Source organism: Mycobacterium sp. IDUB_39, assembly GCF_055419205.1.
In genome coordinates this window covers 113,573-171,243 of the sequence record NZ_JBVAXF010000003.1, presented here as the reverse complement: position 1 = coordinate 171,243, position 57,671 = coordinate 113,573, and the positions used below count along the sequence as shown (strand labels likewise).

Here is a 57,671-nt window from a genome sequence, read left to right as displayed (position 1 = left end):
AGCTCCCCGCGTTCCTTGAGGCCAACCGGGGCGTGGCGCAGAACGGCAACGCCGTCGTCGGCCTCTCGATGGCAGGCGGCACCGCGCTGACCTACTCGATCTACTACCCGCAGAAGTTCATCTACGCCGCTTCGCTTTCGGGCTTCCTCAATCCCTCCGAGGGTTGGTGGCCGATGCTGATCGGTCTGGCGATGAACGATGCAGGCGGCTACAACGCCGAGAGCATGTGGGGCCCAGCAAGTGACCCGGCGTGGAAGCGCAATGACCCGATGATCAACGTTGGGCAGCTGGTCGCCAACAACACGCGCGTCTGGATCTACTGCGGCACCGGTACGCCGTCGGATCTGGACACCGGCACGGCTGGCGCCAACCTCATGGCTGCGCAGTTCCTCGAAGGGTTCACGCTGCGGACCAACCTCACCTTCCGCGACAACTACATCGCTGCGGGTGGCACCAACGGCGTGTTCAACTTCCCGCCCAATGGCACCCACAGCTGGGGCTACTGGGGTCAGCAGCTTCAGATGATGAAGCCCGATATCCAGCGGGTGCTGGGAGCACAGGGCGCCGCATAGCCCGAGCCTGACACCTGCAAGACCAGGGAGCCTGCCGCGAACCCCCCGAGCGGCAGGCTCCCTTTCTTGTGCCGAGCACCTTCGGGCCGGTCCGCTTACGAGCCACACCACAACCGTGCCGCCCCATAGCGATACGCGCTGCGCGGTGACGTCAAAGTGTCATAGCGCCGAGAGTGATACTCGCCGGGGTGCAAGCCGCCGTTCACGGTCATGCACGTCGCGGTAGTCCTCGGCGAGCGTGAGCCCGGCGGCGGCCTCCTCGTCAACGACGATGACCGCGTCGCGGTGATGCTGCAGGATCGAGGCCGGGCAGAATGCGGAGACAGGGCCCTCCACGGCGCGCGCCATCGCGTCCGCCTTCGCCGCACCTGTCGCAATCAACAACGTACGACGCGCATCCATGATGGTGCCCAATCCCTGTGTCACACAGTCGAGCGGTACGTCGTCGGGGGTGTCGAAGAAGCGTGCGTTGTCCTGCCTCGTCTTCCTCGCCAGTGACGTGACCCTGGTGCGCGATGCGAACGATGAGGTCGGCTCGTTGAAGCCAAGGTGGCCGTTGCGCCCAATCCCCAAGATCTGCAGGTCGATCCCCCCTGCCTTGGCAATGGCCTCCTCGTAGTCGCGGCACACCGCATCGAGGTCGTCGCCGACCCCCGCCGGTACCCGCACCCTGTCCGGATCGAGCCCTAGCGGTTCGGTGACCTGCGTGCGAATGACGTGCGCATAGCTACGCGGGTCACTCGGGAGTAGTCCGACGTACTCATCGAGTGCGAAGCCGGACACCTCGCTCGTGTTCAACCCCGCCGCGACCCTGACTACTCGCGAGCCTAACGACGCCGTCCCCTCAGGATGAGCCGAGGCGCGGTGCAGGGCCCTCGACAACGCTGCGGTCTTTGCCGCCGACGAAGAACATGCTCGGCGGTACCTGGCGGACGATGACGCGCACCGACTCGACGGGCGCTTCGAGGAGCTCATGGGCCGCTCGGGTGATGGTGTCCGCGAACTCGCGCAATACGTGCGGCGGGCGTCCTTCGATGAGTGTCACGTCGATGATGGGCACGGGTGGTCTCCTGACGTTGTCGGCGCTAGGTGCAGATCTGTGTGATGCGGCCGAGGTGACCTATGTCGACGGTGATGGTGTCGCCCGCGGCGACGGGAACAGCGGCGGTCAGTCCGCCGGAAAAGATGACCTGACCGCGGCGCAGCCCCTCTTCGCCGTCATCGTGCAGCCGGCGGACCAGCCAGGCGACCGCGGCGGCGGGATGGCCCATGACAGCGGCACCGGCCGCGGTGGCGACGATGTCGCCATTCTTCGTCAGGACGGCACCGAGTAGATCGAGTTTCAGTCCGCGTGGTGGGTGTTGTGGTCCGACCAGGTAGCGTCCGGCCGATACGTTGTCGGCGGCTAGGTCGGCCGCCCGGAAGCGGTAGTCCCGGTAGCGCGAATCGAGGATTTCAATACCGGCCGCCACCGCTGCGGTTGCGGTGAGGACGTCGGCAGAAGTGATGTGCGGTCCGGCGAGGTCGTCGCCCAGGATGAAGACGATCTCTGGTTCGGCTCGCGGTGCGATCAGCGTGTCGATGGGTAGCGGTTGGCCCATGCTCAGGCGATCTGCGGCGTCGAGAAATCCGTACAGCGGGGTCTCGACGCCGACTTGGCGCTGTTTGACTTGTGCGGTCAACCCCAGCTTCCAGCCTGCGAGCGGGCGGCCTAGACGACGGTGGTGTTGGACGCGATAGCCCAGCTCGAGTTCGAATCCGGGATCGGCATCGCTGAATGGCGCGATGGCCAGGCGTTCGTGGCGTGCCGTGTCCAGTCGAGCAGCGATGTCACTGACTGTCATTGTGTGTGCTCCGTGTCTGGTAGTTGCTTCATCGGGTCGCCGAGGCTGGCTGATCCCGTGGTCAGCTCAGCCGCGGAATGTAGGCCAGCCCATGCGCTCCGGGTTCCCCGCGTTTGGCGACGGTGAGGCTGTTGAGCACCTCCCAGGTCTGCAAGTCGACGATGTCGACCGTCGACGACGTGACGGCGGCGACGTAGCCGAGCCGACCGTCCGGGGACGCGGTGATCGTTAGGGGGAACCTGCCAGTCAGCTCCACGGCTGCGACCCGCTCGCGCGTCGCAGTGGAAAATGCGATGAGTCGGCCAGGAGCGTGACTGCCCAGAGCGGACGAATCGTCGGCCGACATGCGCAGCTCACCGGCCAACAACACGCCGGTGCTGGTCAGACACACCGGAAAGACCACGTTCTCGGTAGGCAACATATCGAGAATCACGGCGGCCTTAGTGTCGATAATTCGTATGCCGTTGAGCGGACGTTGTTCGGTCGGCCCCGGTGAGAATGACCCATACGGTGCCGCGACATAGAGTTCGCTGCCGTCGGTCGACACCGCCAGCCCCTCGCTGCCCGGCACCTCCACCGAGGTGAACGTTCCCGCCGCCAGATCGACGATAGAAACGAATGGGGCCTCCTTGTTGCTGGCATAGCCTTTCTCGCCTTTTGGATCGATGACGAACCAGTGCGGGCCGGGTGCACCGGTATCGATGCGCCCCAGTATCTTTCGTGTCGCTGTGTCGATGACGACGACGCCTCCCTGGCGATCGTCTGACCCTTCGACGCTGACGTACAAGCGGCCCCGCGTCGAGTCGAGAGCCAACCCGTGTGGCCCATGTTCAGGCGCGAGATCAACCGTGTCGACGACACGACGAGCATCGGGGTCGATGACCGTGAGCTGGGTACGACGCCCGGCGTTGGCGTGGTAGTAGCCGGAGACGTAGGTATTCGTGCACCACAGCAACCGCTGCTTGGGATCGAAGCACAGCTCATGGGGTTCGGCGAGAAGCTCCACGGCGTCGAGGATGGTGTCGGAGGCGGCGTCGAAGAACGAAACCGTCGGGCCACTCTGGCTGACGACGGCCAGCACGTCGCCGCTGCGGCCCTCGCGAACAGGCGAGAAAGTCATGATGCTCCTAGGTGAATGAGATCTATCGGATTCACCACTAGCCTGGACCGCTTTACATTAACCATCAATGCAAGACTTGCTATCGATTACTTATCATCTGGGGTAAGTATCTCTGGAGGTGATCCGACGGTGGATTTGAATTTGTTGCGGGTTCTCGATGCGTTGTTGCAGGAGAGCAGTGTCTCCGCCGCTGCGCAGAAGTTGGGCACCTCGTCGCCAGCGATCAGCCGATCGCTGTCCAGGATGCGACGCCTAAGCGGTGACCCACTCCTGGTTCGGGCCGGGCAGGGTTTGGTACTCACACCGCGCGCCGCCGAGATCCGGGACCCGCTGCACACACTGCTAGGTCAGGCAGATCAAATCCTGCGACAGGGAAGGGAATTCGATCCCGGTGCGATTGAGAGAACGTTCACCGTGCAGGTATCCGAACTGTTCCTTACGAGCGTGGCGGTGCCGCTTCTGGACAGCCTCCAGCGAGAGGCCCCTGGAGTCAATGTCGTTTTCCTACCGGAGGCGCTGGAAGGGTCTGCGGCGCTGCGTGACGGCACCATCGACGTCGAACTCGGCGTCCTGTCACATCTGGATTCCGAAACCCGTCGTCGTAGCCTCACTGCGATCTCCATGCTCGGCGTGGCCCGCGAGACCAACCCGATATTTGACGCCCCGATAGACGTCGAACGTTTCGCCGCCGCCTCTCACATCGGTATCTCGCGACTGGGGAAGCGACGCGGGCCCATCGACGACGCGCTGGGCCGGTTGAGTCTGAGCCGTCGCGTCGCGGTCGTGGTCCCCAGCCATACCAGCGCGATGCTGCTCGCACGATCCACCAACCTGGTCGCACTCACCGCCCCGGTCTGGGCAGCCTCCATCACGCCCGACTTCGGACTCAGGGCTTTCCCGATTCCACTTGTACTGCCGACTGTCGAACTCGGTATGGCCTGGCATCCCCGGAACGACGCCGACCCCGCGCACCGTTGGTTCCGCCAGCGCCTGTCTGAGACTTTCATCGACTCGCAACCGGTGACTCGCTCGGGCAACGCACAGCCACCCACTGCTGCTAACGCCGCGACCGCACGTTCTGCTCACAGCGGACGGCGGGAACAAAGTTGACCACGTCAAGGTTGAGCGCATCAGGCTGAACTTTGGAGGACAGATGCCAGAACCGATTTCTGTGCCGGTGTTGTTCGTCAGTGAGCCGATCGTGCTGCCAGGCATGGTCGTCCCGATCGAGCTCGACGACACCGCCCGCGCTGCCGTGGACGCCGCGCAAGCGAGCGAGAGCGGAAAGCTGCTCATCGCACCGCGGCTCGACGACCGCTACCCCACCTACGGCGTCATCGCCTCGATCGTGCAGGTCGGACGCGTCGCCGGTGGTGGAGCTGCCGCCGTCGTCCGCGGCGAGGGTCGTGCGCACATCGGATCCGGGACCACCGGACCGGGCGCGGCACTCTGGGTCGAGGTGGAGGAAGTGACCGAGGCCGAGGCCGGCGAGGAGACCAAGGCGCTGGCGGCCGAGTACAAGAAGCTGCTGCTGGCGATGCTGCAGCGCCGTGAGGCCTGGCAGATCGTCGACGTGGTCAACAAGATCACCGATCCGTCTGCGCTGGCCGATACGGCCGGATACGCGTCGTACCTGACCGACGTCCAGAAGCGCGACCTGCTGGAGACCGAGGATGCGGCCCAGCGGTTGCGGATGCTGATCGAGGTCACCACCGATCACCTGGCCGAGACCGAGGTCAACGACAAGATCGCCGAGGACGTCCGCTCCGGCATGGAGAAGACGCAGAAGGAGTTCCTGCTCCGTCAGCAGCTGGCCGCGATCCGCAAGGAACTCGGTGAGGGTGAGCCGGACGGGTCCGATGACTATCGCGCCCGGATCGAGGCGGCAGTGCTGCCCGAGAAGGTCCGCGAGGCCGCGCTGCGGGAGGTCGGCAAGCTGGAACGCTCCAGCGAGCAGAGCCCCGAGGGCGGCTGGATCCGCACCTGGCTCGACACCGTGCTGGACCTGCCGTGGGACGTGACGACGGAGGACTCGACGGACCTCAAGTCCGCGCGGGAGATCCTCGACGCCGACCACCACGGACTCGACGACGTCAAGGACCGCATCGTCGAGTACCTCGCCGTGCGTGCACGCCGCGCCCAGCGCGGGATGGCCGTCGTCGGCGGTCGTGGCTCCGGCGCCGTCATGGTGCTGGCTGGCCCTCCCGGTGTCGGCAAGACATCGTTGGGTGAGTCCGTCGCACGGGCGCTGGGCCGCAAGTTCGTCCGCGTGGCGCTGGGTGGCGTGCGCGACGAGGCCGAGATCCGCGGGCATCGACGCACCTACGTCGGCGCGCTGCCGGGCCGCATCGTGCGGGCCATCGGCGAGGCGGGATCCATGAACCCCGTCGTCCTGCTGGACGAGATCGACAAGGTGGGCTCGGACTACCGTGGCGATCCCAGCGCGGCGCTGCTCGAGGTGTTGGACCCGGCGCAGAACCACACGTTCCGCGACCACTACCTGGACCTCGACCTGGACCTGTCCGATGTCGTGTTCCTGGCCACCGCCAACGTCATCGAGAACATCCCGTCGGCGCTGCTGGACCGGATGGAGCTGGTGACGATCGACGGTTACACCGAGGACGACAAGGTCGCCATCGCCCGGGACTACCTGCTGCCGAGGCAGGCCGACAAGGCGGCGCTGACCCCCGAGGAGGTGACGGTGACCGACGCTGCGCTTCGTAAGATCGCGGCCGACTACACCCGGGAACCCGGTGTCCGCCAGTTCGAACGACTGCTGGCCAAGGCGCTGCGCAAGGCGACCACGAAGTTGGCGGCGCGGACGCGAGGAGCAGATGGAGTTGAAGCCCTCGACGCGCCGTTGACCATCGACGAGCCGGATCTGGTTGCCTACCTGGGCCGTCCGCGCTTCACACCGGAGTCCGAGGAGCGCACGGCGGTGCCGGGCGTGGCCACGGGCCTGGCCGTCACGGGCCTCGGTGGCGACGTGCTGTTCATCGAGGTGAACGCCAACGACGGTGAGCCGGGTCTGAAGCTGACCGGTCAGCTGGGCGATGTGATGAAGGAGTCCGCGCAGATCGCGCTGTCCTACGTCCGCGCCCACGCCGAGCAGTTGGGCGTCGATCCCAAGGCCCTCGATCGGCAGATCCACGTGCACGTGCCCGCGGGTGCGGTGCCCAAGGATGGGCCGTCGGCCGGTGTCACGATGGTCACCGCGCTGGTGTCCATGGCGACCGGGCGTCAGGTCCGCGCTGATGTCGGCATGACCGGTGAGGTCACGCTGAACGGTCGGGTGCTGCCCATCGGCGGGGTCAAGCAGAAGCTGCTTGCCGCGCAACGGGCCGGGCTGTCAACGGTTTTCATTCCGCAGCGCAACGAGCCAGACCTGGACGACGTGCCAGCCGAGGTGCTCGATGCGCTCGAGGTCAAGCCGATGACCGATGTCGCCGACATCGTGGCGCTGGCGCTGGAACCGGCCGCCGAGGCCACGACCGCCGCCGCCTGACAACTCAATAGCGCGAGCAGACACAAACTCGCATGTTCCGAGAGGATTCATGCGAGTTTGTGTCTGCTCGGCAGAGAGAGGTGACCAGTAGATGCCCCGACGCGGAGAACCGCTGAGCAAGCTCGGTTTCCTGACGATCGGCCGGTTCGACGCCGCCGATCCGGGACCCGGAATGACCGAGACACTGGACGTCATCGTCCGCGCCGAGGCGATCGGTTATGACAGCGTCTGGCTGCGCTGCAGGCATCTGCAACCGGGCATCTCGTCTCCGGTCGCCATCATGGCGGCCGCCAGTCAGCGCACGTCACGCATCGAATTGGGCACCGCGGTCATTCCGCTGGGATTGGAGAACCCGTTCCGGCTGGCCGAGGACCTGGCCACCGTGGACATCCTCTCCGGCGGCCGGATCAACCCCGGTGTCTCGGTGGGCACGCCGATGCACTACGAGAACTACCGGCACACCCTGTATCCCGACACCCACGATGTCGAGGACTTCTCCAAGGAACGCGTGGTTCGGCTGCTGCGGGGCCTGCGCGGCGAGCCGGTCAGCGACTTCGAGGGCACCGTCGGGATCGAGCAGTTCACGAACCGCATCCAGCCGCACTCCCCTGGCCTGGCCGATCGGGTCTGGTACGGCGGCGGGCGCGACTCGGCCATCTGGGCCGCCGAACAGGGCATCAACTATCTGACGAGTTCGGTGGTCAGCATCGAGGGCACCGAGTCACGCGACTTCGCCACCATTCAGGGCGAGCACATCGACGCGTTCCGAAGCGCTTTCGCAGCCAGGCACCCACATCCCGAAAGGGCCAGGGTGTCACAGGGTCTCGTCGTGATTCCCACCGACTCGGCGACCGACGATCAGGTCCGTCGCTATCGCGAGTACGCGGCCAGCCGCTTCGAGCGCACCAAGTCACCGCAAGGCGCCCGCGGCATGCTGTTCTCCCCCGACTACGTCGGCACCTCAGATGAACTCGCCGACCAGCTGTACGCCCATGCCGGCTTCCAGCGGGCCAACGAGGTGGCCTTCGCCCTGCCGTTCACCTTCGGCGAGGACGACTACCGCCAGATCATCACCGATCTGGCCGAGAAGCTCGGGCCCAGACTCGGATGGGAACCTAAGATCGACTGACATGGCCTACGACCAAGATCTGGCGCACCGCATCCGGGAACTACTCGGATCGGAGAAGCACGTCGAGAAGGCCATGTTCGGTGGGCTGGCGTTCATGGTCAACGGCAACATGGCGGTCGCCGCCAGCGGGCACGGCGGCCTGATGGTTCGGGTACCGCCCGATCAGACCAATGCCCTGCTGGACCGCGAACACGTCGAACCGATGGTGATGGCGGGCCGGGAGACCCGAGGCTGGCTGCGTGTCTCGGCCGACGGCATCAACACCAAACGGCAGCTGCAGTCCTGGGTGAAACGCGGTGTCGACTACGCCAAGAGCCTGCCGGGGAAGTGACGAGGGTTTGTCCTCCCCGACACCGGGTATGCGACCCGAGATGGGAGCCACGAAGGACATCGTGCGTCGGCTCGTCTCCATGGCAGGTGAGACATACGCCGAGCAGAGCGGCATTCGGCTGCGGGACAAGCCGAAGCCGCTGTTCCAGCTTCTGACTCTGGCGATGCTCGTCAGCAAGCCCATCGGCGCGGACACCGCAGCGGCGGCCGCCCACCACCTGTTCAAGTCCGGGCTGCGGACCCCGCAGGCGGTCATCGAGGCCGACCGCGCCACGATGCTCGCCGCATTCGGCCGCGCAGGATATGCACGATACGACGAGAGTTCGGCAACCCGCCTGTACGACATGGCCGTTCGTGTCCGTGACGAGTTCGACGGCGATCTGCGCAACCTGGCTGTTCGCTGTGGACAGGACCGCGACCGTGCGATGGCCGAACTCCAACGGTTCAACGGCATCGGGCCCACCGGAGCGGCCGTGTTCATGCGGGAGGTTCAGGCCGTCTGGACGTGGGCACGACCCTTCTTCGACAGCAGGGCGCTCGCCGCCGCCGCTGCCGTCGGCCTGCCCGCATCCCCCGATGAGCTCGGCGACCTTGCGCCACGCAGCAGTGCCGAACTCGCCGCGGCGCTCGTCCGGGTCTCCCTGGACTCGAGGCTGCGCGAACGGTTCGCACCCTCGCACGGCGAATAGGAGCACACCTCATGGCGACCCCATCGACTCACATCATCGTCGGCGGCGGCCTGGCAGGCGCCAAGGCCGCGGAAGCGCTGCGCGAGAAGGGCTTCGAAGGCCGCATCGTGCTGTTCGGTGCGGAGGACCGCCTGCCCTACGAACGGCCGCCACTGTCCAAGGACTACCTGGCGGGCAAGAAGACGCTCGACGAGTTCACCGTGCAGACCGCCGACTGGTACGCCGAGCACCAGGTGGAGCTGCGGCTCGGCACGCAGATCACCTCGATCGACCTCGCTGGGCACTCGGTCGGCCTCGCAGGCGGTGGCCAAGAGAACTACGACAAGCTGCTGCTGGCGACGGGATCCAGTTCGCGACGCCCGCCCATCCCCGGTGCCGACGCCGACGGCGTGCACTACCTGCGCACAATCGATGACGCCTCAGCACTGTTGGAGACCCTCAAGGCCGGCGCGACGCTCGCCATCGTCGGCGCCGGGTGGATCGGGCTGGAGGTGGCGGCCGGCGCCCGCGGACGGGGCGCCGAGGTCGTCGTCGTCGAGACCGCCGAGCTGCCCCTGCTCGGCGCGCTGGGACGCGAGGCGGCGGAGGTGTTCGCCCGACTTCACCGCGACCACGGCGTCGACCTGAGGCTCAAGACCCAGGTGGAGGAGATCACCACCGAGGACGGGCGCGCCACGGGTCTTCGGCTCGGCGACGGTTCGACGGTTCGTGCTGACGCCGTGCTGGTCGCCGTTGGCGCCAAACCCAATGTCGAACTCGCGCAGGACGCGGGGCTCACGACCGGCGATGGTGGCGTACTGGTCGACGCCTCCCTGAAGACCAGCGACGCCGATGTCTACGCGGTCGGTGACATCGCGGCCGCCGAACACCCCCTCTTGGGGACCCGGATCCGCACCGAGCACTGGGCCAATGCCCTCAAGCAGCCCGCGGTCGCGGCCGCGGGCATGCTCGGTAACCCCGGCTCGTATGACGAACTGCCCTACTTCTTCACCGACCAGTACGACCTGGGCATGGAGTACGTGGGACACGCACCCGACTACCAGCGCACGGTGTTTCGCGGTGAGGTCGACGGTGGCGAGTTCACCGTCTTCTGGCTCGACGCTGACGATCGGGTGCTGGCGGGCATGAACGTCAACGTCTGGGAGGGCCTCGACGACATCAAGTCGCTGGTGCGCTCCCGTACGCCCGTCGACGCGGGCCGTCTCGCCGACACCAAGGTGCCGTTGCCGGACCTGGTGTGACCCGTCAGTGCAGCGACGCTGTGCCGTCGGCGGCCACCGCGACCTTGGCGCCCGCGATGTCCTCACGCGTGCTCGCCTCGGCGTCCGACGGATCGGTCAGGACGGCGAGCGCCCGGGTGTCATCGGGTGTGCGAACCGCGACAAAGGCCTTCTCCGGGACCCCGTCACGCGTGAACGGAGTCGTCCACGTCTCGACGGTCCCGGTACCGGACCAGTCGCCCTCGGCCACGCGAGTGGGCTCGGCGTCGACGGCGGACTGCACGTCCTCCCAACGGAACTCGCCCGTCGGCGGCTGCGCACTGTAGACACCGAAGCTGTGCTTCGTGAGATAGCCGCCGTTGGCTGTGATCAGCCCGATCTGATCGGGTGCGGCGGCCAGCCGCTCGGCCATGGTCGCTATCGAATGTGACACGTAGTTGTTCCACGGCCCGCCCGCGAAGGTCAGCCCACCGGTCACGGTGAGCGGCCGGTCGGCGTCATCCAGCGACAGCCCCAGCTCACGAGCGGCCACCTGAACGGCGGACGGGAAGCACGAGTACACGTCGACCAGTGCGATGTCGTCGATGCCCGTTCCGGCCAGTTCCAGTGCGCGACGACCCGCGATCCGGATCGCCGGCGACCGGTGAAACTCGGCCCGCTCGCCGATCAGGTAGGTGTCGTGGGCATCGGTGCCCGCATACGGGAAGATCCAACGTTCCCTGGGGATCTGGAGGTGGGTGGCCTTCTCCACCGACGTCAGGATCAAGGCCGCGCCCTGGTCGACCATGTTGTTCGAGTTCATCAACTTGGTGTATGGCCAGCTGACCATGCGGTTGCCTGGGCCGGCCTGCCAGATCTCCTCGGCGGTCAGCGAATCCCTGCTCCAGGCATGGGGGTTGGCCTTGGCCACGGCGCTGAATCGGGCCCAGAGCTCGCCGATGCGACGGCGGTGCGCCTGCGGCGACTCCCCCGCGTCGATACGGACCGCCTGCTCGAACATCGGGTACACGTAGGCAGGGCGATCCAGTTTGATGCGGATCTCGACGTCCCCGGCCATCTGGAACTCGTCGTCCGCGCCGGGTGGCACGGGTACCGACTCGTCCTGCTTGGTCCAGTCCAGTTTGCCGCCCGCCGCGCGCACTCGGGTGCGGGTGCGCCACGTCTCTCCGCCGGCGATCAGCACGGTGTCGAGGCGGCCGGCCTGTATGTCCAGGCACGCCTGGTTGACCAGGGACTGCGGCACGTTGCCCCCGATGCTGGTGTACCGGCTGTCCGCGTTCGTGGCGCGGATGCGCTGCGCCAGAAGTAGTCCGGGGTTCCTGTATCTCCAGGACAGCAGGTTGACGATGCGCACCGAGTCCACCGCCTCGAGTACCCGGGGGTCGGCCGCGGCTCGGGCGGCCCGCTCCATCAGGTCGACGGGTTCTATCGCTGGATCGGAGTCATGTTGGTTGACCTGGCCGTAGCCGACGAGCACCGGTGTGCGTGGATCGATGGACAACTATTGGCCTTTCTCGGATTCGGTTACCGCTGAGCCGCTCGTCACGATGTGCTCCTCGAGTCGGCCATCTCAACCGAACTGAACAACACCTCGGTGGCGATGAGACCGTCGATCTCGTCATCGGCCATGCCGAGCACATCGCGACAGATCTGCCGGGTCTGTTCACCCGGCAATGGCGCCGGACGCAGATCCGCGTCGGGAATCCGCCGAAACGGAGCGGGATTCGTCTCGGTCGGCATCGGCACGTCGAAGAGCGGATGAACCATCTCGGTGTAGAGGGCACGACCGCGCAACTGCGGATCGGCGAGCACGTCGGGCGCCCTGTACATCGGTCCGGCAGGCACCCCCGCCGCCTGCAGCACGCGGGTGACCTCAGCCTTATCGCGTGCCGACGTCCAAACCGACAGCGCCTCACGCAGTCCGGCGTCATCGGGGGGCAACTCGTCGACACCGAGCACCGTCGCCAGGACGCCGCGCACCGCGGTGGACGTGACCGACACCGCGCACCATTCGTCGTCACCCGCACACGGCAGCACCGCATGGAGTGCATCGTCGGCCGACAGCGCCAGGCCCCGCCCACGGGCGTCGTCCGTGACGTAGGCGGCGGCGAGTTGGTTGACCGCGACCTCGGCCTGCGGGATGTGGACACGCGCGGCCGTCGGCTCCGACTCCCGCGACTCCCGCGCGATCAGTGCGGCCAGAGCGGCGATCGCGGTGATCTTGGCGGCGACGTGATCGGGAAAGATGGTGGTGGCATCGTAGAAACCGGTCGTGGAGAAGCCGGTCGTGGTGGTCTCGGTGTCGCCGGCGTGCGGATCGGTCCAGAGCCCACTGACGCCGGTCGTCGCCCGCACCAGCGGTCCGTACCCCATACGAGTGCTCCACGGCCCGCCCTCGCCAAACGCGCTGCTCTCGGCCACCACGAGTCGAGGATTCAGCGCGCGCAGCTCCTCATGCGAGAAACCAAGCGAGGCAAGTGTTCCCGGCTTGAAGTTGGCGAACAGTGCGTCGCTGGTCGCGAGCAGGCGACGGAAGATCGCCGCACCGTCGCGATGGCGGAGATCCAGGCCAATGCTGCGCTCGTTGCGGTGGGTCAACGCCCAGGAGCGGCTCATCGGCTGACCCGCCGGCGTCTGGCGCAACCCGTCGGGATAGGCGGCGCTCTCCACCTTGATCACATCGGCTCCGAGGTCGGCGAACAGGCGACCCAGTTCGCCACCGGCGACGATCACCCCGAGATCGAGGATCCGCAGTCCGTCGAACGGCCGAGCCGTACCGTCGGCCGGCCCGGCATCGGCGGGATCGGGTCGTGCCGAACTCCACTCGGCGGAATGTGTTGCCACCTGCGGTGCGGGCCAGCGTAGCCCGGCGTGTACGCCGTCGACGACGAACGGGCCCGTCGGCACGCTCAGCGCGGATCCCGAGGTGGTCAGGCTCATGGTGGTCAGCGCCCCGACTGCACGGAAGTGCTCGGACCGCAACGCATCTGCGGGAGTGAGCACAGCCGCGATCGGTACCCCGCGGGCCTGCCCCTCGGCGACGAGGTCATCCATCGTCTGGTCCGCGAAGGCGGCGGCGATCAGTGCGTTGAGATCCTTGGACGCGGAGTATCGGGCAGCGATCGTCTCGAACTTCGGATCCGAGAACTGTTCGGGCTCACCGAGCCACGCCCGCATACCGCGCCACTGACGCGCCGACAGCAGGCAGAGCCGGACATGGCCGTCACGGCATGGCAGCGTCGGATAGATCTGTTGATTCCGGGGCCGTCCACGCCACAGCTGGTGGGAGGCCTTGTGCCCTACCGCGGCTTGACCCTCGGACCCGAACGGCGGGTCCAGGGACTGCACCACCGCCTCGAATCTGGAGAAGTCGATGTAGTCGCCACGGCCGTATCGCACCCGGTTCCGATAGGCGACAAGAACCGCCCACGTGGCCTGCACCGCCGCCGTCGCCGACGCGATGCCCGGCGGTGGCAGCACTGGCCGACCCATGGTGGGTCCCGACCGCGATAACGCTGTCGACATCGCGTAGAGCACGGCGTCGGTCGCCACCCAGGACGAGTACGGGCCTGTCGCACCGAAATCGGTCACCAGCAGTGTGACGAGATGATCGAAACGGTCGGCGAGGTCGGCGCAGGTGGTCCCGAACGCCTCCGCCCCGCCGGGCCGGCCGCCGTCCACGACGACGTCGGCGCCCGCTGCCAGCTCGAAGAAGCGGGCGCGGTCCGCGGCGTCTGCACCGTCGAGCACCGCGCATCGCTTGTTGGCGTTGTCCAGGGCGAACGGCACGCTCACCCCGTCGACGGACGGCAACGCCTGGCGGGCGACTGAGCCGCCGCCCGGCTCGATCTTCAGCACGTCGGCGCCGAGGTCAGCGAGCAGCCGGCCCACCCCGTCCGATGCAGCCCCGCCAACGTCCAAAACCCGCAACGAGGCCAAAAGCTGACACGTGTCAAGCATGGGCAACAGTATCGTCCAGAGATCCGCGGTCAGCGGCCGCGGGTCGCCCCGGAGTGGATCTGCCCACATTGACCTGGGTTTTCGCCGATCGCGCATACAATTATTCGGACATGTCCGAGACCAGCGCCGTGGCCGCGCCACCCCACCCCAGCATCGGGCACCTCTCCGCGCTGCACCATTACCGCATCTACGTCGACATCGGCGTCGTCGTGGTCGTGCTGGCTCTGACCAATCTCATCGCCCACTTCACCACCCCGTGGGCCAATATCGTCACCGTGCCCGTGGCGGCCGTCCTCCTCGTCGCGCTGGTCCGTTCCCGCGGCCTGGGTTGGGCCGAGCTGGGGCTGGGTCGTGAGCACTGGAAGTCGGGTGCGGCCTACGCACTGGCCGCCGTCGCGCTAGTCGGGACCGTCATCGCGATCGGCGCGGCGCTGCCGTGGACCCGCCCGATGTTCATGAATGACCACTACGCCACGATCTCGGGCGCCCTGGTCGCGTCCATGATCATCATCCCGCTCCAGACGGTGATCCCCGAGGAACTCGCATTTCGCGGAGTGCTGCACGGCGCCATGAACCGCGCGTGGGGTTTCCGCGGCGTCGCCGCGGCGGGGTCGCTGTTGTTCGGCATGTGGCACATCGCCACCTCGATGGGATTGACCAGTAGCAACGTCGGTTTTACTCGCCTGTTCGGCGGCGGCATCGGCGGACTGATCGCGGGTGTTGTGCTCGCCGTCGTCGCCACGGGCGCTGCGGGCTTCGTCTTCACCTGGCTGCGCGGGCGCAGCGGAAGCCTGATCGCCCCGATCGCCCTGCACTGGTCACTGAACGGTCTCGGCGCACTGGCCGCCGCCACGGTCTGGCATCTGTCGACCTGACGTTCACGTGCCGCGTCGGCGGGCACGAAAGTCCCGATTCTTGAGCTTGTTTCCACAGGTCGCCATGTCACACCACGTGCCTCCGTGGTTACGCGAGCGGTCATAGAACGCCCACTGGCAGTCGTCGTTCGCGCAGGCCTTGAGGTGCGACCACGTGCCGTCGCGTTGCGCGTCGGACACGATCAGCAGCAGCGCACCAAGCCTGTCGCGGACCGTATGGCCCACCGGCGCCAGCGTGACCAGACCCGCGTCATCGAGATCAGCCCGGAACGCGACATCCGCGGCAATATCGCGCAACGGCGCGATGGCCGCGGGGTCGGGATCTTGGGCGCCCGTGTTGCGCACGACCATGGCGCGCAGCGCCTCCCGGACGGTGACGACGAGTTCGACATCGGCCGCGTCGAGCGCGGCACCGTCGGCCGCCAGCAGGCCGTTGTCGACTAACCACGGAGCGGCGTCAGCGACCGCCGCCAGTCGGTCGATCCCGGACTCCCGGTCGACGGTGTTGATCAGGGCCTGCACACGACGCAGCGGCCCGGGCGCGGGTTTCGCCTCCTGGTCACCGAGCCAGTCACCGGTCATGGTCGTCACACATCGAGTGTAACCCCCATGACCGGTAAAACGCCTTGACTGGTCACCGATGACCGGTATAGCCTGAACGAAGGTCACGACCATTCAGGAGGTCATCATGGCCGATCGGACAATTCGAGACGATTTTCGCGCCGGTTCGCCCGCTCGACGCGTTCTGAGTTCGCCGGGCACTCGGCCGACCTGGTGGGCACGGATGCGCGCCACGCTCCTCGCCGATCGCCTCGACCGCGAACTGGAGGCCGGCGTGACCGCAACGCCCGGCAGCCCGATCGCCGTGCACGGTGCCCGCCTGGCGTCTGCGCGCGAGCGCGAACAACTGCGTGCCGCGCTGCACATGGTCATGCACGATGCGCTCGTCGGCCAGCCTCAACTCTCCGCCCGCGTACCCATGCAGACCGCTGAGGTGCGCCGTGCCGCGGACGTCATCTCGGACATCCTGGACCGACTGGAATCACCCCACCCTGCGCGCGTGCGCGGGGTGGCCCGCCTGCGGATACTGCTGTCCGACGGGCGGGGCCCGCTGTATCGCGCGGGCAGCGGCAGCCTGGTCGCCGCCCTCCGCGGTGTGCTGGCCGCGCTGTGAGGGGCTTGGGCGTGAGGGGTTAGGTCTTGCGCACCGCGCCGACGATCGCTAGCAGGATCACGGATCCGAGAATGGCGGTGAACAGCGTGAACCACCAGCCCCCGCCCGCGGTATCCACGAAGAAGCTGAGCAGGAAGCCGCCGACAAGGGCACCGATGATCCCGATGACGATATTCATCAGGATGCCGGAGCCGCCGCCCTTGACGATCTTGCCTGCGATCCAGCCCGCGAGCGCGCCGATGATGATGTAGCCGATCCACCCGACGCTGGTGAACGTGCTCGAACGGGCGAGAAACTCGGTAGCCGCGATCATGTCCATGACCAAATCCTGCCTGTCGCTGGCCAGCGAACTACTGGCTCACCCTTGGGTATACCTGGTGCCGGTAACGATTGGGCGAGAAAACCGGCACGATAATGCGCACCGTTGGTAGCGGTATGTCAGGCGGGCGGCAGCATCTCCGGCGGCGCGTCGGTCACCGGCACGGGCACGCCCACACCGGGCCGCGCGTTCGGATCCGCAGGAGGCGGCGGAGGCGCGTTGGGGTCCGGCGGCGGGGGCGCCCACGGCCGGATCGACTGCGCAAGCGCTGTGGCCGCGCCCTTGTCGATCGGGCTGTTCGCGGTGCCGAGCCACACGACGAACCAGCGCTCGGGTGAGCGTTGGCCGCGCGGGGTTCCGGCGGGCGGGGTCGAGCCCACCACGCCGGCCCAGATCTGGCCGGTCGGCTTGGACTCGTCGGTGAACTTCACCTCATAGGAGGAGAAGGCGCCCGGCATACCTGCCGCGTCGAGCGTGCCGGACTCCTGGTTGAGCCGCGTCCCGGCGAAGGGCATGAAGAACTCGCCCATATCGGAGGCCAGGCGCGCGGCCGCCTTCGTGTTGTCGGCCTCAGCGCCGGCGAACAGCTTGAGGTCCAGACGTCCCAGCAGAACGCTGGTGTCACTCGGCGACTGCTCCGAACCCTCGGGCGGAAGCTTGGTCAACAACGCCTGACCGTAGGAGAGCTGGGTCTGGTCGGAGACCTTCCAGCCCCCGGGCAGGACGTAGCTGAACTCGCCCGCCGCGTTGTCGATACGCCCGGGTTCGGGTGCAGGCGGCGGGGCGGGTGCGTTCGGATCCACGGGTGCGTTCGGATCCACGGGTGCGTTCGGATCCACGGGTGCAGGCGGCGCATTCGGATCCGCGGGCGGTGGCGGCGGGGCGTTTGGATCCGCTGGCGCGGGTGCTGCCGGGGCCGGTGCCGCAGGTGCGGGCGCTGCTGGGGCTGGTGCCGCAGGCGCGGGCGCTGCCGGGGCGGGTGCAGGCGCTGCCGGCGCAGGTGGGGGTGGCGGAGCCGGGGGCGCCGGTTCTGCCGAGGCAGCGCCCGGCATAACGAGGGTCACTGCGGTCATGCTCGTGACCGCTGCGGTCGCCAACAGCCTGGTGAGGCTGGGGCGTCGTCGACTACTGGCATCCGGGTGCTGCATGGGGAAGAAACTACCGTGTTACGGCCGTGACGCAAGTGTGAGTTGCTCTTAGAGTGTCGAGCTTAGAAGTTGCTGTGCGACACAAGAGCAATGCCCGTAACCCGCTCACGTGATTGCTGACGCACGTTGGCACCCGGGACGCGCGCGGCGGCGGGTCCCGGGACTCTGTACTGCTTGATCGCGCGGTCCGCCCGCGTCGTTACGGGCGGGCGTGCAGGGTGATCGCCTGGGTCTTCACCGCGAAGTACACACGCTCCCCCGGCGCGAGCCGAAGCTCGGCGGCCGCCTCGGCGGTGATATCGGCGGCCAACCCCGGCCCGCCGTCCGGTTGGTGGTCGGCACGCACCCTGATGGCCGGTCCGCGACTGTCGAGTTCGGACACCACGACCTCAACGGTGTTGCGGGGGCTGCCATGCGGTTCGTCGCGGAAGACGGCGACCGCGGCTGGGGCGAAGACCGCCACCGCCCGGCCGCCGCCGGAGTTGGCGGCGTCAATGGCGGACGGCCCCGCCTCGCCGTGCCACGTACTCCCCCATTCCGTACGGAGCGTGTCCGGTCCGGTCAGCGTGCCCGCCACCAGGTTGACCCCGGCGAAGCGCGCACCGAAGAAACTGCGTGGTGCGGCCAGAACCTCTGTGGCCGCGCCAGATTCGACGATGCGACCCGATTCGAGGACGACGACACGGTCGGCCAGCGTGACCACATCGAGCAGGTCATGGGTGACCAGCACCGCTGACCGGCCATCGCGTGCCAACACCTGTCGCAGCACCTTGCGCATCGCGGCCGCGACCCCCACGTCGAGCCCGGCGAGCGGCTCGTCGAGAAGCAGGACGTCCGGCTCCGCCGCGAGTGCGCGGGCCAGGGCGACGCGTTGGGCCTGTCCGCCGGAGAGCTGGCGTGGCGAGCGGTCGACCAGGTCGCCGGCGTCGACCTCGTCCAGCCACCGTTGTGCGGCGCATCGCGAGTCCCGACGACTCAGGCGTCGCCCGCTTCGCGGCCCGAAGGCCACGTTCGAGGCGACGGTGAGGTGGGGAAACAGCAGTGGATCCTGCAGCAGCAGCCCGACCCGCCTGTCATGGGTGTCGACGCGCACGCCGGTCGCGGTATCGGTCAACGTCCGCGTTCCAAGCCGCACCAGGCCCTCGTCGGGATGCACCACGCCCGCGATGACGTGCAGCAGCGTCGACTTGCCCGCGCCGTTGGGTCCAAGCACCGCCAGCACTTCGCCCGGCGCGACCGCGATCTCCACGTCGAGTGCACGACTGCGCAGAACGGCACGCAATTGGATCCCGCTCACACCCGATCACCGGGCGTGAACCCACCCGCCTTGAGCCGACGGCTGCCCAAGCCGAGAACGACGACGGCGGCGACCACGACGAGCAGAACCGATAACGCCACCGCAGCGTCGGCATCACTCTCCCGCTGCAGGTAGATCTCCAGCGGCAGCGTGCGCGTGACGCCCTCGCGGGAGCCGGCGAACGTCAATGTGGCACCGAACTCGCCAAGCGAGCGGGCGAAGGCCAGCACCGCACCGGACACCAGGCCTGGCGCCAGGAGGGGCAGTGACACTCGCCACCACACCGTCGTCGGTCGCGCGCCCAGCGTCGCGGCCACCACCTCGTAATCGGTGCCCACGGTGCGCGCCGCCCCTTCAAGCGCGATGACGAGGAACGGCAGCGAGACGAAGGTCTGCGCGAGGACCACCGCGGTCGTGCTGAACGCGATGTGGATACCGCCCGCCTCGAGGTACCGACCGAGTAGACCAAGCCGTCCGAAGGCGTACAACAGGGCGATTCCACCGACCACAGGTGGCAGCACCAGGGGCAGCAGAATCAGCGGCCTGGTCCACCGGACCACTCGAGAGTCATTGCGTGCCAGAACCAGTGCCATTGGCACACCGAGCACAATGCACAGCACTGTGCTGGCCGTGGAGGTCTTCAAGCTCAGCTTCAAGGCGGCGAGCGACTCTCGGCTGGTGACCAGCGACACGAACTGCGACCAGTCCACTCTGGCAGCCATCGCGACCAACGGCAGTACGACGAACATCGCCCCGATCGCCGCGGGCACATAGATCCAGCGCGGCAAACCCGCCGAACCGGTCATGCGCCACACCCTAGGACACCCCGGGAGGGTTCGGCGAACCGCCGCGTGGCGGGTTTCGCCGACTAGCTACTGTCCAGTAACATGGTGGCCGACTCGCTGGGTTCAGCGCCGAACACGAGGAGGTCGTGATGGATGTGCTGCTGACCGGTGGCGACACCGAACTTGGCCGCGCGATCGCGCAGGGGTTCCGGGACGAGGGCCACAAGGTAGTCATCGCCGGGGCGCGCCGCGATGATCTCGAGGTCGCCGCTAAGGAACTCGACGTCGACTACCTCGTCTTCGACAACACCGACGCCGCCGCGCTGGAAGAGGCGCGCAACGGCTTCCCACACCACATCGACACGATCATCAACGTGCCCGCACCGACCTGGGGCGGTGCCGATCCCCGCACGTACACCCTCACCGAGCGGGCAGCGGCGTGGCGTAGCGCACTCGACGCCACGATGCTGTCCGCGGTGCTGACGGTGCAGATCCTCGGCGATCACCTGCGGTCCGGCGGATCGATCGTCAACGTTGTCGCAGACAGCCCCGACGAGGGCAGCCCGGAGGCCGCGATCAAGGCCGCCGTGTCCAACTGGACGGCCGGCCAGGCCGCGCACTTCGGCATCCGCGGTATCACCGTGAACGCCGTGGCACCCGGTAAGGGCGCCGACCCCGGCTACGACGGCATCGGTGGCACCTCGCCGACGGTGGCCGCCGAAATCACCCGCCTCGCACTGTTTCTGACCACGCCGTCAGCACGGCACATCACCGGCCAGACACTGCATGTGAGCCACGGGGCGCTGGCCCACTTCGGCTGAGGCCACCGCTTCGGCTGAGGCCACCGCGCGATTTATTCCCCGCTTCGCGTCGAGCGAAACGGACGACGGCGCACCGCGCGTGGTGGCACTGTCGAGGACGTGACGATTCGACTCGGACTCCAGATTCCCAACTTCTCCTACGGCACCGGCGTCAAGGAGCTCTTCCCCACGGTCATCGCGCAGGCCCAGGAAGCAGAGGCCGCCGGATATGACTCGGTCTTCGTGATGGACCACCTCTACCAACTGCCCGGCCTGGGAACACCCGACCAGCCGATGCTCGAGGCGTACACCGCCCTGGGCGCGCTTGCCACGGCCACCGAGAAGGTCCAGCTCGGCACGCTGGTAACCGGTAACACATACCGCAACCCCACACTGTTGGCTAAGTCCATCACCACGCTGGACGTGATCAGTCAGGGCCGCGCCATCCTCGGCATCGGCACCGGCTGGTACGAACTCGAGCACGACTCGCTGGGGTTCGAGTTCGGCACCTTCACCGATCGGTTCAACAAGCTCGGCGAGGCACTGGAGATCATCCTGCCGATGCTCAAGGGCGAGCGGCCCACGCTGTCGGGCAAGTACTACCGCACGCAGGAGGCCATGGCCGAACCACGCTTCCGCGACCATATCCCGCTGATGATCGGCGGCAGCGGTGAGAAGAAGACAATCCCGTTGGCCGTCAAGCACTTTGACCACCTCAACGTCATCGCGGGATTCGACGAGCTGCCACGCAAGATTCAGGTGATCAAGGACCGCTGTGAGGAGATCGAACGCGATCCCGCCACCCTGGAGACCAGCATGCTGGTGGTTGCGATCATCGACGAGAACGTGACCGCCGACCTGATCCCGGAGGATTTCCGTCAGCAGTCGGTGTTCGGCAGCCCGGAGGCCGTCGCCGAGCAGATCCAGACCAAGGTGCTCAACGCCGGCATCGACGGTGTCATCATCAGCCCGGTGACGAACCTGAACGGCTATCACCCGGGCGGCGCAACCGCGGTCGCAGAGCTGCTGAAACCGTTGCTCGCAGGGTGAATTCCCCGATGGGACCCCGGATTGAGATGAATTTCCGGTGCGGTGTGCCATCTCACCGAGCTGTCGGGAAGGGCGAAGACTAACCTGTTCGTTGTACTTACTGTCAAGAACGGGTTGTCCGTCAAGGAGCTGCAATGAGCCACCCCGGAGCTACGGCGTCGGATCGGCACAAGGTCGTCATCATTGGATCGGGTTTCGGCGGTCTCAACGCCGCCAAGACCCTCAAGCGCTCCGACGTCGACATCAAGCTGATCGCCCGGACCACGCACCACCTCTTCCAGCCGCTGCTGTACCAGGTGGCGACGGGAATCATCTCCGAGGGCGAGATCGCCCCTCCCACCCGGCTGATCCTGCGCAAGCAGAAGAACGCCCAGGTGCTCCTCGGTGATGTCACGCATATCGACCTCGAGCACAAGATGGTCGACTCGGTGCTGCTGGGCCACACCTACCGGACGCCCTACGACACCCTGATCATCGCCGCGGGTGCCGGTCAGTCCTACTTCGGCAACGACCACTTCGCCGAGTGGGCGCCGGGTATGAAGACGATCGACGACGCGTTGGAGCTGCGCGGCCGGATTCTCGGGGCTTTCGAGCAGGCCGAGCGGTCCAGTGACCCCGAGCGACGCAAGAAGCTGCTGACGTTCGTCGTCGTCGGCGCTGGTCCCACCGGCGTCGAGATGGCGGGCCAGATTCAGGAGTTGTCGGACCAGACCCTCAAGGGCAGCTTCCGGCTCATCGACCCGACCGAGGCGCACGTCATCCTGCTGGACGCCGCACCCGCGGTCCTTCCGCCGATGGGCGAGAAGCTCGGCCTGAAGGCGAAGGCCCGGCTCGAGAAGATGGGCGTCGAGGTCCAACTCAACGCCATGGTCACCGACGTCGACCGCAATGGCCTGACGGTGAAGGACGGCGACGGCACCATTCGCCGTATCGAGTCAGCGTGCAAGGTGTGGTCGGCAGGCGTGGCCGCCAGCCCGCTCGGGCGCGATCTGGTCGCCCAGTCGGACACCGAGATCGACCGGGCCGGGCGCGTCAAGGTCAACCCCGACCTGTCGATCCCCGGACACCCCAATGTGTTCGTCGTCGGCGACATGGCCTTCGTCGATGGTGTGCCCGGTATGGCTCAGGGCGCCATCCAGGGCGGCAAGTACGTCGCCAAGATCATCCAGAACGAGGTCAAGGCGCGCGAGCACGGCACCCGCCCCAAGCCACGCGAGCCATTCAAGTACTTCGACAAGGGCTCGATGGCCACGGTGTCGAAGTACAACGCGGTGGCTCAGGTCGGCAAGCTGGAGTTCGGCGGCTTCCTCGCCTGGCTCGCGTGGCTGGGCCTGCACCTGATCTACCTGGTCGGCTTCAAGACCAAGATCGCGACGCTGCTGTCGTGGTCGGTGACGTTCTTCGGTAGGCAGCGCGGTCAGCTGACGATCACCGAGCAGCAGGCGTACGCGCGCACCCGAATCGAGGAACTCGAGGAGATCGCCGCGTCGGTGCAGGAGACCGAGAAGGCCGCCAGCTAGCGCTGGCCGGTTGCGCGCAGACGGTCGCCCTGCCAGGTGGCCAGCGCGCCGCCGGCCGCCAGCTCCAACAGGGTGCCCTGGGCGTCGAAGGACGTCTCGGGGTAGCGCAGCTCGCTGACGCACGCCATCGGTGTGCCCAGGACGTCATCGGTCACCGACCCGGTACCCATGTCGACGCGGTGTCGCAGCAGTGGCGCGCCGTCGACGTCGGCGTTCATGGCTCCCGACCAGAAACCTTGCCGCTCATAGGATCTGCCGATCTGGATCCGCTCGCGCACGCGTGCCTGGCCCTCGTCGCTCAGTCTCAGCCGGGTGGTGCTGATATGCCGGGCCGAGCCGGCGACGATGGTGGGCTGTGGATCCAGGTCGAGCAGTCCGGCGACCTCGAGGTCCCAACTGGATCGTGACTCCATGCTGAGGTTGCCCGGCATCGCCATCGTCGCCGCGGCACTGCGGAGCCACAGCCGCGCCCCCCGTTCGACCACGACACGGACTCTGATGGTGTCCCCACCCAGCGGTGTCGCCGCAGCCGACACCAGGTGCACCGTGTCGGCGCCGGTGCGGCGGGCGGTCACCCCGCCCGTGCACTCGATGCCGGGTGCGCGGCCGGGCCGCGCGACGATCAGGACATCGGAGAGCATGTGGGCGCGTGTCCCCTACACCGCAACGCGGAGCTGCTGACGGACCCAGGACAGGACGGGTGCCGCGGTTGGATCGGCGGTCAGCGAGATCAGCTCCGTGGGGCGGCCCGCGCGAACGGCCGCCGCATCGCGACGCATCACGTCCAGATCGGCGCCCACGAGCGGCGCCAGGTCGGTCTTGTTGACGACCAACAGATCGGAGAACGTCACGCCGGGTCCGCCCTTGCGCGGCACCTTGTCACCACCGGCCACGTCGACCACGAAGATCTGCACGTCCACCAAGCCGGACGAGAAGGTTGCGGTCAGGTTGTCGCCTCCGGATTCGACCAGGATGAGGTCGAGCGCCTCATTGCCCGCGATGAGGTCGTCGATGGCATCGAGGTTGGCCGTGATGTCATCCCGAATGGCGGTGTGCGGGCAGCCGCCGGTCTGCACCGCCGCGATGCGCTCGTCGGGCAGTACCGCGTGTCTGCGCAGGAAGTCGGCATCCTCGGTCGTGTAGATGTCATTGGTCAGCACAGCCAGCGACAGTTCGTCACGCAACTGTCGGCAGAGCGCAGCGACCAGGGCGGTTTTTCCCGACCCGACGGGACCTCCGATGCCGATGCGAAGCGGCTCGCCGGCCTGACGGATCCGGCGCGGACGTTCGGTGTGCGCGTGGGGCTCACCGTCGAGCAGATGTGGTGGCATGATGCGCCTTTCGGTCCTGATGTGGGATGTGGTGTTTCACGACACGAATAGTGGTCGGTCGCGTTCGACGTGACGCTGGGCCAGCATGTCGAGCAGCGGATCGGACAGGTCGGCGAGCTCCTTGGCCGCCTGCGCGGCGACCTCGTCGCACAGCGAGGCCAGCTCGAACGTCACTGCGGCGACGTCACCGGGATCCAGTGCCAGCAGACGCTGCGCGGCCGTGGCTGAGCCCGTCATGGTCGTGTAGACCAACGACAACGCGGTCTGCTCGGGCGCCAGGCCGCTGGCGGCGCCGACCACACCCGCGGCGACGGCGAGGTGGGGTTTGACGCCGATCTCGTTCCAGTCCACCTCCTGCCACACGCGACGGGCCAACCGGGTCAGACCCCTCCCCTGCGCCCGTGATGCGCTGCGCGCCGCGGGTGACGGTGTGCGCGCGTCGGTTTCGCGGTCGGCGTCGACGACGCTCAACGTCCCCGCGTGCACCGCGGCCGCCACTGACGCCGTGACCAGGCCGCTGGTGCGGACGCGGCGCCGCAGGAAGGCCCGCAGCGTCGCGAGGTCGGACACCAGGCCGCTCGTGACGGCCTCCTCGACTCCGCCGGAGTGGACATGTCCACCGGTCGGAAGTCGCGAGTCCGACAGCGTCAGCAGCGTCGAGAGTTCGAGGCCCGACATCAGAAGAGGAAATATCGCTGAGCCATCGGGAGTTCCGCGGCTGGCTGCTCGGCCCAGACCTCGCCGTCGATGCGCACGGTGAAGGAGTCGGGATCGACCTCGATCCGCGGCAGTGCGTCATTGCGCGGCATGTCGGCCTTGCCGATATGGCGAACGTTGTCGACCGCGACCAGACGGCGGTTGACCGCGAGCCGGTCGGCGAGGCCGTCCTCGATCGCCTGCGGTGCAACGAAGTGCACCGACGTCGCGGCCGCCGCCGCGGGCGAGGCTCCGAACATCGGTCGGGGCAACACCGGCTGCGGGGTGGGGATGGATGCGTTGGCGTCGCCCATCGCCGCCCACGCGATCATGCCGCCCTTGATCACCGCGTGCGGGCGCACACCGAAGAAGGCGGGCTCCCACAACACGAGGTCCGCGAGCTTGCCGACCTCGACCGAACCGACCTCGCGGTCTAGGCCGTGCGCCACCGCGGGGCAGATCGTGTACTTGGCGATGTAGCGGCGGACCCGGTTGTTGTCCGAGTCCTTCCCGCTGGCGCCGTCGCCGTCGAGTGCGCCACGACGCCGCTTCATGACGTGTGCGGTCTGCCAGGTGCGCAGCACCACCTCGCCGATGCGGCCCATGGCCTGCGCGTCGCTGCCGATCATCGATATCGCTCCGATGTCGTGCAGCAGATCCTCGGCGGCGATCGTCGAGGGACGGATCCTGCTCTCCGCGAACGCCAGATCCTCGGGAAGGCTCGGGTTGAGGTGGTGGCACACCATCAGCATGTCGAGGTGTTCGTCGAGGGTGTTGACGGTGTGCGGGCGCGTCGGATTCGTCGAGCTGGGCAGCACATTGGGGTGCGAGACCACCGTGATGATGTCGGGCGCGTGCCCGCCGCCCGCGCCCTCGGTGTGGTACGCGTGGATCGAGCGGCCCTTGATCGCGGCCAGGGTGTCCTCGACGAAACCGGTCTCGTTGAGCGTGTCGGTGTGGATATTGACCTGCACCCCGGCCGCTTCAGCGACCGTAAGGCAGGCATCGATCGCGGCCGGGGTGGTCCCCCAGTCCTCGTGCAGCTTGAATCCCGCAGCGCCGCCGCGCAACTGCTCCCACATCGCGGCAGGGTTGACGGTGTTTCCCTTGCCCAACAGCGCGACGTTCAGCGGCCAGGTGTCGAGGGACTCCAGCATGCGGGCCAGATGCCAGGACCCGGGTGTGACGGTGGTGGCTTTGCTGCCCTCGGCCGGTCCGGTGCCCCCCGCGACGATCGTGGTGATGCCGCCGCCCAGTGCCTCCTCCATGATCTGCGGACAGATCAGGTGGACGTGACAGTCGATGGCGCCCGCGGTGAGGATGCGACCGTTCCCGGCGATGATCTCGGTGGACGGGCCGACGACCAGGTCCGGGTGGACGCCCGACATGACGTCGGGGTTGCCGGCCTTTCCGATCGCCACGATGCGACCGTCACGAATGCCGATGTCGGCCTTGATGATCCCCCAGTAGTCGATGATGACCGCACCGGTGATGACAGTGTCGGGTGCGCCGTCGGCGCGGGTGGCCCGAGACTGCCCCATCGACTCGCGCAGCACCTTGCCGCCACCGAACACGGCCTCGTCACCGGCCAGTCCGGGCCCGCCGCTGCGGTCCTCGGTGATCTCGACGAACAGGTCGGTGTCGGCGAGGCGAATGCGGTCGCCTGTGGTCGGGCCGAAGAGTGCGGCGTAACGCGCGCGGGAGAGTTCGGTCACGCATCCAACCTTCCCGGCGGAGTGAGCGACAATCCGTGGACCTCCCGGGCGCCACCGAGCGGGACCAGTGAGACGTACTGGGCCACACCGGGTTCGAAGCGCACCGCGGTACCCGCGGGGATGTCGAGGCGATACCCGTGTGCGGCCACGCGGTCGAATTTGACTGCCGCGTTGGCTTGCGGCAGGTGTACGTGGCTGCCGACCTGGACCGGTCGGTCCGCGGTGTTGACGACCTCGAGCTCAAGTCTCGGCGCGCCTTCGTTGATCACGATGTCACCGTCGCCGAAGAGAATCTCACCCGGAATCATTGCCACCTCAGGCGATCGGGTGGTGGACGGTGACGAGCTTGGTGCCGTCGGGGAAGGTGGCCTCAACCTGGACGTCATGCAGCATCTCGGGGATCCCGTCCATGACGTCATCGCGGCTCAGCACGTCGCGACCGCTGACCATGAGCTCGGCGACGGTGCGCCCGTCACGGGCGCCCTCGAGGAGGTGGTCGGTGATGACGGCGACGGCCTCGGGGTGATTGAGCCGAAGCCCACGCGCCTGACGGCGTCGAGCCAGTTCAGCGGCGTAGGAGATGAGCAGTCGATCCTGCTCGTGGGGGGTCAAACGCATAGTGCGCTGATCCTGCCACGGCGCGCCGCAGTCGGCAGCGCACGCGGGATCGCCCCGCGACGTTGCGGTTAGGCGTGCGAGTGCTTAAGCGTGCCGCGCTTAGGCGTTCGGCGCGTCGGCGGGCAGGTTCTGCAGCCGCACCTGACCACGAGCGACCATCTTGCCGTTCGTGTCGGTGATCTCGACAAGCCAGATCTGTTGACGCCGGCCGCGGTGGATGGGCGTGGAGACCGCGGTGACCGCACCCGCCTTGATGGCCCGCAGGAAGTCGGTGTTGTTGTTGACGCCCACCACGTTGCTCCCGAGCCCCTTGGACTCGAGCCAGCCCGCGGCCGACACGCTGGCCACGCTCTCCACGATCGAGCAGTACACGCCACCGTGCACGATGCCGTGCGGCTGAAGGAGCTTCTCGCTGATGGTGAGCTGCGCCCTTGCGCCGTCGGGGTTCGCATCCAGATAGGTGAGCCCGAGTTCGTCGTCGAAGCCTCCGCCGAAGTTCGGCGCTACGGAAGTCGTCACGTGACCTGTCTACATGGCCGGAGCGGGCCAGGGGAATTCGGGTCTGGAAACGAAAAACGGATGGGCCCCGCACAACATGTGCGGGGCCCATCCTCGAGTGGACCGGGGGTCTCTGCAGCCCTCAGGACTCCGGCTCGGTCCGGTGGTTCTTCGAAGTGTTGCTCGTGAAAATCGCGGTGCGTTTGCCTGCGCTAACAATAGGCAAGGCTGCCCTAATTTAGCAAGGCCTTCCCCGCGCAGACTCTCGTCGCGCCGCGAACCGGTGCCCCGAAGCCCATCAGGGCGTCGAGCACCGCCTGCCCGCGACGCATGCTGGTCAACTCGCTCGATCCGGCCAGTAACGGCACCTGGGTGGACGCGCTGACCACGGCACCGCCGACGATGTGCCACATCGCCGCCACGGACAGCGCACCCTCGCTCACGTCGTGCAGCTTGTCGAACAGCGGCTCCAGCGCGCGGTGACTGCGGTGGGCGACCCACGTCGTCAGCGCGGCCTCGCTCGGCAGCGCGACGATGCGATCCTGCGCTGAGTGCCTGCGCCGCATGCCGGGGCGGCCCCCGAAGTAGGAATCGTCCGGAAGGGCACGCAGCGTCGGGTCGACGACCCCGACCCAGTCGATGGCGCCCTCGGAGTCCACGTGCACCCACAGGTTCTCCAGGCCGCTGTCCCAAGCCCGCCCCTCGAGGACCAGCAGCGGAACCACCCGACCGAGCACGACGTGCGCGAGTGTCGCGGCCAACTGCTGCGAGACGGCCACCTTGCTATCGGTCTCGGCGGCCGCCGTGTCGAACATCGTCTGCAGACGGTCGGTGGTCAGCACCTCTGACAACGGCCACCAACGACGGCGAGAGAGGTCGCCCATCACCGCGACGCCATAGACGCGGGGGCACTCCGGATAGAGCTCGCGCAGCCGTCGACTGGAGTCGTGCAGGGGCAGTGGCCGGGTGATGGCCATGCCGGCGATCAGGGGATCGTCGACCAGGATCGTCATGGGGTCTCCCTCAGTTAGGTAAGCCTTACTATAGTGAGTGGAGGCTTACCTACAAGCAAACCCCTTGTGATTGGACTCACAGGCCCAGGTGAGCGAGGTGCTGACCGGTGGACTCGCGGAGGCGGGGAACTCACCGCACCTCTCTCGCCGTTGGATACGACACGCGGTAGTACGTCCGTAGTACGCTGATTTGACTGCTCAGGAGAGTGAACGGAACATGGCGAAGTTGACACGACTCGGGGAACTCGAGCGCGAGGTGATGGATCACCTGTGGTCCTCGCGCGAACCCCAGACCGTGCGCCAGGTGCACGAGGCACTCGCCGCACGGCGTGACCTGGCGTACACCACAATCATGACGGTCTTGCAGCGGCTCGCGAAGAAGAACCTGGTCGTCCAGCACCGCGACGACAGGGCACATCGCTACGCACCCACGCACGGCCGCGACGAGCTGGTTGCCGGTCTGATGGTGGACGCACTTGACCAGGTCTCGGACTCGGGAAGCCGCGAAGCCGCGCTGGTCCACTTCGTGGAGCGCGTCGGCGCGGGCGAGGCAGCGGCGCTGCGCCGCGCACTGACCGAACTCGAGGCGAAGCATCGCAGCGATCCGGCTGGCAATCTAGGCACCGGCTGAGGGACACTGTCAGCGTGTCCGCGCTGGCCTTCTCCATCGTCGCGCTGGTCCTCGTTGGACCGGTGCCCGCTGTGCTCGCGCGGGCCGCGTGGCCGCATCGCGCTCCGCGCGCGGCAGTCGTGCTCTGGCAGTCAATAGCGCTGGCCGGTGTGCTATCCGCGTTCAGCGCGGGTATCGCCATCGCCAGCAGATTGTTCGTACCTGGCCCTGACGGCCGCCCCACCGCCACATTCACCAGCGAGATCGCGGTACTGGGCTGGCCGATGTGGGTTCTCTACGTGGTCGTCTTCGCGCTCACCCTGATCGTCGGCGCGCGCCTGATTGTGGCCGTGCTGCAGGTCGCCATCGGCACCCGCAGGCGGCGCGCCCACCACCGGATGCTGGTCGACCTCCTCGGCGCATCTCACGCGGCGGCACCGGAGGTCTGTACCAAGGCCAGCGGGCTCCGGATCCTGGACGTCGATCAGCCCCTGGCCTACTGCCTGCCCGGCGTCCGTAGCCGCGTTGTCGTGAGCCAGGGCACCCTGACCAGCCTGGCGGACGCCGAGATTTCGGCGATCCTCAGCCACGAGAACGCCCATCTCCGTGCTCGACACGACCTGGTGCTGGAGATGTTCACCGCGGTACACGCCGCATTCCCGCGCCTCGTCCGAAGTGGCAGCGCGCTGGACGCCGTGCGCCTGCTCATCGAGCTCCTCGCCGACGACGCCGCCGTGCGTGACTCGGGACCGACTCCCCTGGCCCGCGCCCTGGTCGCCTGCGCCTCGGGTCGCACCCCGTCCGGTGCGATGGCCGCAGGCGGACCCACCACAGTCCTTCGGGTGCGCCGACTCGGCGGAAAGCCCAACAGCATGCCACTGTCAGTGGCCGCGTACGTGACCGCCGCCGCGGTCCTGATAGTCCCCACCATCGCGCTCGCGGTGCCATGGCTGACCGAACTCCAGAGACTCTTCGCCGCGTAACCGATTCACGAAACACCTTGTCAAAACCGCACTGCCACAACCAAACATCGAAAGGCTGCCTGTGACTTCGTCCGACACCTCCGCCACCGCACAGATTGGGGTCACCGGACTCGCGGTGATGGGCTCGAACATCGCCCGCAACTTCGCCCGACACGGTTACACCGTTGCCCTGCACAACCGCTCGGTGGCCAAGACCGACGCACTGCTGGAGGCGCACGGTTCGGAGGGTTCGTTCGTTCGCAGCGAGACCATCCCGGAGTTCCTGGCCGCGCTCGAGAAGCCGCGCCGCGTCCTGATCATGGTCAAGGCAGGCGACCCGACCGACGCCGTCATCAACGAGCTCGCCGATGCGATGGAACCCGGCGACATCATCATCGACGGCGGCAACGCGCTCTACACCGACACCATCCGCCGCGAGAAGGCCATCCGCGAACGCGGTCTGCACTTCGTCGGCGCGGGCATCTCCGGTGGTGAGGAGGGCGCACTGAACGGTCCCTCGATCATGCCCGGCGGGCCGGCCGAGTCCTACAAGAGCCTGGGCCCGCTGCTCGAGGAGATCTCCGCGCACGTCGACGGCGTGCCGTGCTGCACCCACATCGGCCCCGACGGCGCAGGGCACTTCGTCAAGATGGTGCACAACGGCATCGAGTACTCCGATATGCAGCTCATCGGCGAGGCCTACCAGCTGCTGCGCGACGGGCTGGGCAAGTCCGCGCCCGAGATCGCGGACGTGTTCGCAGAGTGGAACAAGGGCGACCTCGACAGCTACCTCATCGAGATCACCGCCGAGGTGCTCCGGCAGGTCGACGCGAAGACCGGTACACCGCTGGTGGACCTCATCCTCGATGAGGCCGAGCAGAAGGGCACCGGGCGGTGGACGGTGAAGTCCGCCCTTGACCTCGGTGTGCCCGTGACCGGTATCGCCGAGGCGGTCTTCGCGCGTGCACTGTCGGGCTCGGTGGCCCAGCGCAGAGCCACCACGGGCCTGGCCTCTGGCACTCTCGGCGAGAAGCCCGGTGACGCGGAGCGTTTCATCGAGGACGTCCGCCAGGCGCTGTACGCGTCGAAGATCGTCGCCTACGCGCAGGGGTTCAACCAGATCCAGGCCGGAAGCAACGAGTACGACTGGAACATCACGCCCGGCGATATGGCCACCATCTGGCGCGGCGGCTGCATCATCCGGGCCAAGTTCCTCAACCGCATCAAGGACGCCTTCGACACCGACGCCGACCTGCCGACGCTGATTGTCGACCCCTACTTCCGGGCGGCCATCGAGGCGGCCGTGGACAGCTGGCGCAGAGTCGTCATCACCGCAACGCAGCTGGGCATCCCGGTGCCCGGCTTCGCCTCGGCGCTGTCCTACTACGACGCGCTGCGCACCGAGCGACTGCCCGCCGCGCTGACCCAGGGACTGCGCGACTTCTTCGGCGCCCACACCTACGGTCGCATCGATACCGACCACGCCCGGCGCTTCCACACGCTGTGGAGCGGCGACCGCACCGAGATCGAGGCCTAAGTCCCTCTCGCGAGCAGACACAAACCTGCCCTTTTCTGGGCGCAAATGGGCAGGTTTGTGTCTGCTCGGCGGAAATGCCGGGCAACTAGGCTTGAGGAATGCGTTTCCTCGATGGCCACCGTCCGCCGTACGACCTGACCTACAACGACGTCTTCGTCGTGCCGGGGCGGTCCGACGTCGCCTCACGGTTCGACGTCGACCTGTCCACGATCGACGGCTCCGGCACCACGATCCCGGTCGTCGTGGCCAACATGACAGCCGTCGCGGGCCGTCGCATGGCCGAGACCGTGGCCCGCCGGGGCGGCATCGTCGTACTGCCCCAGGACCTCCCGATTCCCGCGGTGGCCGAGACCGTCAACTTCGTGAAGAGCCGCGACCTGGTGGTCGACACCCCGGTTCTGCTGTCCCCCGACAACTCCGTCTCGGATGCGACCGCCCTGATCCACAAGCGCGCGCACGGTGCCGCGGTGGTCGCTTTCGAGGACCGGCCGGTGGGCCTGGTCACCGAGTCATCGTGTGTCGGGGTGGACCGCTTCGCCCGCGTGCGGGATATCGCTCTGACCGACTTCGTCACCGCGCCGGTCGGCACACCGCCGCGCGAGGTGTTCGACCTCCTCGAGCACGCGCATGTCGGGGTCGCGGTGATGACCGCCGCCGACGGCACCGTCGCGGGCGTGCTGACCAGGACCGGTGCCATTCGCGCGGGTATCTACACGCCCGCCGTCGACGCGGCCGGACGACTGCGAATCGCCTCCGCGGTGGGCATCAACGGTGACGTGGGCGCAAGGGCCCTCGCGCTCGCCGAGGCCGGCGCGGACGTGCTGGTCGTCGACACCGCGCACGGGCACCAGGTGAAGATGCTCGACGCCATCAAGGCGATCGCCTCGCTCGACCTCGGCCTGCCCCTGGTGGCCGGCAACGTGGTCTCGGCGCAGGGCACACGCGACCTCATCGACGCGGGAGCGTCCATCGTCAAGGTCGGCGTGGGCCCCGGCGCCATGTGCACCACTCGGATGATGACCGGCGTCGGCCGCCCGCAGTTCTCGGCGGTGGTCGAATGTGCCGCCGCAGCACGGGAACTCGGTGCACATGTGTGGGCCGACGGCGGCGTGCGACACCCGCGCGACGTGGCCTTGGCGCTGGCCGCCGGCGCGTCGAACGTCATGATCGGATCCTGGTTCGCCGGCACCTACGAGTCCCCCGGTGACCTGATGTATGACCGGGACGGCCTGGTCTACAAGGAGAGCTACGGCATGGCCTCCAAACGCGCGGTGGCCGCCAGGACGGCCGCGGACAGCCCATTCGATCGCGCCCGAAAGGCGCTGTTCGAGGAGGGCATCTCATCGTCGCGGATGGGTCTGGACAACGCCCGCGGCGGCGTCGAGGACCTGCTCGACCACATCACCTCCGGCGTGCGCAGCACCTGCACCTACGTCGGGGCCGAGACGCTGCCCGAGCTGCACGACAAGGTGGTGCTCGGCGTCCAGTCCGCGGCGGGCTTCGCCGAGGGCCACCCGCTGCCGACCGGCTGGTGAGACGGCGTACGTCAGTGCGTTTTCATCGCGGCTGCCTCCGCTAACATGAGATTCACCATTTCCGACCGAGAGGGAACACGTGCCGCAGGCACCCGCTGAGGCTCCCGGTTCTGAGGGGGCCGCCGAAGCCGCGCGGCCCACCCCGGGACCGTCTGACGCCGAGCCCTCCAGTAGTGAGCCGGGCCCCGCGCCCGGCGACAGAGGGTCAGCTATCCGATGAGTCTGACCTTCACTTTGTTGAGCCTGCTGGCGATCGTGCTGCTGACCGCTGGCACCGCGGTGTTCGTCGCCGCCGAGTTCGCGTTGACCGCGCTGGAACGCAGCACCGTCGACTCCAATGCGAAGTCAGGCGGCTGGCGCGACGCCATCGTTCAGAAGGCCCACCGCACCCTGTCGTTTCAGCTCTCCGGTGCGCAGCTGGGCATCTCCATCACGACACTGGCCACCGGTTACCTGGCTGAGCCGGTGGTCGCGCGGCTGCTTCGGCCGCCGCTGTCAGCGATTGGGCTACCCGAGCGGATGCTCGACGGGGTGGCCCTGGCGCTGGCCCTGTTGATCGCGACCTCGCTGTCGATGGTGTTCGGCGAACTGGTCCCCAAGAATCTCGCCGTCGCGAAACCCACTGCCACGGCGCGGTGGGCGGCGCCCCCGCAGTGGTGGTTCTCCTGGCTGCTCACGCCGGCGATCAACGTCACCAACGGCACCGCCAACTGGATTCTGCGCCGGATGGGCATCGAACCGGCCGAGGAACTGCGGTCGGCGCGCTCCCCGCAGGAGTTGGTGTCGCTGGTGCGCAACTCCAAGCAGCGCGGATCGCTGGACGCCGCGACCGCCGACCTGGTCGACCGTTCCTTGAAGTTCGGTGAGCGCACGGCCGAGGAACTGATGACGCCCCGTCCCAAGATCGAGGCACTGGACGCCGACGACACCGTCGCCGACCTGCTGATCAAGGCCATGGAGACCGGTTACTCGCGGTTCCCCATCATCGAGGGTGATCTCGACGAGACCATCGGCATAGTGCACGTCAAGCAGGTGTTCGCGGTGCCGGTCGACGACCGGCCACGAATGCGCGTCGCAGCTCTGGCTCAGCCGGTGATGACCGTGCCGTCCACCCTTGACGGCGATGCCGTCATGACCCAGATCCGCGCCAACGGATTGCAGACGGCCCTGGTGGTTGACGAGTACGGCGGCACCGCGGGCATGGTGACCGTCGAGGACCTCATCGAGGAGATCGTCGGCGACGTCCGCGATGAGCACGACGACGCGACGCCCGACGTGGTCGAGGTCCGGGACGGCTGGCAGGTCTCCGGGCTGCTGCGCATCGACGAGGTCGACACCGAGACACCGTTTCGGCCGCACGACGGTGAGTACGAGACGATCGGCGGTCTGGTGCTCGAGGAGCTCGGCCACATTCCCGAACCCGGTGAGACCGTCGAACTCAACGCCTTCGACCCCGACCGGCCGATGGATGACCCGGTGCGCTGGCAGGCCAAGGTGATTCGAATGGACGGACGCAGGATCGACCTGCTTGAGCTCACCCCGCTCGGTAGACGCGGCGAGGAGGAGGAGCACTGATGGGTTCCGACTTCTTCGGTGTCTTCCTGACAGTCGTCCTGCTGGCGGCGAACGCGTTCTTCGTCGGTTCGGAGTTCGCGCTGATCTCGGCGCGCCGCGACCGGTTGGAGGCGCTGGCCGAACAGGGCAAGAAGAGTGCCGTCACGGTGATGCGGGCGGCCGAGCAGTTGTCGCTGATGCTCGCCGGCGCCCAGCTCGGCATCACCGTGTGCTCCATCCTGCTGGGCCGCGTCGGCGAACCCGCCATCGCCCACCTGCTGGAGAAACCGTTCGGCGCGTTGGGGATTCCCGACACGGTGTTGCATACGGTGTCGTTCGTCATCGCGCTTGCGCTGGTGGTGACATTGCACGTGCTGCTGGGCGAGATGGTGCCGAAGAACATCGCCATCGCCGGACCCGAGTCGGCGGCGATGCTGCTGATCCCGGTGTATCTGGTCTACATCAAGCTCGCCAAGCCGTTCATCGCCTTCTACAACTGGTGCGCCAACACCACACTGCGCGCGTTGGGGGTGGAACCGAAGGACGAACTCGACGTCACCGTGTCGACCGTCGAACTGTCGGCGATGATCGCCGAGTCACGGTCGGAGGGTCTGCTCGATCCCGAGGAGCACACCCGGCTCACGCGTGCCCTGGCGATCCGCACGCGCAGCGTCAACGACGTGGCGATACCGCTCGAACAGATCCGCGCGGTCCCCGTGGCCTCCCCCGGCCGGGGTCCCACTGTCGAGGCCGTCGAACGCGCGCTGGCCGACACCGGGTACTCGCGCTTCCCGGTGACCGACGAGTCCGGTGTGTACATCGGCTACCTGCACATCAAGGATGTGTTGTCGCTGATCAACGACCCGGCCGCGGTGATCGACCGGTCGATTGTGCGGCCGCTGCCGCGTCTGGCGGCGTCCTTGCCGGTGCCCGACGCGTTGTCACGGCTGCGTCGTGACAACAGCCACCTGGCGCTCGTCACCACCGATGATGACGTGGTGACCGCGATGGTGGCGCTGGAGGATCTGGTCGAAGACCTGGTGGGGACGGTGCGTGACGGAACGCACCGTGTCTGATCACACGGCGGCTCATCACACGGCGGCTCATCACACGGCGGCTCATCACACGACGATCCTGACCGAGGCCGACTGGACCGACCGCGAGCGATGTCACGCGGAGCGCGTCGACCTGTTCGTCGAACCGCACCAGCGCCGGGCCCGCCGCGGTGAGGCCCACCCGGTGTGGGACTTCCTGTTCACCTACTACAGCCTGCGGCCCAAACACCTCCGGCGCTGGCATCCGGGTTTCGGCACCCACCTGGCGGGACGTTCGGCCGAGCGTTACCTGGAGCGGGCGGGGTACGGCCGAACGGGAGCCACCGTCGGCGTCACCCCTGACTACCTGGCCACCCGGATCGACACTGTCGAGTTCATCGCCGATCTGCTGCGCGCCACATCGCATCGGCCGGCCCGGCTCAACTGCTTCGGACTGCACGAGTGGGCGATGGTCTATCGCGCGCCGCAGGTCCGCCACGATCAGGTGCCGCTGCGACTCGGGGGTGCAGGGACTGACACCGTCGTCGAGTCGATGCCGTTACGGTGCAGCCACTTCGACGCCTATCGCTTCTTCACACCTGCTGCCGTGCCGCGCAACGCCGAGCCGCTCACCCGAGCGGGTCAGGTCGCACACGAGCAGCCGGGATGCCTGCACGTCGCCATGGATCTCTACAAGTGGTCCTTCAAACTCGGGCCGCTCGTCGACTCCGAACTCGTGCAGGACTGCCTCGAGCTGGCCGCCGACGCTCGCGAACTCGACATGCGCGCGAGCCCGTATGACCTGACTGACTACGGTTTCGAGCCGATCCCCATCGAAACACCGGCGGGCCGAGCCGAATACGTCCGCGCGCAGCAGGATGTCGCCGACCGTGCGGCGCCCCTTCGGGCCGCCCTCGCCGGCCGATGTGACCTGCTACTCACCGCGGGAGCGCATCGGTTGACCGCATTTACCGGCGGCTAAGCTAGATCGACGCTCGAGGAGGAGACATGACCGATCGCGTGAACGTTGGCGCCCTGCGGGTGGCGCGCGTGCTCTATGACTTCGTCAATAACGAGGCCCTGCCCGGCACCGGGCTGGACCCCGATACTTTCTGGGCGGGCGTGGACAAGGTCGTGACCGATCTGTCCCCGAAGAACCAGGATCTGCTGGCTCGCCGCGACGAACTGCAGGCGCAGATCGACAAGTGGCATCGCCAACGTGCCATCGGCCCGCACGATGCCGACGAGTACAAGCAGTTCCTCACCGATATCGGCTACCTCCTGCCCGAGCCCGCCGACTTCAGCATCACCACCTCGGGTGTGGACGACGAGATCACCAGCACGGCGGGTCCGCAGCTCGTGGTTCCGATCCTCAACGCCCGCTTCGCGCTCAACGCCGCCAACGCGCGGTGGGGCTCGCTGTATGACGCGCTGTACGGCACCGACGTCATCAGTGAAGAGGACGGCGCCGAGAAGGGCACCAGCTATAACCGGGTGCGCGGCGACAAGGTGATCGCCTACGCGCGCAACTTCCTGGACGAGGCCGTCCCGCTGGCCGCAGGCTCCTGGAGCGATGCCACCGGCCTCAAGATCGACGACGGCCAGTTGCTGGTCACCTACGGTGATGACCTGTCGGTCGGCCTGGCGGCCCCCGAGCAGTTCGTCGGCTACACCGGTAAGCCGGGCGAGCCGCAGTGGTCGGTGCTACTGGTCAACCACGGCCTGCACGTCGAGATCCTCATCGACCCCGACTCCCCCGTCGGCGCGACCGACAAGGCAGGCATCAAGGACGTCGTCCTGGAGTCCGCGATCACCACGATCATGGACTTCGAGGACTCCGTGGCCGCGGTCGACGCCGATGACAAGGTGCTGGGCTACCGCAACTGGCTCGGCCTGAACCGCGGTGATCTGAGCGAAGAGGTCGCCAAGGGTGACAAGACGTTCACCCGCGTGCTCAACGCTGACCGTGTCTTCAGCACCACCGACGGGGAGGGCGAACTCACGCTGCCGGGACGCAGCCTGCTGTTCGTCCGCAACGTCGGGCACCTGATGACCAATGACGCCATTACCGATGGCGAGGGCAACGAGGTGCCCGAGGGCATCCAGGACGCGCTGTTCACCGGGCTCATCGCCATGCACGGCCTGCGGGACGGCTCCGAGAACGACGGCGCCAGTGGTCCGTACGCCAATAGCCGCACCGGCTCGGTTTACATCGTCAAGCCCAAGATGCACGGACCCGACGAGGTCGCGTTCACCTGCGAGCTGTTCAGCCGCGTCGAGGATGTGCTCGGTCTGCCGCAGGCCACCCTCAAGGTCGGCATCATGGACGAGGAGCGCCGCACCACGCTGAACCTCAAGGCGTGCATCAAGGCCGCCGCCGACCGTGTGGTCTTCATCAACACCGGCTTCCTGGACCGCACCGGCGACGAGATCCACACGTCGTTGGAGGCCGGCCCGATGATCCGCAAGGGCGCGATGAAGAGCCAGCCGTGGATCAAGGCGTACGAGGACGCAAACGTCGACACCGGCCTGGCCGCGGGGTTGTCCGGCAAGGCCCAGATCGGCAAGGGCATGTGGGCCATGACCGACCTGATGGCCGATATGGTCGAGCAGAAGATCAGTCAGCCCAAGGCCGGCGCCACCACTGCCTGGGTGCCCTCCCCGACGGGCGCGACGCTGCACGCAATGCACTATCACCTGGTCGACGTGTTCGAGGTCCAGAAGGAACTCGCGGGCAAGAAGCGTGCCACCATCGATGAACTCCTCACCATTCCGCTCGCCAAGGAGTTGGCGTGGGCACCCGAGGAGATCCGCGAGGAGGTCGACAACAACTGCCAGTCGATCCTGGGCTACGTGGTGCGTTGGATCGACGCGGGTGTCGGCTGCTCGAAGGTGCCCGACATCCACAATGTCGCCCTGATGGAGGATCGCGCGACGCTGCGCATCTCGAGCCAGTTGCTGGCCAACTGGCTGCGCCACGGCGTGATCACCGCCGAGGACATCAACGCGAGCCTGCGCCGGATGGCGGCCGTCGTCGACGAGCAGAACGGGAAGGATCCCGACTACCTGCCGATGGCACCCGATCCCGATGCGAGCATCGCGTTTGCGGCCGCTCAGGAGCTGATCCTGTCCGGTGCCGATCAGCCCAACGGGTACACCGAGCCGATCCTGCATCGCCGCCGCCGCGAGTTCAAGGCCCGTCACACCGGCCAGTGACTAGACTTCGGCGGGGCCACGCGATGTGTCGCTTCGAGCCGAACAATTGGTGAAGCGGCGGAGCCGAACGAATGGTGACGCGTCGGGCCTGAGACCAGCCAACAACACGAGCGTAGAGGATGGGGATGGGTAGGCACAGCGTTCCCGATCCCGAGGATTCGGCGGATGAGCCGCAGGATTTCGATGCGGACCAACCGCATGTTCACGGATCCGACGAGCCCACCACCGGACCCGGGTACGACGACGATCCGCGGCGCGAGCCGGGATACGACGAAAGCCCTTATCGGGAACCGTTTTTCGGCGAGGGCAACGATGTTGGCTCGACCTACGGCCAGCCCGAGCCCGACTACCGCGATGACGCGTACTGGCAGTCGCAACGCACCGCCCGGTATGACGAGGACTTCGAATACCTCGGCAGCCCGACGGACGATGGTCTCGCCGACGACGGATACGCCGATGACGGTTTAGCCGATGACGAATACGACGCTGACGGATACGACAGCGACGGCGTAGAGGACGACGAGTCGCCGACGCGGGCGTTCGCGTCGAACCCGCCGCCTCCGCGTCCACCGCTCGATGGACCTCAGCACGGCAGCGACTGGGACGGCGAATGGACCGGCAGCCACCGCGCCATCACCACCAAACGACGCGGTGTCAGCGTCAGCGTGATTGTCGCGCTGGTCACAGTCGTGGTGGTGGTCGGCGCGATCATCCTGTGGCGCTTCTTCGGTGACGTGCTGTCCAACCGCTCGCAGGTGTCGGCGGCACGATGTGTCGAGGGCGAGGTCGTCGTCGCGGTGGTCGTCGATCCGTCGATCGCCGACCAGGTAGGCCCGCTCGCCGAGCAGTACAGCCAGTCCGCGGCCCCGGTCGGCGACAAGTGCGTCAAGGTCGGTGTCCGCTCCGCCGACTCTGACGATGTGATCAACGGTCTCTCCGGAACCTGGCCCGCTGAGCTCGGCGAGCGTCCCGCGCTGTGGATTCCGGGTAGTTCGGTGTCCGTGGCCCGTCTGGAGGCCGCCGCCGGTGGCGCGATCACCAGCGACAGTCGGTCGTTGGTCACATCACCAGTGCTGTTGGCGGTTCGTCCGCAACTGAAGACGGCGCTAGCGCAACGGAGTTGGTCGGATCTGCCGCCACTGCAGACCAACCAGACCGCGCTCGACGCGCTCAACCTCCCCGGCTGGGGTGGGCTTCGCCTGGCACTTCCACTCTCGGGTGACGCCGACGCGACGTTCATCGCGGCCGAGGCCGTCGCCGCAGCCAGCGCTCCTGCTGGCGCACCCGCCACAGCAGGTGCGTCGGCGATCAACACACTGGTGGCGGGTCAGCCGAAACTGGCCGACACCAAGGCATCCACGGCGATGGACGCCCTGTTGGCTGGCAGCGATCCCGCCGCCTCCTCCGTGCACGCGGTGGCGAGCACCGAGCAGCAGCTGTATCAACGGGCCGCCTCGCTGCCCGACGCCTCGAACAAGCTCGCGGGGTGGCTGCCCTCGGGCCCCGCCGCGATCGCCGACTACCCGACCGTGCTGCTGGCCGGCGACTGGCTGGCCCAGGAGCAGGTCAGCGCGGCCAGCGAGTTCGCCCGTTTCCTCCGCAAGCCAGAGGCGCTGGCCGAGTTCGGCAAGGCGGGCTTCCGGACCGACGGTGGCGAAACCCCCGACAGTGATGTCACCGACTTCGGACCGCTCGCGGACCCGGTGTCGGTGGGCGACAACGCGTTGCGTGCCACGCTCGCCGAGGCCGTCAGCGCACCCGCGGCGAATCCGGCCGTCACCATCATGCTGGAACAGTCGATGGACACTGATGAGGGTGGCAGTAGTCGGCTCGCCAACGTGACAGCAGTACTCGACGAACGAATCAAGACACTGTCACCGACCGCGGACATCGGGCTGTGGACGTTCGACGGCGTCGCAGGACGCTCCGAGGTGCCATTCGGTCCACTGGGCGATCCGGTCGGTGGGCAGCCCCGCTCGGAGGTGTTGGTCAGCAACCTGAGAAATCAGGTCGCATCCGGCGGTGGCGCGGTGTCCTTCACCACGCTGCGGTTGATCTACAACGAGGCCGTGGCGAATTATCGTGACGGCCAGGCGAACTCGGTCCTGGTCATCACCACCGGCCCCCACACCGACCAGTCACTTGATGGTGCCGGGCTGCAGGAGTTCATCCGCCAGACCTTCCAGCCGGGCAAGCCGGTCGCCGTCAACGTCATTGACTTCGGCACCGACCCGGACCGGGCGACCTGGGAAGCGGTGTCCCAGATCAGTGGCGGCACCTACCAGAACCTGAACAGCGCCGCGGGACCCGAACTGACCGCAGCGCTGTCCAGCGTGCTGCCCTGACCGAGCTGCAAGGACGTTGAGATAGCGCTGGCGGCGACGACTACTCGAATTTAGGCAACGCCAGCGCTATCTCAACGCAAGGGAATGGCGGACTAGGTCAGGCGAACGCCTCGACCGGAGGACACGAGCACACCAGATTCCGATCGCCGTACGCGCTGTCGATGCGGCGCACCGGCGGCCAGACCTTGGGCCGGAACCCCTTGCCCAGCGGATACGCTGCCTGCTCCCTGGTGTAGGGATGGTCCCAGTTCTCGACCAGCAGGCTCTCGGCGGTGTGCGGCGCCCCGCGCAGCGGATTGTCCTCGACCGGCCACGCACCCGATCCGACCTGATCGATCTCGGCCCGGATGGCGATCATCGCGTCGCAGAAGGCGTTCACCTCGGCGAGGCTCTCGCTCTCGGTCGGTTCCACCATCAATGTGCCCGCCACCGGGAAGCTCATGGTCGGAGCGTGAAAACCGTAGTCCGCCAGCCGCTTGGCCACATCATCGACGGTGACGCCGGTGCTCTTGGTGATCTGGCGCAGGTCCAGGATGCACTCGTGGGCGACCATGCCGTTCTCGCCGGTGTAGAGCACGGGGTAGTACTCGTCGAGGCGTCGGGCGACGTAGTTCGCCGATGCAATCGCGGTCAGCGTCGCCGCACGCAGCCCCGGTGCACCCATCATCCTGATGTAGGCCCAGGTGATCGGCAGGATCGATGCTGACCCGTACGGGGCGGCCGACACTGTGTAGGTGTCGGTGAGCTCGTCGGCGAGCGGATGGCCCGGCAGGTACGGGATCAGGTGCGAGCGGACCGCGACGGGCCCGACGCCGGGACCGCCGCCACCGTGCGGGATGCAGAACGTCTTGTGCAGGTTCAGGTGGCTGACATCGCCGCCGAACTTACCGGGCCGTGCCAGGCCCACCAGCGCGTTGAGATTGGCGCCGTCGACGTACACCTGGCCGCCGACGTCGTGCACCGCGGCGCAGATCTCGGCGACATCGTGCTCGTACACACCGTGCGTCGACGGGTAGGTGATCATCAGTGCCGCAACCGTATCGGCGTGCTCGGCGATCTTGACCCGCAGATCGTCGAGGTCGACGTCACCATTGTCGCGGCACGCGATGACCACGACACGCATTCCCGCCAGAGCCGCCGACGCCGCATTGGTGCCGTGCGCGCTGGACGGGATCAGGCAGATGTCGCGACGGTCATCGCCGCGGCTCTGGTGATAGGCGCGAATCGCCAGAAGTCCCGCGTACTCCCCCTGCGACCCGGCGTTGGGTTGCAGTGAGACCGCGTCGTACCCGGTGAGCTGGGTCAGCCAGGTCTCCAGGTCCGCGATCAGCGTGCGCAGGCCCGGTGTGTCGGACGCGGGTGCGAACGGATGCTGGCGGGCGAACTCCGGCCAGGTGATCGGCTCCATCTCGGCGGCCGCATTGAGCTTCATCGTGCACGAGCCCAGCGGGATCATGCTGCGGTCCAGCGCGATGTCCTTATCCGACAGCGCACGCAGGTAGCGCATCATCTCGGTCTCGGTGCGGTACCGCGAGAACGCCGGGTGCTGCAGGAAGGTCGATGTGCGGGTGTGGATCTCGGGACCCGCCCAGTGGTGCCCGCCGCGGGTGCCGCCGAACGCCTCGAGAACCTGCTCGACATGCTCGGCGGACGTCGCCTCGTCACACGACACCGAGATGTGGTCGGCGTCCACCAGCCACACGTTGATGCCACGGTCCTTGGCCTGTGCACGAATCTCCTCGGCCCGCCCGGGCACGTGGGCCAGCACGGTGTCGAAGAATGTGTCGTGCACCACCGTCACCCCGGCGGACAGCAGGCCCGCGGCCACCGCGAGCGCATGACCGTGCACCTTGTGCGCGATCGAGGTGAGGCCGTCGGCGCCGTGGTAACTGGCGTACATCGCCGCAGTCACCGCGAGAAGCACCTGCGCGGTACAGATATTGCTGGTCGCCTTGTCGCGACGAATGTGCTGCTCGCGGGTCTGCAGCGCGAGGCGGTACGCCGGGGATCCGTCGGCGTCGACCGACACGCCGACCAGGCGGCCGGGCAGCTGGCGGGCGTGCTTGGTGTGCACGGCGAGATAACCGGCGTGGGGTCCACCGAAACCCATTGGCACACCGAAGCGTTGAGTGGTACCGAAGGCCACGTCCGCGCCGATGTCCCCCGGCGGCGTGACCAGCGTCAGCGCGAGCAGGTCGGCGCCCACGGCCACCAGCGCGCCGCGGTCGTGAGCGGACGCGATCAGATCGCTCCAGTCGTTGACGGTGCCGCTCGCACCGGGAAGCGAGACGATGACACCGAAGAAGTCGCCCTCGGGCAGCCCGTTGCGCAGGTCGGCGGTGACGATCTCAATGCCGAGCGGCTCGGCACGAGTCGCCAGGATTGCGGCGGTCTGGCGGTAGATGTCCGCATCGACGGCGAGACGGTTGGCGGAACCCTTCACCGCGCGGTGCATCAATGTCATGGCCTCGGCGGCGGCGGTGCCCTCGTCGAGCATCGACGCGTTCGCCACTTCGAGCCCGGTCAGATCCTCGACCATGGTCTGGAAGTTGAGCAGCGCCTCCAGTCGGCCTTGGCTGATCTCCGGCTGGTACGGGGTGTATGCGGTGTACCAGGCCGGGTTCTCGAGGATGTTGCGGCGCAGCACCGGCGGCGTGAGGGTGTCGAAGTAACCCTGTCCGATCATCGACACCGCGACGGTGTTGGCGTCGGCCATGGCGCGCAGATCGGCCAGGGCGTGCTCCTCGGTGGCCGGCGGTGGCAGCTGATCGAGACCGGGTGCCAGACCGTCGGCGGTCAGCGCGTCGAGAATTCCCGCGGGCAGGGCCTTCTCGGCGAGGCTGGCAAGCGAATCGACGCCGATGACCTGGAGCATCGTCGCCACGGCATCCGAATCCGGTCCGATATGACGGTCGGCGAAGCGGGGCTGGTGATGATCGGCCGAGAAATGGGGATGACTACCGGACACGTGGACCTCTCGGGTTCGAAAACGCTCGACTCGTTGCGGTCCTCCCCCTCTGTCGTCGACCCGTACCGGGCGCCTGAGAGATTCGGCTACCCCCGGGGCGATGCGCGGAGATGGCCTTTCCCCATGGGCGGGCAGGATGACCTGCCACTTTCCAGAGGCATCGGGGCCCGGCGCGGTCCTGGGTGCCTGAGAGGTTGACGGAGAGGTGTTGCTCCTTCGGCGTCCGTGACTGGCCGTCACGAAGCTCTCCCGCGCGAGGGCGATGCGCTGCTGATTCTACCGGCAGCTGCAGGGTTGGTGAGACGTCAGCCGATCTTGCGGTCGCGACTCTTGCGACGCGATGCCAGCTCGTCCTCGGGTGCGGCGATCGACTCGCCGCCGTCAGCGCGCTCACCTGGGAAATCGGCGATCGCACCGGTCAGCTCGCGCATGGCGCCCGACACCGCGATACCGAACACACCCTGGCCGCCCTGGAGGAGGTCGACGACCTCTTCGGCGGACGTGCACTCATAGACGGTGGTGCCGTCGGAGAACAGGGTGATGTTGGCCAGATCCTGCACACCGCGCTGGCGCAGGTGATCGACGGCCACCCGGATGTTGTGCAGTGAGATGCCGGTGTCCAGCAGTCTTTTGACGATCTTGAGGACCAGGATGTCCTTGAACGAGTACAGCCGCTGGCTGCCCGAGCCTGCCGCGCTGCGGATCGACGGCACGACCAGTGAGGTACGCGCCCAGTAGTCGAGCTGGCGGTACGTGATCCCCGCGATCTGGCAGGCGCTCGGACCGCGGTAACCGACGAGTTCGTCGGGTACCGAGTCATCGGGGAACAGTCGACCCTGAACTGGCTCGGCGGCTACGGTCGGCCCAGGCTGGACGGACGTACCCCCCGACGACAGATCTAACTGCTCCTGACGTGGCGTGTCGCCCACTGTCCATCCTCTCGCCGAATCGAACTCGCTTCGTGCGTCACAGTCGAGACCACGGTCAGCGCGTTTGCTCCAAGCTCGAACTTGTCGAGCATACGCTCCCGGCAAGGCCCATGACCGCCTGAAGTTAGATCAAATTATGGCTGTCCAAATCGCGGTTACCGCAAACCTCGCGGCGTGTCGACATTCGTGAGATGGATCCGTGACCAACCGGCTACCTGCGCTCAAGTCGCCTTGAAGTCATCGGGCGACACGCTGTCGAGGAACTCCTTGAACTTCTCGACCTCGTCCTCGCGCACCGCGCCGGTGCCCTCCTCGTCGCCCTCGTCCGGGATCAACAGACCCGCCTCGGCGAGCACTGCCTCCTCGACATAGATCGGCACGCCGACGCGCAGGGCGATTGCCACCGAGTCCGACGGCCTGGCCGACACCGTGATGTCCCGGTCGAAGATCAGGTCGGCGTAGAAGGTGCCCTCCTGCAACGCGACGATCCGGACTTCCTTGAGTGAATGGCCAAGGGCGGCAATCAGATCTCGGATCAAGTCGTGGGTCAGCGGGCGAGCCGGCTCAACGCCCTGCTGCTCCAGCGCGATCGCAGTGGCCTCCGTCTGCCCTATCCAGATGGGCAGATAACGATCGCCATTGGACTCGCGCAGCAGCAAGACCGGCTGGTTCTGCGGCTGCTCGATGCGTATGCCGACCACACGAACCTCACCCATCTGTGTACGCCCTCCGCACCGTCAAATCCGTCGAGCCGAGTCTAGTCCTCAGCGATCCAGAACGTCGCGCACCGCGGACTTGATCAACGACGTGTGCAATGTGATCGCCAGCGCCGCCACCTCACGGGCCAGGTCGTCCGCCCGATCGCGTGCGCCGGCCTTTCGGGTCTTGTCCACGGGTCCCGCGATCTGGGCGATCAGGTCGGACTGGCGGTCCGCGGCAGACCTGAACGCGCGCAGGTGGCGCGGTTCGATGCCGTAGTCGGCCAACGCCCGTGCGCACTGCAGGGTGATGACCGTGTACTCGTCGAAGAACCCGGCCACCCCCGGCTTGACCACGCCCGCCCTGACCAGGGTTGAGAGCAGCTCGTCGTCGACTCCCGACTTGGCCAGCACATCCTCGCGGCTCAACCGGACCTGCTGCCGCGCTACCGATCTACCTGCGGCAGCGTCGGACGCATCGGGATCAACCGGATCGTCGGACACCGGCACCAGGCGCGGCGCCGCGTAGGCCGAACCGATGGCCGGGATCTCGCCATCGGGTTGATCGTCGAGCGCAGCCTTGATGACCTTCAACGGCAGATAGTGGTCGCGCTGCGCGGTCAGGATGAACCGCAGCCGCGCACAGTCATAAGCGGTGAAGCGCCGATACCCCGAAGGTGTGCGTTCCGGCGTGACCAGCCCTTCGGCCTCCAAGAACCGGATCTTGGAGATGGTCACATCCGGGAAGTCGGGTCGCAGCAGGTCGAGGACCGCCCCGATCGACATCCCGGCGAGCGCAGGGGTGTCGGGGGCGGTCACTAGCTGCCCGGGCTGCCGTCGTCGGTCTTCGGGCCCGTCAGGAACACGAGACGGAACTTCCCGATCTGAACCTCGTCGCCGTTGGCGAGCACCGCGGAGTCCACCGGCTCGCGGTTGACGTACGTGCCGTTGAGGCTGCCGACGTCGACGACCTGGAACTCGCCGGTCTCCAGGCGGAACTCAGCGTGCCGCCGGCTAACGGTGACGTCGTCGAGGAAGATGTCGCTGTCGGGATGCCGTCCGGCCGATGTGGTGGCCTGATCGAGCAGGAACCGAGAACCAGCGTTGGGTCCACGCTTGACGACCAGCAATGCCGAACCGGTCGGAAGTCCCTCGACCCCCGAAACGGAGCTCTCGGAGCCCGCCGAGGCCGGCGCGTCCAACTCGTTGAGGAAGTCCGCACGGAAGACCGATGTGGTCTCGACCGTGACTTCATCCGAGGACTGGTCGGCTCCCGAACTGGTGTCGTTTTCCGTCACCCGCTGCTCCTAACTGGCTGCTGTGGCGATGTCTGGCACAAAGCTCGGCGCTGCGCGGCCGACCGTTGTGGGGTCACCACGACCGTACCGCGCGGGGTTGTCCGATGTGTCCACCACCGCCGGAATCGTTCATTCGTCGAGAGTGGCACGATACCCGTCCGCGTCGAGCAGCCCGGCCAGACCCTCCGCAAGCGCGGCGGCGTCGACCTGCAGGTCCATCAGCCAACCGGCGCCGTACGGGTCGGAGTTGACCAGTTCGGGCGAGTCGGCCAGATCTTCGTTCACCGCAATCACTTTCGCGGTCAGCGGCGAGTACAGCTCGGATTGGGACTTCGTGGACTCCACGTTGCCAAACTCGGCGCCCGCGGTGACGTCGGCGTCAGCCGACGGGAGATCGACGAACACCACATCGCCCAGCGCCGCTTGTGCGTAGTCGGTGATACCGACCCGCACGGTGTCGTCGCCGGTGCGCCGCACCCACTCGTGCTCGGGTGTGTAGAACAGGTCTGACGGGGTCTCGCTCACGGCGCTCCTAGGTTCTGCGTGGGGCTACGGCTGTCACTTGCCCGGCTGAGCGTATTGGCGAGGTTTCGGTTGCCGCAAGGCGGTCACGTTCACCGTGTCGGCCTGTTGCACGGTCATTGTGCCGCCGACGCGTTCGACACTGTCCATCGCCCCGCCGGGAATGTTCATCGCCGCAGCAAGAGTCGCCGGATCACCAATCGCCAGAATCGAATACGGCGGGCTCATGGTGACGCCGTCGATGATCAGGCTGCCCGCGGTGCCCACCACCCAAGTATCCACTCCGACACGGATCGCGGGGCCCCCGGATGCACTGCTCGCATCGCGGATCTCCATCGCCTCAGCACCCGCGGCACGCAATTCGTTGATCACGTCGAGCATCGTCTCGGGTGACACGCCGGGGGCGGTGTCGCCGATGGTCAGAGTCACACCGGGCCCCGTCGCGGCTACCGTGCCGATCAGGATGGACAGCGCGGCCAGGCGGGCTCGAGCATTCTCGATGGCGGCCTGATCGTTGCTGCCGGAGGCCTGCAGCGCGGCGAGCGTGCGCTGCAGGTCGGTGACCTCTGTGTTGAGCGCGGCCTCGCGTTGCTGAAGCGAGTCGAGCAGCACCAGCAGGTCGGCCGGTCGGGCGGTGTCCAGGGAGTCCCCTGACTCGGTCTGGCGGACCTGCGTGACGATCGCGACACCCAGTAGCAGACACAGCAGGATGGCCAGCGTGCCGAATCCGAGCTGTGCCCGGCCGCGGCGCAGAATTCCGGCCACCCCGCTGGGCTGCAGTTCACCGATGGACCGGATCGGCTCGTCCGGCGGAAGCTCGTGTCTGCCGTGATGCTTTTCCGGGTCATGCTCGTTCATCGTCACGCTCCGAACAGCCTGCGCCGCAGCGCGGCGGCGTTACCGAAGATGCGGATGCCCAGGACGACGATGATCGCGGTCGACAGTTGTGTGCCCACCCCGAGCTGATCACCGACGTAGACGATGATCGAGGCGACGAGGACGTTGAACACGAAGGACACGACGAAAACCTTCGAGTCGAAGATTCGCTCGAGGTACGCCCGCAGGCCGCCGAACACCGCGTCGAGCGCGGCGACGACCGCGATCGGCAGATAGGGCTGGATGAAATCGGGAACATCGGGGTGAAACACCAACCCGAGCACGATTCCGGCGACGAGCGCAACGATTCCGATCATGTACTTCCGATCATCAGGGGCCAAGCGGCTTAGCGAATGTCAGGTCGCGCACCGATCCGGCTGCGACGGCGAGGTCGTCGGCGGCGCTGACCTCGACCCCCACGCCGTAGGAGGCTTCCAGCAGCCGCAACCGGTGCAGTCCGGGGCTGCGGTCGAACACATCTGCCATGGCGCGCGGCGGTCCTATGGCCACGACGGCGTACGGGCTGCCGATCGGCTGGTTGTCCACCAGGATCCCCCCTCCCGCCTGCCGGATCGTCACGTTGGGACCGATCCGCACACCCCCCACGGCGATGGCCTCGGCGCCGCTGACCCACAACGAGTTCACCACCAACTGCAGGTCGCGGTCGAGCACCACCTGCGGACTGCCCTGGATCCGTTGTTTGGAGACATCGGACAGGTCGCGGGCGGCGCCGGGCTCGGTGGCTGTCACGCGCAGCCCCGGCCCGTGCACCTCGGTGGCCGCAGCGGCGAAATCCGCGGTGTCGAGCTGCTCGAGTAGGCCGCGGCCCTCCTCGTCACCCTCGAGACGGCTGCGCCGCTCCATCTCGACCTCTGTCGAGAGTTTGTCGCGGCGCTCAGTGGCCGCGCCCGTCGTGGTCTCTGCGGCCCGGACACTGTCGACGAGGACGTGCTGTGTCTCGCGGGTCGCGGGAGCCACGGACTGCGCCTGCGCGGCCGCCGTGGCGAACACGATGGTCACGGCAAGGCCCGCCGCCAGCTGCCAACCCCAGTCGAACCGCCTGCGGCCGGTCTCGCCACGGGCCGCACGCCGTTCGGCGGCGGCCGCGTACCCCGGATCGAGGTGATCGGTCAGCAGCGACCTCAACAGCGAGGGAACCGGGATCAGCTTGGGCGCGTCGGCGTCATGAGCATTGCGGCCTGCCTCGCGGCTGTAGCCGCCGAGTGCGCGGTCGTCTGCGGACACCGGTCAGGCTTTCCCTGCGGGCACCCGCGGCAGGGTGCGCAGCACCATCCCGACCTGGAGCAGATACAGCACGGCCGACCACAGGTACATCACCGCGCCCCAGATCACGAACGCCCACCCGCAGGCCAGGATGACCCGGCTCCACACCGCGTCCCACTGACCAAGCAGGATCAGAGGGAATCCCGACATCAGCGCGAACGTCGCGGCCTTGCCGATGTAGGTCACCGGCAGCGCGGTCAGACCGCGGCTCCGCAACACAGGCAGGGTGGCGGCCAGCACGACGTCGCGCCCGATCAGCACCAGCACGAACCACCACGGCACGATGCCGTCGATGGCGAAAGCCAACGGGACAGCCACCATGTAGGTCCGGTCGACGGCCGGGTCCAACAGCGCGCCGAGGCGTGAGGACTGGTTGGGCACCAGCCGCGCGATCTTGCCGTCGGCCCAGTCGGAGAAGCCGCTGAACATCAGCACCGCGACCGCCAGCGCGTTGGCGTCGGCGACCAGCAGCAGATAGAGGAAGACGGGGACCAGGATCAGCCGCAGCACGCTGAGCGCGTTGGGGATGGTCAGCACACGGTCGGTGGCGGCGTCTGGCCGGACCGCGTCGCCGCTGGCCCCGGTCGCCTCGCTACTGCCGTGGGGCGCCTCCATGAGGGCCTAACCTAGCGGAACACCCCAGGCAGGCTCAGCGCCGACATGGTGTCGTCGGCGAGCGGGTTGTCGTGAATCATGTACGTCCACGTCGATGTCGGTCGGGCAAGCTTCGACAGATCAAGGCCGAGTTCGTCCTCGGTGACGTTTGCCGTCTCGAAGGTCTGCTGCGCGGCCTCGATGGCGTCCGCGGCCAGCGAGCCGAACGCGTCGACGGCCATCCGGTGGAACTCGTCGAGCGGGTTCTGTCGGCCAAGGGCCCGCAGGTGGATGCTCTCGCGGATGTCGGACAGGTAGGCCTGATGGTCGGCCCAGCCGCGGTCGAGGTGGTACAGCATGATCTGGCGGCAGGTCGTCTCCAGACGCTCCTCGCCTATCTCCTCGACAAGTTGCTCGTATCGCTTCGGTGAGCGCTCCGCGAGTTCCTCGCGAGCCGTCGCCGTGCGCAGCAGGTTCTCTCGGCGCTCGGAGATGATGGCGCGCTGCTGGGCGACCAATTGGTTGTAGCGCCACGTGTTGGCGTGCACGTCGAGCAGCTTGCCCTCCGCGACGCGCTGCGCGTGCTCGAGGAGTTGGGCGGCCTTGTCGTTCAGGATTCGGCCGTCTTCATCGGTCTGCATCGGCAGCTTCTGTGGTTCCAGATGAGCGACGACGACGTCGTCCTCCCAGCTGGAGAAGAACACAGACGAGCCCGGGTCGCCCTGGCGTCCCGCGCGGCCCCGGAGCTGGTTGTCCAGGCGCTCGGTGTGGTGGCGGCCCGTACCGATGACGTGCAACCCGCCGAGATCGGCGACGGCATCGTGATCGGACTCGTCGGAGCCGCCGAGGCGGATATCGGTTCCGCGGCCGGCCATCTGGGTGGACACCGTGACCACTCCGAGCTTGCCGGCCTCGGCGATCACCGCGGCTTCCTCGGCGTCGTTCTTGGCGTTGAGCACGACCGCGGGAATGCCCGCCTTGACCAGACGCTCGTGCAGGTCCTCGGACTCGGCGACGTCACGGGTACCGACCAGCACCGGCTGACCCGTCGCATGCACCTCGGTGATGTGCTCGACTACGGCGTCGTTCTTGGCGGCCGCGGTGATGTACACCCGGTCGAGTTCGTCGACGCGGATGTTCGGGGTGTTGGGCGGGATCGGCGAGACGCCGAGCTTGTAGAACTGGCGCAGCTGCTCGCCCGCTGCCAGTGCGGTACCGGTCATACCGCACACCGTCGGGTAGCGGTTGATCAGCGCCTGCACGGTGATGGTGTCGAGGACCTCGCCGGTCTCGGTGGTCTCGATGCCCTCCTTGGCCTCGACCGCTGCCTGCAGGCCGTCCGGCCAGCGCTGCAGCGACGCGATCCGGCCGCGCGAGGCGTTGATCAGCTGCACCGCGCCATCGCGGACGATGTAGTGGACATCGCGCTGCAGCAGCACGTTCGCGTGCAGCGCCACGTTCGCCTCGGTCAACGTCGTGCTGACGTGTTCCTCGGAGTAGATGTCGATACCACCGAGCGCGGCCTCGAGCCTGCGGGCGCCTGCGTCGGTCAGGTGCACATTGCGCCGGTCGGCATCGGTGTCGTAGTACTTCTCGGCGTCGTTGGACTCCACCAGGTCACGGACCAGACGGATGATCTCCAGTCGCGGCGTCTCGCGGTGTGTGGTGCCGGCCAGCACGAGCGGCACCAGCGCCTCGTCGACCAGCACCGAGTCGGCCTCATCGATCAGTGCGACGTCGGGATCCGGGGACACCAGGTCGGCGACGTCGGTCACCAGCTGATCGCGCAGCACGTCGAACCCGATCTCGTTGACCGAGGCGTAGGTGACGTTGCAGGCGTAGGCGGCGCGGCGTTCGTCGGCTGTCGAGTCGGCGGTGATCCAGCCGACCGTCAGACCCATGGCCTCCAGCAGCGGGCCCATCCACTCCGCGTCGCGACGGGCGAGATAGTCGTTGACCGAGATGACGTGCACGCTGCGGCCGGCGATGGCGTAGCCAGCCGCGGCGATGGCGCCGGCCAGGGTCTTGCCCTCACCGGTGGCCATCTCGACGACGTCGCCGGCCATCATGCGCAGCGCGCCGAGCAGCTGGACGTCGAACGGCTTGAGTGTCGTGGCACGTTCGGACGCCTCGCGGGCGATGGCCAGGAACTGCGGGATGTCCGCCGCCTCGGCGAGGTCGCCCAGTTCGAGGAGCTTCGCGGCCTTGCGCAGCTGTTCGTCGTCAAGGCCTGCGGCCTTGTCGTCGAATGCCGAGGAGGCCGTCACCTGCCCCATCGAGCTGGCCTGGTCCTTGTCGGTGCTTGCACCCAGCAGCTTCCAGAACCTATTGCTCAGCCGTTTGGACGACCGAACCTTGGTCTTGGGTGTCGGGTCGGAAGAGGTATTGGGGGCAGTCTTGGCCACGTGTCACAAGGTACGCGGCCCCGGCGCGGGCCGATCACACCGTGGTCGCGAACTCGATCACCAGCCAATCGGAAACGGGCCGGAACCCGATTCGCCGATATATCGCGTTGGACACCGGGTTCGCGATGTCGGTGAAAAGCACCACCTCATCGGCACCCATCGCCGTGGCGGTTCGCGATGCCGCCGCCGTCACGGCCGACCCGTAGCCGTGGCCGCGTTCGTCCTCGTGTGTGTACACCGGCCCGATCCGGCTCACCCCCGCCACGGGAGGTCGGATCATCGCCATGCTGACCGGGCGCCGGCACTGGGTCCAGAGCACGAATTGCACGCCTGCCTGCAGGAGTCCGTCGAGGAAGGCTCGATGCACGGGTGGCGCCGCGACCGACCCGAACGCCTCCACAAAGAACCGGGCCGTCCAGTCGGCCAGCAGCTCGACGTCGTCGGGGCCGTGTGGGCGGGCCTCCCCCGGCACCGCGGTCGGCGGCACGAGATCGCCGAGCCGGTGCAGCCTCTCCCCAGTCCGCACCTCCGGTTCGGCGCCAGTGTGCCGCTGCCAGGCCGAGGCGAACGCCTCGGCCGTGGCGTTGGGACCTCGCACAGCGCTCAACTCTGGATGTGTTCGTGCCAGCAGGGTCACGGCCGGCTCGACGGTCGGCGCGCTGAGCCCTCCGCACATCAGTGGATGCGGCGGGGTCTGCACTGCCGCACCGGCGAGCCGGCCGTCCACCCACGCCGTCAGCAGCACCGCGTCGGCGGGTAGCGCCGGTGCGGCCAGGCCGCTGAGTTCGACGGTGTGACCGATCGGGTCGCGCCGGTAGAGATTCTCGGCGATCGCGGCGAACTCGGCGGCGGAGTCATGCAGGCGTACGTCCACCGGTCCAGCTTGAGTGCAACCGGCACCGGCCTGCGGTAACTTCGCCGCGGGGGCGTGCCGTCGAAATGTCCCTCGGAGGAGTTTCGTCGAATGGACTCGGAGGGTTTCAGGTCGTCCGTCGACTGGAGTCACGAGGTCGTCAACTCGGCGCTGTGGGTGGCCAAGGCGTTCGGGATGTCCGCGCTCGGCGTGCTGATCGTTCTGCTGCTGGTGGCCAGGTTCACCGAGTGGGGCCGCCAGTTCTGGCGCATCACCGGCGGTTACTTCGTCGGGCGCGCGAGCCTTCCTGTGTGGCTGGTGTCGGGGGCACTGCTCCTGTCGGTCGTCATCGCCGTCCGCGTCAACGTGCTGCTCAGCTATTACGCGAACGACCTGTTCTCGGCGCTGCAGGTCGCATTCCAGGGCAGCGGATCGGCGGATGAGGCGCTCAAGGACAGCGGCGTCAACGCCTTCTGGTTCTCAATGGGCATATTCGCCGTGCTGGCAACGGTTTCGGTCTGCCGCTTCCTGATTGACCTGTACCTGACCCAGCGTTTCGTGCTGCGCTGGCGGGTCTGGTTGACGAGGCGCGTGCTCGACGAGTGGATGGACGGGCACGCGTACTTCCGCGGTCAATTCGCGGCGCGGCCGATCGACAATCCCGACCAGCGCATCCAGCAGGACATCGACATCGTCACCGCCGGAACCGGCGAACCGAACGTGCCCGCGCACGGTTCGGGAGGCCTACTGCTCTTCGGCGCGGTCGAGTCGCTGCTCAGCGTCGCCTCGTTCGGGGTGATCCTGTGGCAGCTGTCCGGGCCGCTGACGGTGCTGAGTCTGACGATTCCCAAGGCGCTGTTCTGGATCGTCATCGGCTATGTGCTGGCGGCCACGGTCATCGCCTTCTGGATCGGCCGGCCGTTGATCCGGCTGAGTTTCCTCAACGAGATGCGCAACGCCACGTTCCGCTACGCCATGATCCGGCTGAAGGAGTCCGCGAGCGCGGTGGGCCTGTACCGCGGTGAGACGGTGGAACGAGATCGGTTGCGCAACAACCTGTCCGATATCGTCGCGAACTATCGGCAGTGGCTCAGTCGGATGGTGCTGTTCCTGGGGTGGAACGGCTCGGTGAGCCAGGTGATCAACCCGCTGCCCTACATCGTTCAGGCGCAGCGACTCTTCGACGGTCGGATCTCCTTCGGCGACGTCATGCAGTCCGCGACCGCCTTCCAGGCGATCCACGACTCGCTGTCGTTCTTCCGCAACGCCTACGACTCCTTCGCGAGCTACCGGGCCGCGCTCATCCGCCTCGACGGGTTGACCGACGCGATCGAGCGCTCCCGCAGGCTCCCGCGGCTGAGCGTGCAGAACAACCACGAGGACGGGGTTCTGCAGCTGCGCAATGTCGACGTCCGCACACCCGAGGGGCATTCGCTGATCCGGTCACTGGACCTGCGGCTGCATCCGGGAGAGAGCCTGGTGATCAGGGGGGCGTCGGGTAGTGGCAAGACGGTCCTGCTGGAGAGCCTGGCGGGCCTGTGGCCGTATGCCACCGGCGATGTGCACTTCCCTGTCGCCGCGGACGAGACGATGTTCCTGTCCCAGCTGCCCTACATCCCGCTGGGCGACCTGCGCGCCTCGGCGTCGTATCCGAGTGCGACGGGTGCGGTGTCCGATGCCGAGATCCAGCGGGCCCTCGTCACTGTGGCGCTTCCGCATCTGGTCATCCGGGTCAAGGAGGTCAGGGACTGGGCCAAGGTGTTGTCGGTGGGTGAGCAGCAGCGCATGGCCTTCGCCCGCATCCTGCTCAACGAGCCGAAGGTCGTATTCCTCGACGAGTCCACCTCGGCGATGGACGAGGGCCTGGAGCTGATGCTCTACGAGCTGATCCGATCGGCGCTTCCCGACACAATTCTGGTCAGCGTGAGTCATCGCGACACCGTCGAGCAGCATCACGAGCAACAGCTGCGACTGCTGGGCGATGGCCAGTGGCGCCTCGACCGACTCACCAGGTCCATCTGAACCTCGGAACGGCCGGTCGCGTCCCGTCGGGGTACCTTGCCGGGATGGAGATGTTCACCCCGACGTTGGATTGGGGCACCGAGGTCTGGACGTCGCTGGCGTGGATCGCCAAGGCCTGGTTGATCGCGGTGGTGGCCACCTTGACGATCCTGGTCCTGATCATCCGATACACCGAGTGGGGCAGGCAGTTCTGGCGCATCACCGGCGACTACTTCAAGGGCCCGGCGAGCGTCAAGGTCTGGGCGTGGCTGGCGGCACTGATGCTGTCGGTGATCATCGGCGTCCGGCTCACCGTGCTCCTGAGCTACTACGGCAACGACATGATGACCAGTTTCCAGGTCATCGCCGCGGGCCTCGGGACCGGCAACGAAGCAGTCAAGAACTCCGGCAAGGACGGTTTCTGGCTGTCCATGACCGTCTTCGCGGTCCTCGCCACCATCTATGTGTCCAGGGTCATGCTCGACCTGTTCATGATGCAGCGCTTCATGCTCGCGTGGCGCGTCTGGCTGACTGATCGGCTCACCGGGGATTGGCTCGACGGCAAGGCCTACTACCGGTCGCGCTTCATCGACGACACGATCGACAACCCCGATCAGCGCATCCAGGCCGACGTCGACATCTTCACCGCGGGCGTCGGGCCACTGCCCAACACCCCGAACAACACGTCGTCCAGCACGCTGCTGTTCGGTGCGGTGAACGCGATCGCCTCGATGATCTCGTTCACGGCGATCCTCTGGAATCTCTCGGGCACGTTGACGCTGTTCGGCTTCGAACTCCCCAGGGCGATGTTCTGGATCGGGCTGGGCTACGTGGTCTTCGCCACTGTCATCGCGTTCTGGATCGGCAAGCCGATCATCTGGCTGTCGTTCAACAACGAGAAGTTCAACGCCGCCTTCCGGTACGCGTTGGTGCGGTTGCGCGACGCATCGGAGGCGGTGGCGTTCTACCGCGGGGAGATCGCCGAGCGCACCGGATTGCGGCGGCTCTTCACACCGGTCGTCTCGAACTACAAGCGCTACGTGAACCGAATGATCGGCTTCTACGGCTGGAACCTGTCGCTCAGTCAGATCATCGTGCCGTTGCCCTACCTGCTGCAGTTCCCGCGGTTCTTCAGCGGTGAGATCACACTCGGCGCGATGAGTCAGTCCGCGTCGGCTTTCGGCAGCATCCAGGACGGGCTGTCGTTCTTCCGTAATGCCTACGACTCCTTCGCGGGGTACC

General features: G+C 67.3%; 54 protein-coding genes and 2 riboswitches (2 of these 56 running past the window's edge). Of the genes, 23 read left to right on the top strand and 31 right to left on the bottom strand.

The features are described 5' to 3' along the window. Positions 1-572, top strand: the 3' portion of a protein-coding gene (locus tag ACZY0X_RS12730) for an esterase family protein (protein WP_463771567.1). 424 nt of this gene lie to the left of the window's left edge; 572 of the gene's 996 nt are visible here — the last part of the coding sequence; its start codon lies beyond the left edge, outside the window; its stop codon occupies positions 570-572. 159 nt (positions 573-731) lie between these two features. Here ACZY0X_RS12730 and ACZY0X_RS12725 read toward each other — a convergent pair whose 3' ends face one another. From ACZY0X_RS12725 to ACZY0X_RS12710, 4 genes are all read right to left on the bottom strand, one after another. Next, on the bottom strand, positions 732-1,370 hold the full coding sequence (locus ACZY0X_RS12725; RefSeq protein ID WP_463770875.1) for a glucosamine-6-phosphate deaminase: 639 nt from the start codon (positions 1,368-1,370) through the stop codon (positions 732-734). A 46-nt stretch (positions 1,371-1,416) separates the two neighbouring features. Beyond that, complete coding sequence (locus ACZY0X_RS12720) at positions 1,417-1,632, bottom strand: tautomerase family protein (RefSeq protein WP_463770873.1); 216 nt, start codon at positions 1,630-1,632, stop codon at positions 1,417-1,419. A gap of 25 nt (positions 1,633-1,657) precedes the next feature. Continuing rightward, positions 1,658-2,416, bottom strand: a complete 759-nt coding sequence (locus ACZY0X_RS12715) for a 2-keto-4-pentenoate hydratase (protein ID WP_463770872.1) — start codon at positions 2,414-2,416, stop codon at positions 1,658-1,660. A gap of 61 nt (positions 2,417-2,477) precedes the next feature. Next, on the bottom strand, positions 2,478-3,536 hold the full coding sequence (locus tag ACZY0X_RS12710; protein WP_463770870.1) for a YncE family protein: 1,059 nt from the start codon (positions 3,534-3,536) through the stop codon (positions 2,478-2,480). Between the two features lie 129 nt (positions 3,537-3,665). Here ACZY0X_RS12710 and ACZY0X_RS12705 point away from each other — a divergent pair, with 129 nt between their 5' ends. From ACZY0X_RS12705 to ACZY0X_RS12680, 6 genes are all read left to right on the top strand, one after another. After that, the gene (locus tag ACZY0X_RS12705) at positions 3,666-4,646 is read left to right on the top strand and encodes a LysR family transcriptional regulator (protein WP_463771566.1); all 981 of its coding nucleotides are present in this window, start codon (positions 3,666-3,668) and stop codon (positions 4,644-4,646) included. 43 nt (positions 4,647-4,689) lie between these two features. Then, positions 4,690-7,041 (top strand): endopeptidase La, encoded by a 2,352-nt coding sequence (lon, locus tag ACZY0X_RS12700; protein WP_463770868.1) that lies wholly within the window; start codon positions 4,690-4,692, stop codon positions 7,039-7,041. Positions 7,042-7,132: 91 nt separating this feature from the next. Next, on the top strand, positions 7,133-8,170 hold the full coding sequence (locus ACZY0X_RS12695) for an LLM class flavin-dependent oxidoreductase (RefSeq protein WP_463770866.1): 1,038 nt from the start codon (positions 7,133-7,135) through the stop codon (positions 8,168-8,170). A gap of 1 nt (position 8,171) precedes the next feature. Further along, on the top strand, positions 8,172-8,501 hold the full coding sequence (locus tag ACZY0X_RS12690; protein ID WP_463770864.1) for a TfoX/Sxy family protein: 330 nt from the start codon (positions 8,172-8,174) through the stop codon (positions 8,499-8,501). 40 nt (positions 8,502-8,541) lie between these two features. Next, the gene (locus ACZY0X_RS12685) at positions 8,542-9,189 is read left to right on the top strand and encodes an HhH-GDP family DNA glycosylase (RefSeq protein WP_463770862.1); all 648 of its coding nucleotides are present in this window, start codon (positions 8,542-8,544) and stop codon (positions 9,187-9,189) included. Positions 9,190-9,200: 11 nt separating this feature from the next. Next, a complete protein-coding gene (locus tag ACZY0X_RS12680) occupies positions 9,201-10,430 on the top strand; it encodes an NAD(P)/FAD-dependent oxidoreductase (protein WP_463770861.1) in 1,230 nt (409 codons plus the stop codon). Between the two features lie 4 nt (positions 10,431-10,434). On the opposite strand, the gene ACZY0X_RS12675 is transcribed toward ACZY0X_RS12680, so the two are convergent. Together ACZY0X_RS12675 and ACZY0X_RS12670 are read right to left on the bottom strand one after the other, a co-directional pair. Then, positions 10,435-11,910 (bottom strand): acetyl-CoA acetyltransferase, encoded by a 1,476-nt coding sequence (locus ACZY0X_RS12675; protein ID WP_463770859.1) that lies wholly within the window; start codon positions 11,908-11,910, stop codon positions 10,435-10,437. Between the two features lie 41 nt (positions 11,911-11,951). Continuing rightward, positions 11,952-14,369, bottom strand: a complete 2,418-nt coding sequence (locus ACZY0X_RS12670; protein ID WP_463770858.1) for a CaiB/BaiF CoA transferase family protein — start codon at positions 14,367-14,369, stop codon at positions 11,952-11,954. 110 nt (positions 14,370-14,479) lie between these two features. On the opposite strand from ACZY0X_RS12670, the gene ACZY0X_RS12665 reads away from it, so the two are divergent. Next, on the top strand, positions 14,480-15,244 hold the full coding sequence (locus tag ACZY0X_RS12665) for a lysostaphin resistance A-like protein (protein ID WP_463770856.1): 765 nt from the start codon (positions 14,480-14,482) through the stop codon (positions 15,242-15,244). 3 nt (positions 15,245-15,247) lie between these two features. On the opposite strand, the gene ACZY0X_RS12660 is transcribed toward ACZY0X_RS12665, so the two are convergent. After that, complete coding sequence (locus tag ACZY0X_RS12660; protein WP_463771565.1) at positions 15,248-15,826, bottom strand: CGNR zinc finger domain-containing protein; 579 nt, start codon at positions 15,824-15,826, stop codon at positions 15,248-15,250. 202 nt (positions 15,827-16,028) lie between these two features. Here ACZY0X_RS12660 and ACZY0X_RS12655 point away from each other — a divergent pair, with 202 nt between their 5' ends. Next, positions 16,029-16,418, top strand: a complete 390-nt coding sequence (locus ACZY0X_RS12655; protein WP_463770854.1) for a hypothetical protein — start codon at positions 16,029-16,031, stop codon at positions 16,416-16,418. Between the two features lie 19 nt (positions 16,419-16,437). Here ACZY0X_RS12655 and ACZY0X_RS12650 read toward each other — a convergent pair whose 3' ends face one another. The 4 genes from ACZY0X_RS12650 to ACZY0X_RS12635 all read right to left on the bottom strand — a co-directional run bounded on the left by ACZY0X_RS12650 (position 16,438) and on the right by ACZY0X_RS12635 (position 19,988). Further along, on the bottom strand, positions 16,438-16,737 hold the full coding sequence (locus tag ACZY0X_RS12650; RefSeq protein ID WP_463770853.1) for a GlsB/YeaQ/YmgE family stress response membrane protein: 300 nt from the start codon (positions 16,735-16,737) through the stop codon (positions 16,438-16,440). A 119-nt stretch (positions 16,738-16,856) separates the two neighbouring features. Beyond that, on the bottom strand, positions 16,857-17,885 hold the full coding sequence (locus ACZY0X_RS12645) for an APA family fibronectin-binding glycoprotein (RefSeq protein ID WP_463770851.1): 1,029 nt from the start codon (positions 17,883-17,885) through the stop codon (positions 16,857-16,859). A 199-nt stretch (positions 17,886-18,084) separates the two neighbouring features. Then, complete coding sequence (locus ACZY0X_RS12640) at positions 18,085-19,182, bottom strand: sulfate/molybdate ABC transporter ATP-binding protein (protein WP_463770850.1); 1,098 nt, start codon at positions 19,180-19,182, stop codon at positions 18,085-18,087. Then, positions 19,179-19,988, bottom strand: coding sequence for an ABC transporter permease (locus ACZY0X_RS12635; RefSeq protein ID WP_463770848.1), 810 nt, complete (start codon positions 19,986-19,988; stop codon positions 19,179-19,181). The genes ACZY0X_RS12640 and ACZY0X_RS12635 overlap by 4 nt, the downstream gene beginning before the upstream one ends. Before the next feature lie 128 nt (positions 19,989-20,116). On the opposite strand from ACZY0X_RS12635, the gene ACZY0X_RS12630 reads away from it, so the two are divergent. The 3 genes from ACZY0X_RS12630 to ACZY0X_RS12620 all read left to right on the top strand — a co-directional run bounded on the left by ACZY0X_RS12630 (position 20,117) and on the right by ACZY0X_RS12620 (position 23,337). Beyond that, positions 20,117-20,788, top strand: coding sequence for an SDR family oxidoreductase (locus tag ACZY0X_RS12630; protein WP_463770846.1), 672 nt, complete (start codon positions 20,117-20,119; stop codon positions 20,786-20,788). 99 nt (positions 20,789-20,887) lie between these two features. Next, positions 20,888-21,817, top strand: coding sequence for an LLM class F420-dependent oxidoreductase (locus ACZY0X_RS12625; protein WP_463770845.1), 930 nt, complete (start codon positions 20,888-20,890; stop codon positions 21,815-21,817). Between the two features lie 134 nt (positions 21,818-21,951). Next, positions 21,952-23,337 (top strand): NAD(P)/FAD-dependent oxidoreductase, encoded by a 1,386-nt coding sequence (locus tag ACZY0X_RS12620; RefSeq protein ID WP_463770843.1) that lies wholly within the window; start codon positions 21,952-21,954, stop codon positions 23,335-23,337. Here the strand turns inward: ACZY0X_RS12620 and ACZY0X_RS12615 are convergent. The 8 genes from ACZY0X_RS12615 to ACZY0X_RS12580 form a co-directional block, all read right to left on the bottom strand. After that, positions 23,334-23,978 carry an urease accessory protein UreD gene (locus ACZY0X_RS12615; RefSeq protein ID WP_463770842.1) on the bottom strand — a complete coding sequence of 215 codons (645 nt, stop codon included), beginning with the start codon at positions 23,976-23,978 and terminating at the stop codon, positions 23,334-23,336. The genes ACZY0X_RS12620 and ACZY0X_RS12615 overlap by 4 nt on opposite strands. 15 nt (positions 23,979-23,993) lie before the next feature. Then, positions 23,994-24,668 carry an urease accessory protein UreG gene (gene ureG, locus ACZY0X_RS12610; RefSeq protein ID WP_463770840.1) on the bottom strand — a complete coding sequence of 225 codons (675 nt, stop codon included), beginning with the start codon at positions 24,666-24,668 and terminating at the stop codon, positions 23,994-23,996. Positions 24,669-24,704: 36 nt separating this feature from the next. Further along, entirely contained in the window at positions 24,705-25,346 is a 642-nt protein-coding gene (locus tag ACZY0X_RS12605) for an urease accessory protein UreF (protein WP_463770839.1), read from the bottom strand. Further along, positions 25,346-27,079: an urease subunit alpha gene (locus ACZY0X_RS12600; protein ID WP_463770838.1), complete on the bottom strand. Its 1,734-nt coding sequence runs from the start codon at positions 27,077-27,079 to the stop codon at positions 25,346-25,348. Before ACZY0X_RS12600 ends, ACZY0X_RS12605 begins: the two co-directional genes overlap by 1 nt. Continuing rightward, a complete protein-coding gene (locus ACZY0X_RS12595) occupies positions 27,076-27,387 on the bottom strand; it encodes an urease subunit beta (RefSeq protein WP_463770837.1) in 312 nt (103 codons plus the stop codon). Before ACZY0X_RS12595 ends, ACZY0X_RS12600 begins: the two co-directional genes overlap by 4 nt. A 7-nt stretch (positions 27,388-27,394) precedes the next feature. After that, positions 27,395-27,697 (bottom strand): urease subunit gamma, encoded by a 303-nt coding sequence (locus ACZY0X_RS12590; RefSeq protein WP_241405129.1) that lies wholly within the window; start codon positions 27,695-27,697, stop codon positions 27,395-27,397. A gap of 99 nt (positions 27,698-27,796) precedes the next feature. Then, on the bottom strand, positions 27,797-28,216 hold the full coding sequence (locus ACZY0X_RS12585) for a PaaI family thioesterase (protein ID WP_463770835.1): 420 nt from the start codon (positions 28,214-28,216) through the stop codon (positions 27,797-27,799). Positions 28,217-28,428: 212 nt separating this feature from the next. After that, the gene (locus tag ACZY0X_RS12580; protein WP_463770834.1) at positions 28,429-29,208 is read right to left on the bottom strand and encodes an iron reductase; all 780 of its coding nucleotides are present in this window, start codon (positions 29,206-29,208) and stop codon (positions 28,429-28,431) included. Between the two features lie 217 nt (positions 29,209-29,425). On the opposite strand from ACZY0X_RS12580, the gene ACZY0X_RS12575 reads away from it, so the two are divergent. From ACZY0X_RS12575 to ACZY0X_RS12535, 9 genes are all read left to right on the top strand, one after another. Beyond that, positions 29,426-29,839 (top strand): BlaI/MecI/CopY family transcriptional regulator, encoded by a 414-nt coding sequence (locus ACZY0X_RS12575; protein ID WP_241405126.1) that lies wholly within the window; start codon positions 29,426-29,428, stop codon positions 29,837-29,839. A 14-nt stretch (positions 29,840-29,853) separates the two neighbouring features. Continuing rightward, a complete protein-coding gene (locus ACZY0X_RS12570; RefSeq protein WP_463770832.1) occupies positions 29,854-30,801 on the top strand; it encodes a M56 family metallopeptidase in 948 nt (315 codons plus the stop codon). A 61-nt stretch (positions 30,802-30,862) separates the two neighbouring features. Further along, complete coding sequence (gene gndA / locus ACZY0X_RS12565) at positions 30,863-32,317, top strand: NADP-dependent phosphogluconate dehydrogenase (protein ID WP_463770831.1); 1,455 nt, start codon at positions 30,863-30,865, stop codon at positions 32,315-32,317. 98 nt (positions 32,318-32,415) lie between these two features. Continuing rightward, entirely contained in the window at positions 32,416-33,852 is a 1,437-nt protein-coding gene (locus tag ACZY0X_RS12560) for a GuaB1 family IMP dehydrogenase-related protein (protein ID WP_463770830.1), read from the top strand. A gap of 216 nt (positions 33,853-34,068) precedes the next feature. Beyond that, a complete protein-coding gene (locus ACZY0X_RS12555) occupies positions 34,069-35,427 on the top strand; it encodes a hemolysin family protein (protein ID WP_463770828.1) in 1,359 nt (452 codons plus the stop codon). Then, positions 35,427-36,482, top strand: a complete 1,056-nt coding sequence (locus ACZY0X_RS12550; protein ID WP_463770827.1) for a hemolysin family protein — start codon at positions 35,427-35,429, stop codon at positions 36,480-36,482. Before ACZY0X_RS12555 ends, ACZY0X_RS12550 begins: the two co-directional genes overlap by 1 nt. A 55-nt stretch (positions 36,483-36,537) precedes the next feature. Beyond that, positions 36,538-37,422, top strand: a complete 885-nt coding sequence (locus tag ACZY0X_RS12545) for a 3-methyladenine DNA glycosylase (protein WP_463771564.1) — start codon at positions 36,538-36,540, stop codon at positions 37,420-37,422. Between the two features lie 26 nt (positions 37,423-37,448). Beyond that, a complete protein-coding gene (locus tag ACZY0X_RS12540; RefSeq protein ID WP_463770826.1) occupies positions 37,449-39,656 on the top strand; it encodes a malate synthase G in 2,208 nt (735 codons plus the stop codon). Between the two features lie 125 nt (positions 39,657-39,781). Further along, entirely contained in the window at positions 39,782-42,001 is a 2,220-nt protein-coding gene (locus tag ACZY0X_RS12535) for a substrate-binding domain-containing protein (protein WP_463770825.1), read from the top strand. Between the two features lie 97 nt (positions 42,002-42,098). Here ACZY0X_RS12535 and gcvP read toward each other — a convergent pair whose 3' ends face one another. From gcvP to ACZY0X_RS12475, 12 genes are all read right to left on the bottom strand, one after another. Further along, positions 42,099-44,969: an aminomethyl-transferring glycine dehydrogenase gene (gene gcvP, locus ACZY0X_RS12530; protein WP_463770823.1), complete on the bottom strand. Its 2,871-nt coding sequence runs from the start codon at positions 44,967-44,969 to the stop codon at positions 42,099-42,101. Positions 44,970-45,008: 39 nt separating this feature from the next. Continuing rightward, positions 45,009-45,132: riboswitch (glycine riboswitch) on the bottom strand. Next, a riboswitch (glycine riboswitch) is annotated at positions 45,133-45,231 on the bottom strand. A 43-nt stretch (positions 45,232-45,274) separates the two neighbouring features. Continuing rightward, entirely contained in the window at positions 45,275-45,898 is a 624-nt protein-coding gene (locus tag ACZY0X_RS12525) for a MerR family transcriptional regulator (protein WP_241405117.1), read from the bottom strand. A gap of 221 nt (positions 45,899-46,119) precedes the next feature. Next, complete coding sequence (locus ACZY0X_RS12520) at positions 46,120-46,614, bottom strand: bifunctional nuclease family protein (protein ID WP_241405116.1); 495 nt, start codon at positions 46,612-46,614, stop codon at positions 46,120-46,122. 48 nt (positions 46,615-46,662) lie between these two features. Beyond that, complete coding sequence (gene ftsR, locus ACZY0X_RS12515; protein ID WP_463770821.1) at positions 46,663-47,415, bottom strand: transcriptional regulator FtsR; 753 nt, start codon at positions 47,413-47,415, stop codon at positions 46,663-46,665. After that, positions 47,415-47,894: a glycogen accumulation regulator GarA gene (gene garA / locus ACZY0X_RS12510; protein ID WP_463770819.1), complete on the bottom strand. Its 480-nt coding sequence runs from the start codon at positions 47,892-47,894 to the stop codon at positions 47,415-47,417. Before garA ends, ftsR begins: the two co-directional genes overlap by 1 nt. A gap of 129 nt (positions 47,895-48,023) precedes the next feature. Next, the gene (gcvH, locus tag ACZY0X_RS12505) at positions 48,024-48,419 is read right to left on the bottom strand and encodes a glycine cleavage system protein GcvH (RefSeq protein WP_463770818.1); all 396 of its coding nucleotides are present in this window, start codon (positions 48,417-48,419) and stop codon (positions 48,024-48,026) included. 33 nt (positions 48,420-48,452) lie between these two features. Next, entirely contained in the window at positions 48,453-49,274 is an 822-nt protein-coding gene (locus ACZY0X_RS12500; RefSeq protein ID WP_463770817.1) for a DUF881 domain-containing protein, read from the bottom strand. A gap of 2 nt (positions 49,275-49,276) precedes the next feature. Then, a complete protein-coding gene (locus ACZY0X_RS12495) occupies positions 49,277-49,609 on the bottom strand; it encodes a small basic family protein (RefSeq protein ID WP_463770816.1) in 333 nt (110 codons plus the stop codon). A 13-nt stretch (positions 49,610-49,622) separates the two neighbouring features. Continuing rightward, positions 49,623-50,537, bottom strand: a complete 915-nt coding sequence (locus ACZY0X_RS12490; RefSeq protein WP_463770814.1) for a DUF881 domain-containing protein — start codon at positions 50,535-50,537, stop codon at positions 49,623-49,625. A 3-nt stretch (positions 50,538-50,540) separates the two neighbouring features. Next, positions 50,541-51,191: a CDP-alcohol phosphatidyltransferase family protein gene (locus ACZY0X_RS12485; RefSeq protein WP_463770813.1), complete on the bottom strand. Its 651-nt coding sequence runs from the start codon at positions 51,189-51,191 to the stop codon at positions 50,541-50,543. An 11-nt stretch (positions 51,192-51,202) separates the two neighbouring features. Further along, positions 51,203-53,506 carry an accessory Sec system translocase SecA2 gene (gene secA2 / locus ACZY0X_RS12480; protein WP_463771563.1) on the bottom strand — a complete coding sequence of 768 codons (2,304 nt, stop codon included), beginning with the start codon at positions 53,504-53,506 and terminating at the stop codon, positions 51,203-51,205. Between the two features lie 103 nt (positions 53,507-53,609). Beyond that, positions 53,610-54,449, bottom strand: coding sequence for a GNAT family N-acetyltransferase (locus tag ACZY0X_RS12475; protein WP_463770812.1), 840 nt, complete (start codon positions 54,447-54,449; stop codon positions 53,610-53,612). A gap of 90 nt (positions 54,450-54,539) precedes the next feature. Here ACZY0X_RS12475 and ACZY0X_RS12470 point away from each other — a divergent pair, with 90 nt between their 5' ends. Beyond that, on the top strand, positions 54,540-56,450 hold the full coding sequence (locus ACZY0X_RS12470; RefSeq protein WP_463770810.1) for an ABC transporter ATP-binding protein/permease: 1,911 nt from the start codon (positions 54,540-54,542) through the stop codon (positions 56,448-56,450). Positions 56,451-56,494: 44 nt separating this feature from the next. Then, positions 56,495-57,671 carry the 5' portion of an ABC transporter ATP-binding protein/permease gene (locus tag ACZY0X_RS12465; protein ID WP_463770808.1) on the top strand. It continues 746 nt past the right edge of the window, so only the first 1,177 of its 1,923 coding nucleotides appear in the window; it begins with the start codon at positions 56,495-56,497; the stop codon falls past the right edge of the window.

Coding starts and splice junctions, on each gene's coding strand:
- ACZY0X_RS12655 (WP_463770854.1), top strand. CDS start 16,029: ATGCGCGCCACGCTCCTCGCCGATCGCCTCGACCGCGAACTGGAGGCC.
- ACZY0X_RS12580 (WP_463770834.1), bottom strand. CDS start 29,208: ATGACGATCCTGGTCGACGATCCCCTGATCGCCGGCATGGCCATCACC.
- ACZY0X_RS12635 (WP_463770848.1), bottom strand. CDS start 19,988: ATGACCGGTTCGGCGGGTTTGCCGCGCTGGATCTATGTGCCCGCGGCG.
- ACZY0X_RS12535 (WP_463770825.1), top strand. CDS start 39,782: ATGGGTAGGCACAGCGTTCCCGATCCCGAGGATTCGGCGGATGAGCCG.
- ureG (WP_463770840.1), bottom strand. CDS start 24,668: ATGCCACCACATCTGCTCGACGGTGAGCCCCACGCGCACACCGAACGT.
- ACZY0X_RS12575 (WP_241405126.1), top strand. CDS start 29,426: ATGGCGAAGTTGACACGACTCGGGGAACTCGAGCGCGAGGTGATGGAT.
- ACZY0X_RS12630 (WP_463770846.1), top strand. CDS start 20,117: ATGGATGTGCTGCTGACCGGTGGCGACACCGAACTTGGCCGCGCGATC.
- ACZY0X_RS12540 (WP_463770826.1), top strand. CDS start 37,449: ATGACCGATCGCGTGAACGTTGGCGCCCTGCGGGTGGCGCGCGTGCTC.
- ACZY0X_RS12495 (WP_463770816.1), bottom strand. CDS start 49,609: ATGATCGGAATCGTTGCGCTCGTCGCCGGAATCGTGCTCGGGTTGGTG.
- ACZY0X_RS12500 (WP_463770817.1), bottom strand. CDS start 49,274: ATGAACGAGCATGACCCGGAAAAGCATCACGGCAGACACGAGCTTCCG.
- ACZY0X_RS12710 (WP_463770870.1), bottom strand. CDS start 3,536: ATGACTTTCTCGCCTGTTCGCGAGGGCCGCAGCGGCGACGTGCTGGCC.
- ACZY0X_RS12550 (WP_463770827.1), top strand. CDS start 35,427: ATGGGTTCCGACTTCTTCGGTGTCTTCCTGACAGTCGTCCTGCTGGCG.
- lon (WP_463770868.1), top strand. CDS start 4,690: ATGCCAGAACCGATTTCTGTGCCGGTGTTGTTCGTCAGTGAGCCGATC.
- ACZY0X_RS12605 (WP_463770839.1), bottom strand. CDS start 25,346: ATGTCGGGCCTCGAACTCTCGACGCTGCTGACGCTGTCGGACTCGCGA.
- ACZY0X_RS12665 (WP_463770856.1), top strand. CDS start 14,480: ATGTCCGAGACCAGCGCCGTGGCCGCGCCACCCCACCCCAGCATCGGG.
- ACZY0X_RS12560 (WP_463770830.1), top strand. CDS start 32,416: ATGCGTTTCCTCGATGGCCACCGTCCGCCGTACGACCTGACCTACAAC.
- ACZY0X_RS12680 (WP_463770861.1), top strand. CDS start 9,201: ATGGCGACCCCATCGACTCACATCATCGTCGGCGGCGGCCTGGCAGGC.
- ACZY0X_RS12595 (WP_463770837.1), bottom strand. CDS start 27,387: ATGATTCCGGGTGAGATTCTCTTCGGCGACGGTGACATCGTGATCAAC.
- ACZY0X_RS12670 (WP_463770858.1), bottom strand. CDS start 14,369: ATGCTTGACACGTGTCAGCTTTTGGCCTCGTTGCGGGTTTTGGACGTT.
- ACZY0X_RS12660 (WP_463771565.1), bottom strand. CDS start 15,826: ATGACCGGTGACTGGCTCGGTGACCAGGAGGCGAAACCCGCGCCCGGG.
- ACZY0X_RS12485 (WP_463770813.1), bottom strand. CDS start 51,191: ATGGAGGCGCCCCACGGCAGTAGCGAGGCGACCGGGGCCAGCGGCGAC.
- ACZY0X_RS12685 (WP_463770862.1), top strand. CDS start 8,542: ATGGGAGCCACGAAGGACATCGTGCGTCGGCTCGTCTCCATGGCAGGT.
- ACZY0X_RS12715 (WP_463770872.1), bottom strand. CDS start 2,416: ATGACAGTCAGTGACATCGCTGCTCGACTGGACACGGCACGCCACGAA.
- ACZY0X_RS12645 (WP_463770851.1), bottom strand. CDS start 17,885: ATGCAGCACCCGGATGCCAGTAGTCGACGACGCCCCAGCCTCACCAGG.
- ACZY0X_RS12470 (WP_463770810.1), top strand. CDS start 54,540: ATGGACTCGGAGGGTTTCAGGTCGTCCGTCGACTGGAGTCACGAGGTC.
- ACZY0X_RS12695 (WP_463770866.1), top strand. CDS start 7,133: ATGCCCCGACGCGGAGAACCGCTGAGCAAGCTCGGTTTCCTGACGATC.
- ACZY0X_RS12590 (WP_241405129.1), bottom strand. CDS start 27,697: ATGCGTTTGACCCCCCACGAGCAGGATCGACTGCTCATCTCCTACGCC.
- ACZY0X_RS12650 (WP_463770853.1), bottom strand. CDS start 16,737: ATGGACATGATCGCGGCTACCGAGTTTCTCGCCCGTTCGAGCACGTTC.
- ACZY0X_RS12615 (WP_463770842.1), bottom strand. CDS start 23,978: ATGCTCTCCGATGTCCTGATCGTCGCGCGGCCCGGCCGCGCACCCGGC.
- ACZY0X_RS12620 (WP_463770843.1), top strand. CDS start 21,952: ATGAGCCACCCCGGAGCTACGGCGTCGGATCGGCACAAGGTCGTCATC.
- ACZY0X_RS12555 (WP_463770828.1), top strand. CDS start 34,069: ATGAGTCTGACCTTCACTTTGTTGAGCCTGCTGGCGATCGTGCTGCTG.
- ACZY0X_RS12520 (WP_241405116.1), bottom strand. CDS start 46,614: ATGGGTGAGGTTCGTGTGGTCGGCATACGCATCGAGCAGCCGCAGAAC.
- ACZY0X_RS12690 (WP_463770864.1), top strand. CDS start 8,172: ATGGCCTACGACCAAGATCTGGCGCACCGCATCCGGGAACTACTCGGA.